This is a genomic window from Legionella rubrilucens, assembly GCF_001468125.1.
GTDB lineage: Bacteria > Pseudomonadota > Gammaproteobacteria > Legionellales > Legionellaceae > Legionella_C > Legionella_C rubrilucens.
The window spans coordinates 142773-200443 of the sequence record NZ_LNYT01000020.1; the positions used below are offsets into that span (position 1 = coordinate 142773).

A 57671-nucleotide genomic window follows, 5' to 3' on the forward strand; every position below is an offset into this window, starting at 1 on the left:
GTGTATCTGCATGTTCGTCGTAACCAGGTCATGCGCGCTGTCCCTAAAGAAAATGAAGCCATCAATGAAACCTGGCTTTCTGACCGCGATCGATTCAGCTATTTGGGACTTAAAAGCGAAATGCGTGCCGGTCACCCGATGATAAAGACTCAGGGTCAATGGCAGACAGTGGATTGGGAAACCGCACTGAAATTTGTGGCTGAGGGGATGAGTCGAGTCATTAAACAGCATGGTCCTGAGCAATTTGCTGCATTTGCTTCGCCTTCCGCGACCCTTGAAGAATTCTATTTATTGCAAAAATTAATGCGGGAGCTGGGGGTTAATAATCTCGATTACCGCTTAAGACAAGTTGATTTCCGCGATCAGGACGGCTTGCCTGCTGTCTGGGAAAATCAATTAAGTCTGGGGGACATTGAACATCAACAGGCCATCCTTTTGCTGGGTTGCAATGTTCATCGCGAAGTCCCGCTTGCTGGCCTCAGAGTTCGTAAGGCATTTCGAAACGGCGCCAAACTGTTTGCGATTAATCCTGTGGACTATGACTATCATTTCGATGTTCGGGCGAAAGCCATTGTCTCTCCTCAAGAAATGCCCATGCAATTGGCAAAACTGGTTGCAGCCATGGCTGCTGATGTCCAAAAATTGCCTGAAGCCGTACAACGTTTAATTGTCGGTCTGGAGGTCGATGACGTTTCTCGTGCGATGGCAGCTGAGTTAAGCCAGGGTAAGGCGGCAATTATCATGGGTGCGCTTTGCGAAAATCATCCTGATGCGGCTTTGCTGCGTACATTAGTGCACGTGCTTGAAACAATCAGCGGTCTGCGTGTTTTACGATTAACCACAGGGGCTAACGCAGCCGGTGCAGAACTGGCGGGGATGCTTCCTCATCGAACCACGGCAGGCAAAGCGGTATCTCAACCCGGTCTTGATGTACAAGCCGCTCTTAATGCCAAATTAAAAGGCTATTTCCTGCTGGGTGTTGAACCTGGCTTTGATTTCGCCAATCCCTTTAACGCCAGACAATCGATGCTTGCTGCAGAATTCGTGGTCATGGTCTCCGCTTTCCAACACGAATCGATGTTTGATTATGCGGATGTGATTCTGCCCATGGCGCCTTATGCAGAAACGTCTGGGACCTATATTAATGTTGAAAACCGCTGGCAAAGCGTGAAAGGTGCCTGCAGTCCCTATGAAGAAGCTCGACCGGCTTGGAAGATATTGAGGGTATTGGGCAATCTTCTCCATTGTCAGAATTTTACGTATGTCTCCAGTGATGAAATCCTCACCGAGGTAAAAGCCATTGTTGACATGACATCAGCACTGAAATACCAGCCTTACTTCCCCGAGTCGCTGCCTTTTTATCATCAGCAGTTGGTCAGGGTGGGTGAGTGGCCCTTGTATCGTTGCGATGCTATTGTGCGCAGTACACAGGCTCTGCAACATTGTGCAGCGGCGGAGTCGGCCTGCATCCGTGTTCATCCCGATACGGCAAATAGATTGAAATTAGATGAGGTTGCTACTGTATCTCAGGGAGATATTGAGATAACATTGCCGCTCAAACGAGACGAGCGAATAGCACCCGATGTTGTATGGGTAGCCAATGCAATGCCTGAAACAGTTGACCTCGGGCATTCTTTTGCTGCAATCACTATTAAGCGCTAAACAGGTAAGATTATGCTACATGATATAGGCATTTTGCTGTGGATTATTATAAAAATATTAATCATTGTCGTGCCCCTGCTGATCGCTGTCGCTTATCTGACCTATGCCGAGCGCAAAGTCATTGGTTACATTCAGGTACGAATCGGTCCTAACCGTGTGGGCTTTAAAGGGCTGTTACAGCCTTTTGCTGATTTGATTAAGCTAATCACCAAAGAAATCATTGTCCCAACGAAATCGAACAAGTACCTGTTCGTTATTGCACCTTTATTTGCATTGGCCCCTTCCTTGGTGGGCTGGGCGGTTATCCCTTTCTCAGAAGGCATGGTCCTGGCCGACATTAATGCCGGTGTGCTTTACCTGTTTGCCATGAGTTCTCTGGGGGTTTACGGTGTTCTCATCGCCGGCTGGGCTTCGAATTCCAAGTACGCCATGTTTGGTGCCTTGCGAAGCACCGCACAGACTGTGTCGTATGAAATTGCCATGGGCTTTTCTCTGGTTGGCGTATTGTTAGCTGCTGGCAGCATGAATCTGACAGAAATAGTCCAATCTCAACGCGGAGGTCTCTGGCACTGGTGGTTTTTGCCGCTGTTGCCGTTGTTTGTAACCTGCTGGATTGCCGGTATTGCGGAGACCAATCGCGCGCCATTCGATTTGGCAGAAGGGGAGTCAGAGATTGTTGCCGGATTCCATGTCGAGTATTCGGGGATTGGATTTGCGCTGTTTTTCCTTTCCGAATACGCCAGCATGATTCTTATTTCCACCATGTTGTCCGTTCTTTTTCTGGGTGGCTGGTTATCGCCTTTTGAAGGCATTCCTTTTCTTAACAATATTTTCTTTGTTGTTCCCGGCTTTGTCTGGCTGCTTTTGAAAATCTCTTTTTTCCTTTTTGTTTATTTGTGGATTCGCGCCACTTTCCCTCGCTATCGCTACGATCAGTTAATGCGCCTGGGATGGAAAGTTTTAATCCCGGTGACCATAGTCTGGGTGATTGTTACCGCTTTGATGGTGATAACACATCTTAAGCCGTGGTTTTAACGAGCAATGAGCTAAGTGATGAATAAATTATATCGATACATCAAACATTACATAAAGAGCTTCCTGTTACTGGAGCTTTTCTCTGGTTTGACAGTCACAGGAAAATATTTTTTCAAAAAGAAATTTACTGTGCAGTTTCCCGAGGAAAGTACTCCGGTATCTCCCCGCTTCAGGGGCATGTTAGCCTTACGCCGTTATCCAAATGGTGAAGAGCGCTGCATCGCCTGTAAATTATGCGAAGCCGTGTGCCCTGCGTTAGCGATTACTATCGAATCGGAAGTGCGCGAAGACGGCTCCAGACGCACAACACGTTATGATATTGACAGCTTTAAATGCATTTATTGCGGTTTGTGTGAAGAATCCTGTCCGGTCGATTCCATTGTAGTGACCCCTATCCAGCATTATCACTACACGGAGCGCGGGCAGAACATTTTAACCAAAGACAAATTGTTGGCTATCGGCAGCCTGATGGAAAAGAAACTGGCTGAAGATAGAGATGCTGATAAAGATTACCGCTAACGAGGTGCGAGATGCATGAGTTGCTAATACAAGCTGTATTTTATGTTTTTGCTGCCCTGGCAATTTTTTCAGCATTAATGGTGGTTACTCAAAACAACCCGGTACGTTGTGTACTGTTTTTGGTGTTAACGTTTTTTGCCAGTGCAGTACTCTGGATTCTGGTCGCGGCGGAATTCCTTGCACTGATTCTTATTTTAGTCTACGTGGGAGCAGTCATGACTCTGTTCCTGTTCGTGGTTATGATGTTGAATATTGACGTCGAGTCCATGAAGTCTCATTTCGTTCGTTATCTACCCTTTGGCCTGATTATAGTGGCATTCCTGACTGGATTATTGCTCATTGCCTTGCCGGATAATATGTTTAAAACAGCGGTTGAGCAAACCCCAATCACGGCGCCGGTTGCTGATGATTTTAATGAGTACGATGAAGTGGTTACCGAGCCGGCCAAGGCGATTTCAAACACAGAAGCCATTGGCAGGGTTCTTTATACTGATTACGTTTTCGCATTCGAGTTGGCGGCAGTGTTGTTGTTGGTCGCTATCATTGCGGCTATTACGTTGGCGCATCGAAACATTACCCGATCCAAGCGACAAAGCATAGTCAGCCAGATTATGACTAATCGCAACGATCGAATTGAACTGATCGCGATGAAGTCAGAAAAACAATCATAGGAATGACCATGATACCAGTAAATAATTACCTCATTCTGGCAGCCATTCTTTTCGGCTTAAGTATTGTTGGCATTATGCTTAACCGAAAGAACATCATCCTGTTGCTGGTGTGTATCGAATTGATGTTATTAGCCGTAAACACGAATTTTGTTGCTTTTTCTCACTATTATGGAAGCGTGACCGGGAATGTGTTCGTCTTTTTTATATTGACGGTTGCTGCCGCTGAAGCAGCCATTGGCTTGGCTATAGTGATGTTGCTCTATCGTAATCGGGGCAATATTGATGTTGATAAAATGAATCATTTAAAAGGTTAACAACGTGAGCATTCAACAACTATGTCTTATCATTGTCCTCGCACCGCTGTTCGGCTCGGTTGTCGCAGGCTTTTTCCGTAATCAGATTGGACGGGTTGGTGCGCATTCGGTCACTATAGCCGGCGTGGCGCTGTCATTTCTGCTGTCTCTCTATGTTGCTGTCGCTATTTTAAGCGGCGCTCACGAATCAGTGAATGTCAACCTGTACACCTGGGCAAGCGGGGGGATGTTTTTTCCCTATGAATTTCATATCGGCTTTTTAATCGATCCCCTTTCGGTCGTGATGCTGGTTATTGTGACGTTTGTCTCATTACTGGTTCATATTTACAGTATTGGTTATATGGCTGATGATGACGGTTACCAACGCTTCTTCAGCTACATTTCCCTGTTCACCTTCATGATGCTCATGTTGGTTTCTGCCAATAACTTCCTGCAGCTGTTTTTTGGTTGGGAGGGCGTGGGCCTTGTTTCCTATCTCTTGATCGGTTTTTGGTACAGTAAAGAGTCTGCTATTGAAGGGAGTCTTAAGGCCTTTTTGGTCAACCGTGTGGGGGATTTTGGTTTTGTCCTGGGCATTGGCCTGGTTCTGGCGTACACCGGAAGCCTGGACTATGACATGATTTTCAAAAGTGCTTCGAGTTTGAATACTCAGACCATTGAATTGTTTTCTGGCCATCCCTGGTCGCTGGTCACGGTGATCTGTATCCTGCTGTACATTGGTGCCATGGGTAAATCTGCTCAGGTGCCCCTGCATGTCTGGTTACCTGAATCAATGGAAGGTCCGACACCCATTTCAGCGCTGATTCATGCTGCCACCATGGTGACTGCGGGCGTGTTCATGATTGGTCGGATTTCGCCATTGATTGAATATTCGACAACAGCCTTGTCCCTGGTTCTTGTTATTGGTGCAACAGGTGCACTGTTCACTGGACTCCTGGCACTGGTGATGAATGACATCAAACGCGTGGTCGCCTATTCCACATTGTCTCAGTTGGGCTATATGATGGTTGGCATGGGGGCTTCAGCCTACAGTGCCGGCATGTTCCATCTGCTGACCCATGCCTGCTTTAAAGCTCTGTTATTCCTGGGTGCCGGGTCGGTCATTATTGGGATGCACCATGAACAGGATATGCGAAAAATGGGCGGCCTCTGGCGTAAAATGCCCATTACCTACGTGACCTACATTATCGGCAGCCTGGCGTTGTGCGCTATCCCGCCTTTTGCAGGATTTTATTCGAAGGATACTATCATTGAAGCGGCTAAAGTATCCACCATCCCAGGAAGTACTTATGCCTATTTCTGCGTAGCCCTCGGTGCCATGGTGACCGCCATTTATACTTTCCGTTCCTTTTTTATGACTTTCCATGGCACGCCACGTATGGATAAACACACGTTTGAGCATGTGCATGAATCACCAGCCGTCGTCTGGTTGCCACTGGTGATTCTGGCGATACCGTCGGTGATCATTGGTTATATTCTATTCATGCCCATGCTTTACGACGTGCCGACTCTGCTGGGCAAGTCGCTGTTTGTGTTGCCTGAACACAACGTGCTTGAAGAATTATCCCGGGAAGTACATTCTCCTTTACAAGCAGCACTGCATGCACCACTGTCACTGACATTCTGGTTAACCCTGGCAGGTATCGCCATTGCCTGGGCAGGTTACATTGCCTTCCCTGCTATCCCGGCAAAACTGGCCAGTTCCTTCTCCTGGATTTACCGTCTGTTGCTTAACAAGTATGGTTTTGACACCTTTAATGACAAAGTGGTTGTGGCAGGTTCTAAAGCACTCGGTCGCTTTTTCTACAATACCGGCGATCAACGCCTCATTGATGGACTGGTTGTCAACGGTGCAGGGCGGACGGTGCGCTGGTTTGCTCAGAAAGGACGCGGTATTCAAAGCGGCTATTTATATCACTATGCAACGGTCATGGTGTTGGGTTTAATTGTTTTCTTATGCTGGTTGCTATTAGGCTGATTATAAGGTGAAGGTATGCATCATTTGCTCAATTTATTGATCTGGTTACCGATTATTGGAGGCGTGTTTGTATTCCTGACCGGTGATGACAATAATCCCAATGTCTCACGTTATCTGACATTGTTTACAATATTGCTGACGTTACTGATCTGCATCCCTTTGGTGCGTGGATTTGATGTGAACACCTACAGCATGCAATACCTGGAAGACATGGTCTGGATGCCGGCTTTGGGGATTAATTACAGTCTTGGTGTTGATGGGTTGTCCCTTCTGCTGATTGTTTTAAGCATTTTTACTAACCTGATTGTCGTACTGGCAACCTGGACGAGTATTCACAAACGCGTTGGCCAATACATGGCTGCCTTTTTGATTATGCAGGGCTTTTTGGTCGGGGTCTTTGCTGCGACGGACGCCATTGTCTTTTATATTTTCTGGGAAGCGACCTTAATTCCCATGTACCTGATTATCGGTATCTGGGGCTCGGATAATCGTGTTTATGCCGCCATTAAATTCTTCCTCTACACGTTCCTGGGCTCTGTGCTAATGCTGGCCTCCTTTCTTTACATGGGCTATATTGCCGGATCCTTTAAAATTGAAACGTTCTATGCTGTGAAGCTGAGCATGACCGCCCAGACATTCATTTTTATTGCATTTTTCCTGGGTTTCGCCATTAAAATACCGATGTTCCCCGTGCACACCTGGTTGCCTGATGCACACACGGAAGCGCCCGCAGGCGGTTCCATCGTCCTTGCCGCAATTCTGCTTAAACTCGGTGCCTATGGTTTCATCCGTTTTGCCTTACCCATCGTCCCCGATGCCTGTCGGTATTATGCGGATGTGATGATTGCGCTGTCATTGATTGCCGTGGTCTATATTGGTTTGGTCGCTGTTATCCAGCAGGACATGAAACGCCTTATTGCTTATTCCTCCATTTCTCATATGGGTTTTGTAACCCTGGGCTGCTTTGCAATATTCACTATTGCCGAAAGGGCCGGTTTACAGAATGCCGGTCTTGTTCTGGAGGGCGCCATCATTGTCATGATTTCCCATGCGTTTGTGTCAAGCGGAATGTTTGCCGGCGTGGGTTATATTTATGATCGCATGCACACCCGACAGGTCAAGGATTTTGGCGGCCTTGTCCACTCAATGCCCGTTTTTGCTTCGTTCTTCATGTTATTCGCCATGGCCAATGCCGGGTTACCAGGCACGTCCGGCTTTGTCGGTGAATTTATGGTCATTTTGGGCAGTATAAAGGCTGGTTTCTGGATTGCTTTCTGGGCAGCCACAACATTGATTGTTGGAGCAGCCTATACACTCTGGATGTATAAGCGTGTCATATTTGGACCCGTAAAAAACGACAAAATTGCGGCCCTTCAAGATCTGACCGGTTTTGAAATCAGTGCCTATGTGTTACTGGTTATCATGGTTGTGGCGATGGGAGTTTACCCCAAGCCCGTGCTTGAATATGTGCATCAAACTGTGAGCCACACATTAGCTCAGGCCGATAAATCGAAATTATAATTTACAAGGTTAAATGAACATGACGTCCTTGCTTGATAATATCCATGTAGCTTTACCGGAAATCATCCTGTTGATCACAGCGGCTTTGGCTCTGCTAAGTGACCTGTTTTTGCGGGATTACTGTAAAAACATTGCATTGACTTTGTCCATTATTGGATTGGTCCTGTGCACGGTCATCAGTACCTTGCTGCTCGGAAGTTACAAGTCCATTATCTTCGGTGGTTTGTTTATCAGCGATGACAGTGCGCAGTTAATGAAAATCTTTATTTACCTGTGTGCCATTTTTTCGTTTATTTATTCGCGCGAGTATGTTGATGAACGTCAGATGCCTGCCGGGGATTATTATGTTCTTGGTCTTTTTTCCACACTGGGAATGATGGTATTAGTCTCAGCGCATTCGTTGTTGACGATTTACCTTGGTTTGGAGTTGTTATCCCTGCCATTGTATGCCATGACGGCTATCCGCAGAACCAACAGCGATGCAGCTGAAGCGGCGATGAAATACTTTGTGATGGGGGCCATTGCTTCCGGAATGATGCTGTATGGATTGTCTTTAATTTATGGTGCCACCGGAAAGTTGGATCTTCTGGATATCGCCAATGCGATTGCAGCCAATTGGCAGGAGCAGGACACGCTTCTTTCCTTTGGCCTCGTTTTCATTATGGTCGGTGTGGGCTTTAAACTCGCATCCATGCCTTTTCATATGTGGGCACCGGATGTCTATCAGGGAGCGCCTACCTCTGTCACGTTGTTTTTAAGTGCGGCCCCGAAAATTGCGGCCATCGGCATGACTCTTCGTCTGCTGACTCTGGCCTTGGTTGATATTTCAGCCCAATGGCAGCAGTTGTTGTTGATCATGGCCCTGTTGTCAACGGGTTTGGGGAATCTGTTCGCCATCGCCCAAAGCAATATCAAGCGACTGCTTGCCTATTCAGCGATTTCTCATGTAGGTTATGCGCTTTTTGGTATTCTTACCGCGACCGAAGCAGGCTATGCAGCGGGTCTTTATTATGTGCTGGTTTATTCCATTATGACGGTGGGTGCCTTTGGCTTGATTGTCCTGCTGTCTAACCATGGATTGGAAGTAGAAAACGTCGATGATTTAAAAGGCTTGAATAAACGCAACCCCTGGATTGCCTTCCTGATGCTCATTGTCATGTTTTCCATGGCAGGCGTTCCTCCTACCGTTGGCTTTTTTACCAAGCTGTTGGTGCTGAAAGCCCTGGTGGATGTGCATTTAACCTGGGTAGCCGTATTAGGTTTGCTCTTTGCGGTGGTAGGCGCTTATTACTATGTCCGTATTGTCAAGGTCATGTATTTTGACGAGGCGAAAGACAGTGCGCCTGTCCAGTTGAGCACGTCATCACAAATTTTTTATTCCATTAATTGTTTATCACTGCTTTATCTGGGAATTTTCCCTTCTGGATTGATCAGTGCCTGCATTAATGCGTTTGCTTAACTGCAATAACTTGCAAAAATTGCTTGCTATGCAAGGTAAGTGTGCGTATACTTGCCTCAGTTGATGCGGGGTGGAGCAGCCTGGTAGCTCGTCGGGCTCATAACCCGAAGGTCGTAGGTTCAAATCCTGCCCCCGCTACCACTATCTAAAAGACCCCATTATTGGGGTTTTTTGTTATGTATTACCCGGTAATCAGACACACCTGTCGGTTTGCAATCTTTATAGAGTGCGGGCAACTTTATATACCGTAAACTCCGATTATTGCTTAATGTTTCTCAAGCGACAGGTCATTGTCCTGTGCGAATTTTTTCGCTGCCGGAATAAAAGTGCTGAGAGTGGAATATGATAAGAACAGATATTCAGGAACTATTGGAACCTTTGGTGAATAGCCTGGGCTATGAGCTGTGGGGCTGTGAATATTTGTCACAGGGGCGCCATTCTTTATTGCGTATTTACATTGATAAAGAAGATGGCATCGGGATTGAGGACTGTGAGCGAGTCAGTAAGCAGATTAGCGCTTTACTAGATGTTGAAGATCCTATTTCCGGCAATTATAGTCTTGAAATATCATCACCCGGTATACCGAGGCCTCTGTTTTATAAAAAACATTACCATCGATACCTTGGGCATGATATACAGTTAAAATTATATAAACCCGTAAATGGAAGCCGTAAACTGTCTGGCAGGATTGCCGCAGTGGAGGAGGATACTCTGAAGTTACTGGTCAATGAGACACCCGTAGACGTGCAATTATCCAATATTGTGAAAGCAAATTTGACAGGCGAGTGAGGCGAACAATGAGTAAAGAATTGTTATTTATTGCTGAGGCATTATCCAATGAAAAAGGCGTCAGCAAAGAAGTAGTATTGCAAGCAATCCAGGCAGCCCTGGAATCGGCCACACGCAAACTGTCAGAAAAGGAAATGGGCATCCGCGTCAAACTGGATAACCGCACCGGAGATTACGAAACCTTCCGTTATTGGGACGTGGTGGAAGATGATGCTGTGGAATTCCCGGATCAGGAAATAGGAATTACCGAGGCCAGAACACGTTCGCCTTCCATTCAGGTCGGTGAGCGCATTGAAGAACCAATGCCCTCCATTGAATTCGGGCGTATCGCTGCGCAAACGGCCCGTCAGGTTATCATGCAGAAAGTCCGCGAGGCAGAAAGACAACAAGTGGTTGATCAGTTCCAGTCCAAGCTGGGTCAATTGGTCTATGGTACAGTCAAGAAGGTGACTCGTGATAACATCATCATTGATTTAGGCGGCAAGGCTGAAGCGTTCATGCCGCGACATGAAATGCTGCCCAATGAAATGTTCAGACCCAATGATCGTGTACGGGCGTATTTATACGAAATTACCCCCCAGTCCCGTGGTCCGCAATTGTATGTCAGTCGTATACGCAATGAGATGTTGATTGAATTATTCCGCATTGAAGTGCCAGAGATTGGCGAAAACGTGATTGAAGTGAAAGCCGCTGCCCGTGAGCCGGGTAATCGTGCCAAGATTGCTGTGAAGACCAATGACGGCCGTATTGATCCGGTTGGGGCCTGCGTGGGTATGCGCGGTGCGCGTGTTCAGGCCGTATCCAGTGAGCTGGGTGGTGAACGAGTCGATATTATACTTTGGGATGACAACCCGGCCCAATTGGTCATTAATGCCATGGCGCCTGCTGACATCAGCTCAATTGTCGTCGATGAAGACAGTCACACCATGGATCTGGCTGTGCAGAAAGAACAGCTTTCTCAGGCCATTGGACGTAATGGTCAGAATGTGCGCTTAGCCAGTCAATTGACCGGTTGGACTTTGAACGTCATGACGGTCGAAGATTTTAATAATAAAAGCCAGGAAGAATCGCAAAAAACGATTAATTTATTTACCACCGCGCTCGAGATTGATGAAGAAATCGCCTCCTTGCTGGTGGCTAATGGCTTTTCTTCACTGGAAGAAATTGCCTATGTTCCCAAAGAGGAATTAATGGCGATTGAGGAATTTGATGAAGAGATTGTTGAAGAGTTGAGAAACAGAGCGAATGATTGTCTTCTGACTCAAGCATTGTCTTCGGGGCAATCAGGGGATCAGCCGTCTGAATCATTGTTAACGATGGAAGGCATGACTAACGATATCGCCGCCAAACTGGCCGCCAAAGGCATTACGACCATGGACGATCTGGCTGAGCAGTCGGTTGATGAATTACTTGATATACCTGGAATGACCGAGAAGAAAGCGGGTGAATTGATCATGAAGGCCCGTGAACCCTGGTTTTCATAATTATCAATTGTTGTAATGAATGACCCTTGTTTTAATCAGGCAGTCTATGGCTGCTAGTTAAAACATAAGTGGATAACAAGTATTGAACAATGGCGATTTGCATTAAAATTGCTAAAGGGGGGTAAAATATGGCGGATGTGACGGTTAAACAATTAGCTCAGGTCGTGGGAATCCCCGTTGAGCGTCTATTGAACCAGTTGCAGGAAGCGGGACTCTCTTTTAATAACGATGAACAGACCGTGAATGAAGAACAAAAGCGTGTCTTGCTAAATCATTTGAAAGGTAACGCCGGCAACGAGTCAAGAGCTGCACCTGAACGAATTACGTTAAAGCGAAAAAGCCTGACTCAGGTCACGGTAGGGCATGATCTGCACAGTGGAAAAACCGTGAATGTGGAAGTTCGTAAAAAACGAACCTATGTCAAACGCAGCGCTTTGCTGGACCAACCGACTGAAGCCGAGCAGGAAGCAGAACCCGTATTGACGGATGTTTCAATCGAAACCTTGCCGGCATTGGCGGAAGAGACGGCACCACAGGAACTGGAATCCGATGTGGCTGTGGTTGATGAAACACAAGAGCCAGCGGTTGTGAAAGCCGTGGAACAATTGGATGAGTCTCAAAAAATGACTGTACCCGCTGTTGCTGAGGAAAACCTTTCTTCGCCAATGGAAACAACGTCGGCTAAAGCGGTTGGCGAAAGCAAAGAAGAACAGGATAAACGCGACGCCAGCAAAGAAGTTCGTGAAAAGGAAGAAAAGCCCAAGAAGAAATATTCCAGCAAAGAAGACATTGAGTCGGATGCTGAAAAGGCCGAATTTAAAAAAGCCGCGGGTAATAAAAAGAAAACCAAATATTTAATAACTGAACGCGACGACGAGGAAGGTTCCCATGTCCGTCACAAGCGTCCAAAATCGAAAAAACGCAAACTGAATGAGAAATCGGACAAGTACCGTGAAGCGGAGGACGCCTTAACGCATGGCTTTGCTATGCCCACGGCACCTGTTGTCCGGGAAGTCCTGATTCCTGAAACCATTACCGTTGGGGAATTGGCAAAACGCATGTCCGTTAAAGTGGCCGAGGTCATTAAAGTCATGATGGGCTTAGGTGCCATGGCAACCATTAACCAGGTTATCGATCAGGATACAGCCGTCATTGTGTTTGAGGAAATGGGCCATAAGGCGCGTGCACTCAAGGAAGATGCAGTGGAGCAGACCCTGGGTGAAGTCATCAGCAAGGGAAGCCAATCAGAAAGCCGCGCGCCTGTGGTAACCATCATGGGTCATGTGGACCATGGTAAAACATCGTTACTCGACTACATCCGGCGTACCAAGGTGGCCGCAGGAGAGGCGGGGGGCATTACCCAACACATCGGGGCCTACCATGTCAGTACACCGAAGGGTGATATCACGTTTCTGGATACGCCAGGCCATGCTGCCTTTACGGCCATGCGGGCTCGTGGTGCACAGGCCACGGATATTGTTATCCTGATTGTTGCAGCAGACGATGGCGTTAAACCACAGACAATAGAGGCTATTCAACATGCCAAGGCTGCAAAAGTGCCTATTATTGTGGCTGTTAATAAAATGGATAAGCATGATGCTGATCCTGAGAAAGTCATGAATGAATTATCCGTTCATGAAGTCATCCCCGAGGCCTGGGGCGGCGACACCATGTTTGTTAATATTTCTGCCAAAACCGGGATGGGAATTGACGAATTACTGGATGCTGTGCTGCTGCAATCGGAAGTGCTGGAGTTAGAAGCCTTTACGGACGGTGCAGCCAAAGGGGTTGTCATTGAATCACGCCTCGACAAAGGACGCGGTCCCGTAGCAACTGTTCTGGTACAAAGTGGAACGCTGCGAAAAGGGGACATCCTGCTGGCTGGCTTCCAATATGGCCGAGTCAGGGCCTTAGTCAGCGACAACGGCACACTGGTTGACAGTGCAGGGCCGTCTATTCCAGTGGAAGTCCTGGGTCTGTCCGCTATTCCGCATGCCGGGGATGAAGCCGTTGTTGTACCCGATGAGAAAAAGGCGCGAGAAGTGGCTTTGTTCCGTCAGGGTAAATTCCGTGATGTCAAACTGGCCAGACGTCAAAAATCGTCAATTGAAGGCATTTTTGAAAACATGACTACCACGGACGCCAAGGTATTGAATATAGTTCTGAAAGCCGATGTCCAGGGTTCCCTGGAAGCCATTGCGGATGCCCTGGTTAAATTATCAACCGATGAAGTGAAGGTTGAAATCATTGCCAGCGGTGTGGGCGGTATCACTGAATCGGATGTGCATCTGGCCATTGCCTCCAATGCGATTCTAATTGGATTTAACGTGCGTGCCGATGGCGCTGCCAAGCGATTGGCCGAACACGAACAGGTTTCCTTGCATTACTACAGCGTGATTTACGACATTGTGGATCAGGTTAAAGGCGCGTTAACCGGTATGCTGGCGCCTCAATTCAAGGAAGAAATCATTGGTATTGCCGAGGTACGGGATGTTTTCCGCTCGCCGAAACTGGGTGCTATTGCCGGATGCATGGTGGTTGAAGGCATGATCAAGCGCAATAATCCGATTCGTGTTTTACGTAACAACGTTGTCATTTATGAGGGAACACTGGAATCCTTAAGACGCTTTAAAGATGATGTGGTCGAAGTACGCCAGGGCTTTGAGTGCGGTATTGGTGTGAAAAACTATAACGATGTCAAAGCGGGTGATTTGATTGAAGTATTTGAAACAATTGAGATCAAGCGGGCTTTATGAGTAATGACTTTAAACGAACGGATCGCGTAGCCGAAATGCTGCAGCGTAAATTATCGCAGATCATTCAGCAGGAGATTAAAGATCCCCGACTGCCCAGTTTTGTCACGATTTCAGGCGTCAAGGTTTCCGGTGATTTAAGCCACGCCAAAGTGTACTTTACTGTGTTGGGCGATGAGAACAAGCAGGCTGCTGCGATTTTAAATACAGCCGCCAGCTATTTACGCACAGCGTTAGCCCGTACGATTAAACTGCGCACAGTTCCTCAGCTTCATTTTGTCTATGACGAATCCATTGAATACGGCAGGCGCTTGAGTAAGTTAATTGATGAAGCCAACCCTGACGGTCCAGATGAGCAAAGTGAGCAGTAAACAAGCAATTGACGGGGTGTTGCTGGTCAATAAACCCCAGGGTTTGTCATCCAATGCCGTATTGCAAAAAGTCAAACGGCTTTATCATGCGGAAAAGGCAGGCCACACCGGTAGTCTGGATCCATTGGCTACCGGCATGCTTCCTGTCTGTTTTGGTGAGGCCACCAAGTTCAGCCAATACGCGCTTGAGGATGATAAGACCTATGAAGCGACCGGTTTATTAGGGATAAAAACCACGACGTCCGATTCCATGGGGGAAGTCCTGGCCAGAGTGGAGGCTGTTCATGTAACCAAAGAACGCCTTCAGGCTACGATTGAGGAATTCATTGGCGTAAGTCATCAGACGCCGTCCATGTTTTCTGCTTTAAAGCACAATGGCACGCCTTTATATAAGTACGCAAGGAACGGAATTGATATTGAACGTGCTGCACGCGCAATCACCATCAAGGAACTCCTCTTGCTGGATTTTGACGGACAGCAGTTTAAAATCAGAGTGAGTTGCAGCAAAGGCACGTACATTCGAAACCTGGTGGAAGACATTGGTGACAAATTAGGTACAGGGGCGCACGTAACCCAATTGCATCGCCTGCACACAAGCGGTTATTCAGAGTATCCTATGCACAGTCTGGAGTCGCTGCAAGCCGCCAATCAAATGCAATTGACTGCCTGCCTGCTGCCGATGGAAACCACGGTACGGCATTTTCCCTCTATGCAATTAACCGATGAGGAGCTCGCTAATCTGAGACTCGGGCGTGTTATTTCTCCGGTGAATGCCATGGCGTGCACAACTGAAATCCGTTTATATGACAGCAAGGGGCAGTTTGCCGGTCTTGGCGCTTTTGATGAATCCGGTGTGTTTAAGGTCAAGCGCTTACTCAGTGAACAGGCCTTCCGGGCGCGCGAATGAGAATCTTGCACAATTATTAACTAAAGACTTGTGTCTTAAAGGCGCTCTTGATAGAATGCTCCCCTTTAAGAAGAACACTTAGCTTATTTCCAGGAGTGAACAATGTCGCTAACTAGCGCACAAACAGCAGAAATTGTGAATCAGAACAAACGAACTGAGAAAGATACTGGCTCTCCAGAAGTGCAGGTTTCTTTAATTACCAATCGTATTCAATATTTGACAGACCACTTTAAAGCCCATAAAAAAGATTTCCATTCACGCCGTGGTTTGCAGGAATTGGTTAACAAGCGACGCAAGCTGTTGAAATACTTAAAAAGAAAAGATCAAGCCCGATATCAAACACTGATCCAGAAGCTTGGTCTGCGGGATTCCTATTGATAGTGAGTTTTTCCTATGGCTAGGAGATACACGACTATCCAATTTTAAGTTAAAGGCGCAGTTTTCTGCGCCTTTTTTTTGCTAATACATCATGAGGTGACTACGTGTCAAAATTCACTAAAGAAGTGCAATTCGGGGAACACACCCTGATTTTGGAAACTGGCGAAATCGCCAGACAGGCGGATGGGGCCATTTTTGCCAGCATGGGCGGTACTCAGGTACTGGTCAGTGTGGTCGGCAAGAAAGACGGCGCAGAAGACAATGGGTTTTTCCCCCTGACGGTTAATTACCAGGAAAAAACCTATGCCGCAGGCAAAATCCCAGGCGGCTTTAACAAGCGTGAAGGCCGTCCCAGTGAAAATGAAACCCTGATTTCGCGCCTGATGGACAGACCTCTGCGTCCCCTGTTCCCTGAAGGATTCCGTAATGAAGTGCAAATCATTGCTACGGTGATGTCGTTAAATCCCGAAGTGCCTGCCGATATCGTATCCATGATCGCAGCCTCCGCTGCGCTGGCTATTTCAGGTATCCCCTTTATGGGTCCTATCGGCGCTGCCCGTGTTGGTTACCAGGATGGTATCTATTTATTAAATCCCAGCTACAAAGCCACTCAGCAGTCTGATCTGGATTTGGTTGTTGCCGGAACAGAAGACGCCATTTTAATGGTGGAATCTGAAGCACGTGAACTGACTGAAGAAATCATGCTGGGCGCCGTGCTGTATGGCCATGAAATGATGAAAGGCGTTATCCGCGCAATTAAAGAAATGGCAAAAGAGGTGGGTAAACCAGCCTGGAACTGGACTGCGCCAGCAACAGACACCTCATTGATTGCCCGAATAGGTGAATTGGCAACTACCCGCTTTAACGAAGCGTACTTGATTAAAGACAAACAACAACGTCATCAGCGTCTCCAGGATGCACGTCAATTTGTGATTGATACCCTGGCCCAGGAACGTGATGAACTCAAAGTGGATGCTGTGGCTGAAATCATGGAATCCCTGGAAAAAACCATCGTACGTAATCGCATTCTCGATGGCGAACCCCGTATTGATGGACGTGATCAACGCACCGTCCGCCCTATTGCTATCCGTACCAAGTTTCTTGAGCGTACCCATGGTTCCGCCCTGTTCACCCGAGGTGAAACTCAGGCCATCGTTGCCGCTACGCTGGGTAACGAGCGCGATGCTCAAACACTGGACGGTCTGTACGGTGAGACGAAAGATCGATTCATGCTGCATTATAATTTCCCTCCCTATTCGGTCGGAGAAGTCGGTATGGTCGGCAGTCCCAAACGGCGTGAAATAGGTCATGGCCGCCTGGCAAAACGAAGTCTGATGGCGGTGTTGCCTACTGCCTCGGAATTCCCTTATGTGCTGCGCGTCGTGTCCGATATTACCGAATCCAACGGTTCCAGTTCCATGGCGACAGTCTGCGGAACAAGCCTTGCTTTAATGGATGCGGGAGTGCCGCTCAAGGCACCAGTGGCCGGTGTGGCGATGGGGCTTATCAAGGAAAACGATCGTTTTGCTGTGCTGACGGATATTCTGGGAGACGAAGATCACCTGGGTGACATGGACTTTAAAGTGGCCGGAACCGAAAAGGGCGTCACCGCGCTGCAAATGGACATCAAAATTACCGGAATCACCAAAGAAATCATGGAACAGGCACTGGAGCAGGCGCTGGCAGGAAGAAAGCATATCCTCGGCGTGATGAATAATGCCTTGTCTGAGCATCGTGGCGAACTGTCGCAACATGCGCCGCGCATTACCACCATGAAAGTGGCAGAAGATAAAATCCGCACCATCATTGGTAAAGGTGGCGCCACAATCAAAGGTTTGATTGAAAGCACTGGCGTTTCCATTGATATCGATGACAGTGGTGTCGTTCAACTCTTCTCGCCGGATGCTGAGGCGCTGGAAGAAGCACAACGCCAGATTAAAGCCCTGATTGCAGAAATTGAAGTGGGCCAGACCTATAAAGGGAAAGTCAGCAAGATTGTTGATTTCGGTGCGTTCATTAATCTGTTGCCTGGTAAAGATGGACTTCTGCACATTTCCCAGATTTGCAGCGACCGTTCTCAAAAAGTCGAGTCGGTCTTGAGTGAAGGTCAGGAAATTGAAGTATTCGTGGCTGGCGTAGACAAGCAGGGACGTGTAAAACTGGAGTGGAAGGATAAACCGCAAGCGGCAGAAAAAGCAGCCGATGCTCCGATAAGCGACGAAGAAACCGTTGATCTCTCCCATGACGAGATGGACGACACGCAAATCAAATCCACCGAAGAAGAATAACTCGCTCAAAAGTGCCTGGCCTTAGCCAGGCACCCTCCATGCCTGTTTTTATATTAGTCATTTTGACTATTGTGTTGGCAATTCCTGTGCTTTTCCTGTAAAATGTGCGTAGAATTTACTACAGTGCAGTGAATATGGGCGCCTCCAGCATTTTAATTTACGGTAAAACAACCCCAGCCAAAACCCAATTCATTGAGCGGCTCGCTCAAATTAATTTAAACACGATGGACATCCGTCCGGTATTTATTACTTACCGCGAGGAAAGCTCAACGAATGAATATCATTTCTGGGTTCTGGATACGTCGTATCAACCTTACTTGTCGCTTTATTGCAGGGATACTCCCGTTGTTCTTTATTTTATAGAAAATTGGGATGAGACCCAGATAACCAGTGAGATTGAGGCACTGAAGAAAACCAATTCTTCCTTACCGATTCTGATTGTGGATGCGACAGAAAACAAGGACGAGATTGCTGATGCTTCATTTGCAGACTGTCCTGTTCTACGGGTGGCTACTACGGAGGATATGAACAGGGACAACGTATTTCAGGCACTTGATAAAATGAACAAGGCAAAAAAGCGATTAGAACAAGAGGCTTTTTTTGTATTCAAAGAGGAATTAACCGCTATGGCCAGGGCCAAACGGTGTGCCTTGCGGGGAAGTGTGATTTATGAAGCGCTTGAAAATCTCGAGCGAGAATTAAAAAGCGTTCCGCCGGAAACAAGGGATGCCATTGCCCAGTCAGCGGAAAAACTGATGTTGGCTTGGCAGAGACTAGACAACATGGAGAATAAAAACTCGATTGCATCCACCTTTATTCAAGAATGCCAAACCCATGTTTACGGTAAACATTACAGGCTGGCGCAGGCCGTTGTGACAGTGGCCATCATTGCTACACTCACCCTGGCTGCTGCACTCATCGGTTTTGGTGTGGGATTTGGTCTGGGCCTCTGGTCAGGGCCAGGCGCATTTTTTAGCGGCATTGTTGCGGGTGCGGTGGCAGCTAATACCGTACTGGGTGTCTCCGGGGTAATAGGCGGCACGGTAGGCGGTCTAATTTCCTATGGTGTATTTAAATCTAATCCTGTCATGAAAGCCGCTAATGAGGTGTCACAAGCCATGAAGCTCGCTCCAGTTTACATGGACACCGACTTATAGCCATGACGAAGGCGCCATGGCTTAACGGATTAGCTTTAAAAACTCGCTGCGCGTATTGGAATTGTTGCGCATGTCACCCAGCATCACCGACGTGGTCATGACTGAATTTTGCTTTTCGACGCCGCGCATCATCATGCACAGGTGCTTGGCCTCAATGACCACACCCACGCCACGGGCGCCAGTGATGTTTTCAATGCAGGCGGCAATTTCCGCAGTCAGTCGCTCCTGAATTTGTAAACGGCGGGCAAAATAATCAACGATACGGGCAATTTTTGAAAGCCCAAGCACTTTCCCGCTGGGTAAATAGCCGACATGGCATTTCCCAAGGAAGGGCAACAGGTGATGCTCACACATCGAGTACAATTCGATTTCTTTCACAATCACCATCTCGCTCATGTCTGATTCGAACAGGGCATTATTGATGATGTCGTTTAAATCTTCCGTATAGCCTTTAGTCAGATAACGAATGGCATTGGCAGCGCGCTCAGGTGTATCCCGTAACCCTTCACGCGAAGGGTCTTCGCCTATCTCTTCCAATATTTTTTTATACAATTCTTGCATTAATAAAACCCTAACCCGGCGGCCAGGTCATTTGCCGGCCACCCAGTACATGTAAGTGAATGTGATAAACTTCCTGTCCGCCACCTGCATTCACATTAAAAACAAGGCGATATCCAAAATCGCTTAAATGCTCATGATGTGCCATCTTTTTGGCTGTCAAAATCATTCTGCCAAGCAGTTGCTCATCGTTACTGTCCGTGTCATTAATGGTGGCAATGTGTTTTTTAGGCAGCACCAGCAGGTGAGTAGGAGCCTGCGGTCTGATATCACGAATTACCATGACTTCCGGATCATCAAAAAGCACTGTGGCCGGAATCTCCCCTTTGATAATCCTGCAAAAGAGACAATCCATCATTGATCCTTAATTTATGAGCTAATCCGACATTATACCTTGAGTTATAGCGATTAAAAATAGTTGACCATTGATTGATCGCTGAACATCTTATTTTGCCTTTTGGTGAGGTTTTGGCATAATACGCCGTCTTCATATCTTAAGGGATAGTTAAAATGGGCTTAATGCAAATTAAAAGTGGTCGTGATGTTCCAAATGAAATCAATGTCATTATTGAAATTCCCATGCACGGCGAGCCTGTCAAATACGAAGTCGACAAGCATACCGGCGCGTTATTTGTTGATCGCTTCATGACGACCGCGATGTTTTACCCCACAAACTACGGCTACATTCCCAATACTCTGTCTGAAGATGGCGATCCGGTCGATGTGCTGGTGGTGACCCCTGTTCCTCTGATAAGCGGCTCCGCTATCCCTTGTCGTGTGGTCGGTATGCTCAAAATGACAGACGAAGCCGGCGTGGATGCCAAATTACTGGCTGTCCCCACCAACAAGCTGACCAAAATGTATGAGACGGTAAAAACCTATGCGGATTTGCCGCGGCAATTATTATTGTCTCTGGAACATTTTTTCCAGCACTATAAAGATCTTGAGGAAGGCAAATGGGTAAAAATTACCGGTTGGGAAGGACCCGAGGCTGCCAGAGAAGAGATTGTTGCAAGCGTTGAACGTTTTAACAGTAAAGGCAATTAATTCCTTAGCGGATTTTCAGACGTTGCCATTTTTTCAAAGCGGCCTTTGGGATGTTCAAATTCCTGGTCGCTTTTTAATATGCGCTCCAATTCCCCATTCACCTGACGTACATAACTGATCATCTCGGCTTCCTTTTCAAAGAATTCAAAGGATTGTTTTAATGAGGCTTCATCCAGTTGTAAAAAGGCTTTGGCCTTGCGGCGCAAGGTGTCAGGACTATGCCCAAGGAACGCCATAATCTCCTGGGCCATGGTCAATGACGAATCAAAGGTTTCCCTTTTAAAATACTCCACTCCGGCTTTATGCAGTTGGTAGGCATGACTGCGGTTGCGGGCGCGGGCATAGATTTTTAAATGAGGAAAATTCTGCCGGGCCATTTCGACAATGTCGAGACTGACGTCCGGATTCCCGACGGCAATCACCAGTAATTTAGCCTTGGCGGCACCGGCGTTGAGCAGTAAATCAAGTCTCGCGGCATCGCCAAAGTACCCCTTGTAACCGAATTTACGCAACAATTTTATCTGCTCGGGATCTTTTTCCAATATGGTTAATTTAATGCCATGCCCGGTTAAAAAGCGTCCGATGATTTGACCAAAGCGCCCATAGCCAACAAGAATAATTTCTTGTTGTTCATGGATGGTATCAAATGGTTGTGTGGGTAACAGGCTTAAGTAATGAGGCACAATAAAGCGTTGATAAACCAGCATGATAAAAGGAGTCGTTGCCATGGAAAGGGCGACAACCAGTGTATAAAATGCGGCTGTCTGGTCGCTGACGACGTTTAAATGGGAAGCGAATTTAAAAAGGACAAAGGCGAACTCGCCGCCCTGGGACAAGGCCAGGGCAAAACCGATGCGTTGAATCTTGGTCAGGCCGAATTGCCATCCCAGAAATAAAAGCACGCAGGCTTTAATGACAATCAGAAGACCCACGGCGCCCAGCAGCTCACTCCATCGTGCCTCGAGCAGATTAAAATTAATGCTCATCCCCACTGAGATAAAGAATAAACCCAGCAATAAGCCTTTGAAAGGCTGAATATCCGTCTCCAGCGTGCGTTTGTATTCTGAGTTCGCAAGTACCACACCCGCCACGAAGGCTCCAAGGGCGGGTGATACGCCAACGGCTTCCATTAGCAGTGTAATGCCGACAATCAGGGCAAGCGACGTGGCTGTGAATACTTCCCGAAGGTGGGTCCTTGCTACAATAAAAAACAGATGGCTTGAGAAAAAGTGGCCGGCAATAATCATGGTGCCGATGACGCCGGTGACGATAAAGGGATGAGCCCAGGACGGGAACAGGGCAAGCAGCGTGGCTTCCTGAGGGGCGGCTGCCGTGGTGGCAGCGGCCAGCAGAGGCATGATGATAAGAATAGGGATAACTGCAATATCCTGAAACAGCAACACGGCAAAAGAGGTTTCGCCTTCGGCGGTTTTCAGCAGGTTTTTTTCTTCCAGCATTTGAATAACAAGGGCTGTAGAAGAAAGCGTCAATGCCATGCTCACAGCCAGGCTGCTTTGCCAGCGATAGCCAAACAACAGTCCAAGGAGGCAAAGAATAGTCGAGGTCAAAATCACCTGCAGGCTTCCCAGTCCCACGATCATCTTGCGCAGACGCCACAGGGTGGCCGGCTCCAGTTCAAGGCCAATCAGGAAAAGCATCATGATCACGCCAAATTCAGCAAATTGCATGATTTGGTTGGCGTTGCCAATGAGTTTAAAACCGTAGGGGCCAATCAGGGCGCCAATGATTAAATAGCCTAGTACGGAGCCCAGTTTAAAACGGCTGGCCAGCGGCACAATCAGGGCGGCTGAGGCAAGAAAAATAAACACATTGCTTAGGAGATGGTTATTCATGTTGGTCTTTCTGTCAGTTCGTAACGGCGATGGGCTGTTACAGGAACCCACCCGATATCGAACTATACCGTTTATTTTCTTGCGCAGCTACAAAGTCTGAGACGGCGGACTTTCAGCATGACCAGCAAGGCGCAAAATGCCTCTTGAGACAGTGCCCAGCACCTGAATGTCCACCTGCTTTTCAAGCAGGGGATCATGGCTGAACAAGGTCATGTCCGCGAGCTTGCCCACCTCCAGGGTGCCCTTGTCGTCGTCCATGCCATACAGTTTGGCAGCTTCGATGGTCAGTGCCCGCAAGCTGTCTTCCAAACCCAGCCTTTGTTGCTGGTTGAATACTTCGGGGCATTGGGCATTGGGTTTTTCATTCCAGCTCTGGGTTTGACGGGTGAGGTTTTGTCGCATCATGGCCAGAGGGGACGGGGGCGTAGCCGGCGAATTAGCCTGAATGGGTGTGCTGCCCAGAATGTGGTGGGCCTGTGCCAGCGGGTTTTCATTGAGGGCTCTGGGGGGGCCAAGGTACTCGCGGCACATGCTTTCTCCCCAATAATAAAGATGAGGCGAAAACCAGTTAACGCTCAATCCCAGCATGCGGATACGATACAGTTGATCCTGTCGGGTGAGTTGCGCATTGATGAGAATGGGTCTGAAGCTGAAATCATTCTGGGTTTGTTGTACTTTTTGAATCAGGTTTAACGCCACATCAATGGCAGCATCGCCCTGGCATTCGAGCGCGACCTGAACGTTAGCTCTGGCCGCTTTAACCAGCATCTTTTCAAGGCTTCGTAAATTATAGCGCAGTTGACCTGCCCAGGCCGTGGGCAAGTCAGCGGGTACTTTATAATAAGGGGATGACAGATAGGCCTGGTAATCGCGGATGTTGCCGTCGACTGTGAGGTGTACCGGACCATTGTAGAGTCTTGGATTGTCGAGCTCATTCATGGCAAAACGTTGTTTATCCCCCACTGTCTCGGCATTTAAAACCACATCCACGGGAAAGGAGGGTTGGCTTGTCAGTGAATAATAGGTATTGAGCCAATCCTGAGAGGCCTGTGTTTCGGTTACTGTCGTATACCCGGCCGCGGCATAACGGTTGGCGGCGACTTCAATGGCCTGTTTCAACTGCGCCGATTGAATGACTTTAATCAGGGCTTTTTGCAGTGTCCCCTCTTTCAACAGGCCGGTCTCAGGCACTGTCACGGGAAGGCTGCTTTTTAAAGCCGGCAATCGGTTCATGGCGGCTTGATTTAACAAGGCTTCATGTCCGGACGAATACATGACCAGGATGGGTTTCGTCAAACTGATTTCATCCAGCATCGCCCGGGTCAATGGTGCACCTGGCATGCGGGCTCTGTCATACCCATTGACAACAAGCCAGGCGTCATCGGTTGTCATTTTATTACGGATAGCCGTTAAAAATTCACTCAAGGATTTAACCGGTTGCCATCCTGGTTGTTGGAAGACATTGGTGGTGGATAAATCCAGGGCGTGGGTGGCGAGCCAGCCGTAAAGAACAAATTGTGAATAGGTGTCGATGAATCCAGGGGTGACTGTCGCCCCTTTCAGATCGATGACGCGGGTATTTTCATCGCGGCATTGCACAGATAATTCCTTTTCCTTCCCCAGCGCGACGATACGGTGGTTTCTAATGGCCACGGCTTCGACCGTGGGTTGTTTGGGGTTTAAGGTGATGAACCGGGCATTGGTAAATAATGCGGTGGCATGATGACACAGCGTGTAGTCATTCTGTGAGTAGACACTCGGTACAGTCAAAAAAAGACAGCCGCCAACCAGGAAGACGCGATGCATTTACCAATCCTTGTAAAGACAATTTATTTATCCTAGCTAACTTATTCAATCGAGGCAAAGCATTTGTGTGCCTACGGATTTTGGTCACAGTCTGCCTTTACATTAAAATTTTTTGACATGGTGATTGCCGATTTACAAAGTAAATGGTTTCGAGTAGAGTGGATACACTTTTTTTGTGTATTTTTTACACGATTATTAAGTTTACCTTAAGCTTGAGTCAATATAATGAACTTGCCATTACAGGATTAGCCAACAGAGAAGGATTGGAATGAGCACTAAAAAGCATGCCTTAACTATTTTTAGTCTGACAATGATCACTGTCGGATCGGTCGACAGTATCCGAAATCTGCCTGCCACGGCCTTGTTCGGCAGTCAGCTGATCGCCTTTTTTATGCTCGGCGCCGTGTTTTTTTTAATTCCTACGGCGTTGGTTTCTGCTGAACTCGCTTCCGGGTGGGCTAAGCAGGGTGGTATTTATGTCTGGGTTAAGGAAGCGTTTGGCAAGCGCACCGGCTTTTTAGCCATCTGGCTCCAGTGGATTGAGAATGTCATCTGGTATCCTACGATTCTCTCATTTGTCGCCGGCACTGTCGGTTACCTCATCAATCCGACCCTGGCCGGTAACCCTTATTTTCTCTGGACGGTGATTGTCAGCTCCTTCTGGGGCGCGACCCTGGTCAACCTGCGCGGCATGAGCTCCTCCGCTCTGTTTAGCAATATCTGTGCGCTCTCAGGATTACTGTTGCCCATGTCCTTGATTATAGGTCTGGGTGCCGCGTGGATAGTGGGCGGCAACCCCCTGCAGATTCATTTTGATGCACAGAGTATTTCACCTCACCTGCACGATAAAGGCATGTGGGTTTCGCTTACGGCTATTATGATGTCCTTTTGCGGCATTGAAATCGCCACCGTTCATGCCAATGATGTCGAAAACCCGCAGCATGCGTTTCCTCGGGCCTTGATTTATTCCGTGGTGATTATTCTCAGCACCTTGATTTTAGGCTCTTTAGCCATTGCGGTGGTTTTGCCGCATAACGAAATTAATCTGGTGGCCGGGATTATGCAGGCCTTCGATGCCTTTTTCTCGCGCTACCATTTGTCCTGGATGATGCCTGTGGTCGCCATCATGCTGGTCATGGGTGGATTAGGTGGCGTCAGCAACTGGATTATTGCCCCGACCAAAGGCTTGTTGGTTGCGGCAGAAGAGGGTAACCTGCCTCCCAGTTTCCAGCGCACTAACCGCCATGGCGCACCGGTGTTGATGCTGGTAACCCAGGCGGTGATCGTCACGTTGTTATCGACTCTGTTTTTATTCATGCCAAGCGTTAATGGATCGTATTGGTTGTTAACTGCGCTTGCGGCGCAATTGTACATGCTGATGTACCTGTTGATGTTTATCGCGGCCATTAAACTGCGTGTCAGCGCTCCTCACCATCCCCGTGCTTTCCGTATTCCTGGCGGCTTAAGCGGCATGCTGTTGATTGCCGGCATCGGAATGGTGGGTACATTAACCACCCTGGTGGTGAGTTTCATGCCGCCTGTCGATATCAATGTCGGCAGTGTCGCCCGTTATGAGGCGACGCTCGTGTTTGGCTTGTTGCTCATGTGCGCTCCGCCGTTTGTCAGCTCCTGGATGCAGGCCCGTCGTGCGCCGGAAGCCGTCGCCCTGGACAGTACCCCGGCTTAGTCGTCGACGTGATTTAAATGACCAGCACTGTTCAGGGGTTGTTAAACGAATTAAACGCCCGTCTTCCCGAGTTGGAATGGAAGCTGGCCAATCTGCATGCTTTTAATCCTTTGAGTTTACCCAAGGGATTATTTCAAACAGTCAATGCCCCCTTAGCGAGTGCATTCATTGCGGAAGTTAAACACGACATTGATCGGTTGGCCGAGCGCGATGATTTGCAAAGTGCCCGTTTTGTGGCCGAACGTATCAAACAAAAAATCAATGTATTAGTCAATCTGTGTCAGCTCAACGAAAAGCCGAGGGCACCCATTGAAAAGCCGGGCTACAGCCTGCCACGGATAATGACCCGTCAACAGTGGCTGCAATCGCTCGAAAATGACCTGGAGGCTCTTGGTCATCAGCAGCAGGCCCTGCTTAACCGGTATCAAAAAAACCTCAATGCCGAAGCGCAACTTAGCCTGCAGGCCGAATTGGGGGAACTTGAAAAACGCATGACCTTGTTGCGCGAAACCTATCAAAAAGCCATCACCGCCTGATATGGGTTGTTTTTACACAGTAGTGTGTAAAATAATGCGCATTTTCTTTTCATTTAAGCCTCAATTAAGTTTTGGACGCTAGGATAACCTGAAATGAATTCAGGATTTTTTCCATGTTTTTTACGGCAGCCAATCGACTTCATCCTCAGGCCCAACAGGCGATTACCCATGTATTACAAAAAATAGACGAGCATAGCTGGCTTCTTAAAGACGTCTTGCCCGCAAAGGAGGCAGAGATCAAAATCCAGGCCTTGAGCTTATTAAAACAAGCCTTCAAGCGGCTTGAGCGTCAGGAGGTCTGTATTGCCGATGTCATTCATCGATGGGCGGCATCGTTGCGATTCATCACGCTCCCGGGCACGGCCTCGCAGCCTGCCGCCTCCCGGCATCGCCATTTATTTCATCAGACGGATGACCCTGCCGGGACGATGGCCTTTGTCAAAACCCTGATGAGCGATTACGGTCATGTCCTATTGAAAAGCCCCTCGCCAACCGTGCCCGGCGCGAGGAATGATGCCATGCCGGGGTATGACATTTAACCTGTTTTGACATAAGATACTGAATTTACAAAAAAAGAATCAGTATGACGGGATTTCGAAGCCGTTTCGCCTTCCTTGGCCTGCTCGTTTTAAGCCCGGTGTGGGCCTTGTCCATTAATGACAACGGTCATATCAGTCCGACTGAGGTCAGAGAAATCATTCAGGTGAAGTCTGAAGCAGACATTGCCGCGGCGTTGCAAAAAGCCAATGCACAGCATCTGCCTGTGGGAATTATGGGGGTTCAACACAGCCAGGGCGGTCAGTCCATCGCGCCAGAGGGTATTCAACTGAACATGCTGCCTTTTCATCAGGTTTTGAAACTCAATGCGGCAAAAAAGCAGGTGACGGTGCAAAGCGGCATCACCTGGGGTAAGTTGCAGGAGGCCATCAATCCGTACCAATTAGCCATTACCGCCATGCAGTCACCGAATATCTTCACGGTGGGCGGTTCCCTAAGCGTCAACGCCCATGGCGATGATTTCCGCATGGGGGCTGTGGGGAACAGTATTGTGAGCTTTTCTCTCAGACTGGCCGATGGGCGGCGCTTGCGGGTTTCGCCGGAGCATTATCCGGATTTGTGGCGTGCGGTCAGGGGCGGCTATGGGGTATTGGGGGTTGTGACGGACGTTACGCTGCAATTAACGGACAATACGCTGTTAATCAGTCACTACGATGAAACGTCGACACGCACATTCCCGGATTATTTTCGTCATACCATTTTAAACGACCGTCGGGTGGTCCTGTTTTATGCCCATATGAACATCGTGCCCGATGCGTCATTTCTTAACGACATGTATGTCATTACCTACACCGACACAGGCCAATTGCCTGCTCAGGTGGTGAAACTTGAAAATCCGGAGCGCTGGAATGCGGTGCTGACACCCTTGTTTAATGTTTCGCGCAACAGTTTTTATGGCAAACGCTGGCGCTGGAAAATGGAAAAACGTCTGTTTAAAAAACGATACAGGGATAAAACGGTTACCCGCAACAATGCCATGGAGAAGCCTGTGCGTTTTGCCACCGTTTACAAATCCGGTACGGCGGATTGGTTGCAGGAATATTTTATTCCCGTGGAGCAATTTCCGTCATTTATCGATCGATTGCGCAGGTTAACCCTAAGCGCCTCGATTGATTTATTGAATGTGACAGTGCGTTATGTGCCAGCTGAGCCGGATTTGCTGTTATCGCAAGTCAGAAAAGACAGCCTTTCCGTCGTGCTTTACTTTAATCAGACCTTGTCAGCCGCGGCGACAGAAAGGACAAGGCAATGGACAGAAAAAGTAATCGATGCCGCACTGGCGTCAGGAGGTTCTTATTACCTCACGTATCAGAATTTCGCCAGTCAATCCCAGTTTGAACAAGCCTATCCCCGCTTTGCAGAGCTTAAGGCACTGAAACGCCAGTATGACAAAAACAACCGATTTAGTAATAAATTTTATCAAAAATATTACAACCTGATTATTAATTCTTAATATCAGGTTAATTAATAGTGATTAAACTAGCAGGCTCTTATTGATGAAGAGTGTGTTATGTCTAACGATTACCCTAAAGAAATTTATTATTACGGTCAACAATTCCTGCCCTCGGATTTTATTGCGTTAAAGCCAGAATTTGCAGCTGAAAGAAAAGCCATGCGTCTGTTGCAACGGCAAAATGAAGAGTGCAAATACATTGCTGAAGAGAATCAGATCGCTTATGCCATTGTTCCTGCCGAGGAGCATTTTATAGGACTGATGACAGGTGAGTCCTTAGACCAGGAGGAAATGAATGAGGAATTCAATTTCATCCTAACCTGTGAGGAAAAGCCGCAATTATTGGTTGATAAAAAACTGAATCACTCATTCCTGGCCAATGGTAAAAAAGTATTGGCTGCCGGTTCGCTGATCTTTAGCCAGGGGATACTGATTGGACTCACCAACAACAGCGGTCATTATCGACCGACGGATGAGCAGATGTTGGCTGTCATTAAGGCATTGCATTCGGCCAGCGATTACCATTTAAGGTATTACCGAAGTTACGTCAGCGATCCGGCGAAGACTTACGCTGTTCAAGAGCTTCTTGATTTGGATACTTTTGCTGAGGCCAGCCCCCTGGGAGACGAGGAAATTTTACTTGAGAGCGGCAAACGGCAAGTCATTTCCGGGTATGATAACGACTCTTCCCGAAGCCAGTCAGGGCGTCGTTTTGGACTTAATTTGGCCTGTGAATTGAATGAAGAATACCGGATAACCATTACCCGGCATTCCTTTTTCCAGGAAACCATCGCAGAAAATAATACCCCCCCATCCATGAATTACACTATGCAGTAAAACAAGGGTGTCAGGACGTCACCCGGTTACACTGCCGTAACAGGCTTGAGGTTTGCCGCTGATGAACGCCCAATAACGATCCCCGTAAGACCAATGCCAATACTCTGTCGGGTAATTGACAAAACCCGCCAATAGCAGTGCATGACTCATCACGCGACGATGGTGGGCCGCTTCAGGGGAAACCCGGGTAGAGTTTGTGGGCGAAAGCTCGACATGGGTATCGGACATCCAGTCTTTGGGATGTATGCCCATGTCCACGGGTTGTCCTTCTTTATCCACCAGGTAAACATCAATGGCAGCACCGGTGGTATGAGGGGGGATGTTGGGGCTGCCATCCAGATTCAGCACCGGGGAGATAAGCTTGGTTGTTTCGTTAAACAGCTGTTCCGGCGACCAGTGGGGATGTAATTGCTGCAATTCGGCATACCGTTCATCAAACAGTTTCTTTTGTAATGACAGACTGCGAAACCCCTCATACAGGCAGAATCGCAGACTTGCAGGCAGCAATTGCTGCGCGGCCAGCAACCGCTGATACACCTCATTGCGCATTTTAGTGTAATCCGTGTTATCGGGAATTTCAGGGGAGGGGCCGATGAAGAGCTCATCACTGTGCTTAATGTCGATGAGCGGATCATGATTCTCAACGATGGGAATAGCCAATACTTCGGGCGCTGCAATTAAGGCCATCGGGGGTTGTGAAGAAACCAGCATTGTCATTCTCCATACAGTCAACTCAGGGAAGAGTATACAATTGTTGAAAAAAATTGTCAGACTGTTTCTTTATTCAGTCATCTCAGGCCAAACGGGTAACCCGCTGGCTCGCTGTAACCAGTTACTCTGTGGGTAGGGGTAACTGGCATCAATTGCATGCAAGGTATAGGCATGCCTTGATTTGGATGAAACATTGGCTTCGCTTTTATGCGGGACGTGACCATGCAGAAGAATAAGGCTGCCTTGCCTCACTTCAAGCGGTACGCAGTAGTCCTGGCGCCAGGGCGTTTTATCATACTCTTCGAAATAAATGCGGTCGTTTTCTCTGATCATTTTTTGTTTCAGAGGTACCGTATGAGGACTTGGTATCACCTGCAGACAGCCATTTTCCAACGTCGCATCCTCAAGCGCGAACCAGAAACCCAGCACATCGCTTTGCTCGCTGTGCAGGTAAGTGGCATCCTGATGGCAATTGACTTCCGCGCCAATGGCCGGTTGTTTAAAGAGGTACATGGATTGCAACAGGCAGGGCGTTTTAAAACCCAGTTGCCGGCAGATGGAGTGGATACGCGAGTCATGGGAATAGTGCCTGAAAACCGGATCAAGCTCATGCAGGGCATGCCCAACTTTGTTTAAAGAATGCTCAATGGGATGTGTCAGGGTGCCGTCGGCATGAAAGGCATCAGGCTCAAAGAAAAAGTGAATTTTATCGCCGGACTCAAGAAAATAGTCAGATGCCGCATGTTCATTGGTTCGAGTCGAAAAGACCGCAGCCGGGATGAGGTCTTTGTTTTCTGCAATCAGGTGGTTCATGCGCCGCATGAGCTGGTCACAGGTTTCCTTGCTGAAAAAGTCTTCGATGACCAGATAACCCTGGGTAAGAAAGTCATCAATCTGTACTGGCGATAAGTCCATGGTCTTTCCTTGATGTGATAGCGCTTACGGCGCAAGCATCATAGTGTGTTTGTGACCTTTAAGCAACCCGATGGCTGGAGGATAACGCCTTGAACAATACCCCCGCTTTCATTATGCTCTAATTTTAACGAAAGGATTCTTATGACCGCGTCCATGGCCACCATCATTCTTTATTCAATCATGCCGGCCCTGTTGATGATTGTCGGAGGCGGGATAACCAGTTTTTATCAGCCCAGTCGTCAACTGACGAGTGCAACCCAGCATTTTGCTGCCGGTGTCGTCTTTGCGGCCGTGGCTAAAGAGTTATTACCGGAAATCAGTGCAGCCCATGCCCCTGTGGCATTGGCCGTGGGGTTTTCGTCAGGCGTCCTTGGCATGCTGCTGTTGAAATGGTTAACCGGCAGGCTTGAAGAACGCGAGGAAGGCCTTCCGGGGATGCCCTGGGGGTTAATTTATGCTGTGGGGATTGATTTATTACTGGACGGTATTGTAATTGGCGTTGCCTTTTTAGCGGGGGCACAAGGCGGCGTGCTGGTGGCTGTCGCTTTAGCTATTGAAATCTTCTTCCTTGGTTTATCCACCACGGCCACACTTGCATCACGCCGGATTCCTAAGGCAAAACGGGCAGTAATTACCCTGATTTTAGCCCTGTTAATCCCGACCGGGGCGATGCTTGGCGCAAGCCTGCTGGCTCGTTTGCCGCCGACAATGACCGATGGTGTACTGTCCTTTGGTGTGGCAGCCCTGCTTTATCTGGTGACGGAAGAATTATTAACCGAAGCGCATGAAGGTGTTGAGTCGCCGTGGGTTACGGCTTGTTTCTTTGCGGGGTTTTTAATCATTTTATTATTGGAAGGATTAAGTTAGCCTTTTAAAGGGATGCGATGCATGAAGCGACTGTTTATCGGATTAATGGCGTGCAGCCTGTTAAGCCTGGGGTGGGCGTCAGAAGCAGCGCACCATTCTGCTGTGCAACCGGTGCATTTTACCGCTTCACAATTTGAAAAAGCGAAACGCAGCAACCTACGATTTATTGTGGCTTTTCATAAAAAAGGGTGTGCACGCTGCAAAAAGCAGCAACAAATTTTAAATGAACTGGCTCTGTCGCCTGAATTTTTAGCCTTGCGGCTGTTGATCGTTGATTTTGATGATGCCGAACTCGTGAAGCAATTTGATGTCACCTTTCACGACACATTGATTGTTTACCGGGGACCGCTCGAACTGAGTCGCTCGCAGGGTTTGCTCAATGCAAGAGCCATTAAGAAGCAAATAGCGGGTTGAATTGTTTAAGATTACTCCGAAACCACGAAGTAAAATTGCGCTTTTGTGCTTTTTGAACTGTAATAAAAATGGGATCATCAACTGGAGCAACGAAATGCCAATCAGTTATGCATGCCTTACCTCATTAAAAGCGATGTTGCAAAACTATAAGAAAACAGGCAGCAGCGATACCCATTACCAGGATTTGCTGGCGTTGTTACATAAAACATGCCGCTCCTCACATAAATTAAAATCCTGCGCCGACAGCGACATTCTTCTGCTGTTGTGCAACTCGGCTTCCCATATCGAGGATGCACCGCAGTTTAAGAGCTGTGTCGAGGCGTTTCTTGTGGATTATCAGGCACGCACCAATGCGCTGGAATCGTTTGTGGATAACAAGGGTAGGCCAATTGCCAGCGACGAATTCTGGAAAGAAGAGAACCCTTGGCTGCCGCCGGAGATACCCAGCGCATTGACGCTTGAGCTTAAAGCGGTCATTGCCGAGCGGGAACGCCGGTTGAGAGGGGGTGGTGGAGGGGCATTTAAAAGCTTGAATGCCAATAAGACCGAAGTTGGTTTTAACATGAAATAAAACTGCCATGTTTTAATTCAGGAAGAAACGATGTTTAAAAAAATTTTAATCAGCAATCGGGGTGAAATTGCCTTACGTATAGTGCGTGCCTGCAAGGAAATGGGGATTGCCGCTGTGGCCATTCACAGTGAAGCCGATCGTTACTCCCTGCATGTCAAGCGGGCTTCTCACTCCCATTGCCTGAGCAGCAAGCCTCTGGATGCTTATCTGAATGGCCATCGCATCATTGAATGCGCCAAGGCAGCCGGTTGTGATGCGATACATCCCGGTTATGGTTTTTTATCGGAAAATGCGGATTTTGCTCTGGCCTGTGAACAGGCCGGTCTTGTGTTTATCGGCCCTCGTGCGGACGTAATAGCCATCATGGGATCCAAAGTGGCAGCACGCAAAGCCATGCAGCGCGCCGGCATTCCGGTGATCCCTGGCAGTGAAGGCAATCTTGAATCGGTCGAGGAGGCATTGGCCTCTGCCGAACGACTCGGCTACCCGGTGATGCTTAAAGCGACTTTTGGCGGGGGCGGGCGCGGTATCCGTCTGTGTTACGAGCCTGACCATGTTCGGCAGCAGTTTGCGCGCGCGCAATCGGAGGCGGAAAAAGCGTTTGGTGATAACCATGTGTTTATGGAGAAATTCATTGCCAATCCCCGCCACATCGAAGTCCAGATTTTGGCAGACCATTATGGAAATGTCCTTCATTTGTTTGAGCGCGATTGCTCTGTTCAACGCCGGCATCAGAAACTGGTCGAAATTGCGCCGGCGGTACAACTGAATGAGGCCACGCGCGAGGTGTTGTATGCCTACGCAGTGAAAGCTGCAAAAGAAGTCGGTTATACCAATGCCGGTACGGTTGAGTTCATTCTCGATGAGGACAATCAGGCCTATTTTCTTGAGATGAATACCCGCCTGCAGGTGGAGCATCCAGTCACTGAACAAATCACCGGGATTGATTTGGTTCAGGAGCAGATTAAAATCGCCGCGGGCGAACCTTTGTCCATGAGGCAGGAGCAGATTAACCGCAATGGCTTTGCCATTGAATTTCGCATTAATGCGGAAGATCCCCAAAATGATTTTCTGCCCAGCTTCGGGCGGGTGACTCGTTATTATGCCCCGGGAGGGCCTGGAGTAAGAACGGACAGCGCCATTTATACCGGCTACTCTATTCCGCCTTATTATGATTCGCTTTGCGCCAAGCTGACGGTGTGGAGTCTCGATTGGCCGTCGGCCATCCGCCGCGCACGCCGTGCTCTGGAGGAAATGCGCCTGTTTGGGATAAAAACCACCATCCCCTATTACCTTGAGATGATTAAATCCGAGGAGTTTCTGCAGGGGCAGCTCAATACGGGGCTCGTGGAGTCCCATCCAGAATGGTTGCAGTATTCCAATAAATCGCTGCCTCAGCATAAAGCCGCGGTGATCGCCGCGGCCATTGCCCGCCTGGGCATGAAAAAGAATTAGCTGAGTGCGTAATTGTCAATCAGACGAATATCATCAATGAGCACTGCCGCAAAGCGGCGACCATCCTGTTCATGAATGTACTCCACGGCAATGCCGGCAGCCTGCAGGTCTTTTTGCAACTGGTCTACCGTTTTATCCTGATGAAAAAGACGAGCGAAGGTTTCCGCTTTAACACGCTGGGCACTGTTGAGGCGATTGTTACGCGAACTGCAGGCCAAACCGCTGGGCTCCCTGATGGTGGGGCAGGGGATAATCTCAATTGGCAGAAAAAAAGCGTCTACCATGCCGCGAATGAGCCGGTATTGCTGGTAATCCTTTTCGCCAAAATAAGCCTTTTGAGGTCTGACTAAATTTAATAGTTTTAAGACAATGGTTAATACGCCGGTGAAATGCCCGGGGCGGTGAGTGCCTTCCATGCACTGGCTCAGGTGATTCTCATGCACCTGGTAATGATACCCGTCCTGATAGATTTCCTGCTCGGCAGGCAATAAGCAGAAATCGACTCCGTGTTGTTCCAATAAGTGTAAGTCCGCCTCCAGGGTGCGCGGGTAGTGAGTGAAGTCGTCTGGCCGGTTAAATTGAGTCGGATTAATAAAAACACTGGCAGCGGTGTAATGATTTTGCTGTTGGCTGATGGCATACAGGGACGCATGACCGGCATGGAGATTGCCCATGGTGGGGACAAAGCCCAGGCTTGACTCGGCTGGCAGCGTTCGGCGGAACTGGATCCACTCATCAAGGTGATGAAAAATGCGCATGGTTAATCCTGTTGATGAAAGCCCCGCAACCGGGGCTTGTAATTAAAAGGCATGATCAGGTGTTGGGAATGCGGCTTGTCGAACCTCATCCACGTAAGCATTGATGGCGTTTAAGGTGAGCGCCTTGCCATTCAGGTATTGCTTTAAAAATTTGGGTCTGAATTCCGATTGCAGGCCCAGCATGTCATGCCAGACAAGAACCTGCCCATCCGTGCCGGCCCCGGCGCCAATGCCGATGGTGGGAATGGAAAGTGCCTGTGTGATGGTTTCTGCCACGGACAATGGAACACACTCAATCACCAGTGCGGTACAGCCGGCCGCTTCCAGGCGTTGCGCCTGACGGAGTAGATCGGCGGCCTGTTTTTCTTCTCGACCCTGAACTTTATAGCCGCCCAATTGGTAAAATGATTGCGGTGTTAAACCGATGTGGCCGATGACAGGCACCCCGCCGGTGACCAAATGAGCAATTGTTTGACAGGTATCCTCATCGCCGCCTTCAATTTTTACGGCATGAGCGCCTGCCTGCATGAGTTGTCTGACACTTTCAACCGTGTCGCGTAAAGAAAGACGATGGCATAAAAAAGGCAGGTCACTGATTAAAAATTGCTGGGTCAGGCCGCGGGCGACCGCCTGGGTATGCAGAATCATCATTTCCAGTGTTGCCATGACCGTGGTGTCATGCCCGTGCACCGCCATGGCCACGGAATCGCCCACCAGCACGCAATCCAGTTTTGATTCAGCAATTGTTCTTGCCGAAGGGTAATCGTAACAGGTTAACACGGTTATTTTCTCACCGTGTAGTTTTTTGCGTTTAAAGTCGGAAATTTTCATTGCGCGCCTCCCTGTAACCGGAAAGTGCGACTACGTGTTACTCCAGGTACCTGTCTCATGGATCAAGTCCTCCGTTAAATGGTTTGATAAGTCACCGCTGCCTTTCAGGCGGTCGGCGCCCTTCTGATCTTAAAGTACAGACATCAAATTGCAAGATGCCGGCTTAATTATGTTACTATCGTGCCTTATTCAAGCGAAAAATGGACAAAAATTGTCCTTAACTGCGAGGCATGCATGGTATTTGCTGACAAATTAGACAGACCGGGCGAACACCCCTTTGTGTTTAACGCGGAAGCCGGTGAACTCGAAGGCGTGTTAACGGTTCCCTTGACGGGTGGTTCCCCGTTCATTGCGGTGCTGGGGCATCCTCATTCCCTGCAGGGCGGCACGATGAATAACAAAGTCGTCACTACCCTGGCGCGTGCCTTTAAAGAGGCAGGCATCCCGAGCCTTCGCTTTAATTTCCGCGGCGTGGGTCATTCTCAGGGACGCTATGATGAAGGCATTGGCGAAAGCGACGACATGCTTGCGCTTTGCCGGCTTTGGGCCGCAGAATTCCCGCAAAGCCGTTACCTGTTTGCCGGGTTTTCCTTTGGTTCCTATGTGGCTTATCGCGCCGCCGCGCAGCACGCCCATGATTGGTTACTCACGGTGGCCCCGCCGGTTCATCATTACGATTACCGGGCGTATCAGCCCGCACCGTCCCCCTGGCATATTTTCCAGGGCGATAGTGATGAGGTTGTACCGGAGTCTCTGGTGATGGATTTTGCCTTAAGCTTCTCCCCAACGCTTCCAGTGAGTACGTTTGCCGGCACCAGCCATTTTTTTCATGGGAAATTGCTGGAACTGAAAGAGGAGGTAATCAGGGTCCTTAATGAAAAGGTATTGCATCCATGAGTATCTCAGCCAGTTATGATGCGGCAATTGCCCGGGGTGAAATTGAAAATGATCCTTTGCAACGCCAGATCATTGGCGTCATGGACGATTTGGCCAGTACCTTAAGCCAACCCAAAAAATCCTTCTTCAGCTGGCGCCGCACGCATGTGGTCCAGGGTATTTATCTCTATGGCAGTGTGGGCGTGGGCAAGACTTTTCTGATGGATCTTTTTTTTGAACAGGTTAAAACCCGTGAAAAGGTGCGGTTCCATTTCCATCATTTCATGCAGCAGATTGATGCGCAGCTCCGGCGTCTGCAGGGGCAGAGAGATCCCCTGCAAGTGATTGCCAAAAATTTGGCCAAAACGACGCGTCTGTTGTGTTTTGACGAGTTTTTAGTGCACGATGTTGCGCATGCAATGATCCTTGCCGAATTATTAAAGGCCTTGTTTGCCAACGGCATTGTGCTGGTGGCGACATCCAATATCAAACCGGATGATTTGTATTTAAATGGCGTGCAGCGAGCCCGTTTTTTACCGGCCATTGCCCTGATTAAGTCCCATTGCCAGGTGCTCGCCTTAAATCAGCCGCGCGATTACCGGGTGGGCCGTGCAATTCAGATCGAAACCTTTTTCTGCCCCCTGGATGAGGCCACACAGAGCCGCTTCAGCGCGCAGTTTGCCTCGATGGAGCCGGCGGCTCAGTCGGCGGGGACCGTGACGGTGCAAAACCGTGACATTCCTTACGTTCGCTGCGGTGAAGAAGCCGTCTGGTTTGATTTTAAAGTGATTTGCAACCTGCCGCGCAGCCAGCTGGACTACCTTGAGCTGGTGGATCGGTTTTCCACTGTATTTGTCAGCGACATGCCGCAACTGCATGAGCGCGATACGGTCTATGCGATTTTATTTGTGCATTTTATTGATGTGCTCTACGATCGCGGCGTCCGTCTGATTCTTTCAGCCGAGGTCCCTTTAACAGAACTTTACCTCAAGGGAGAAATGAGTCAGGCCTTCAAGCGAACCTTAAGCCGTTTGCAGGAAATGCAATCCCAGGATTACCTGCGTCGTCATCCTCGTCGGGCAGTGCACTCGCTGTTGATGCCCCCAGAATGACAAAATTTGTTCTAAAATGAGAATGATTCTCGATATCATTTGTGTTAAACTATTGGAATTTTGGATTGAGTGTTACCACTATGCACATTACCGAGTTAACCCGTGGCGATAAAGTCCGATTGCTTGATTTTGGCCGTACTGATGCGCAGTATCGGCGGCGTTTGCTGTCGTTGGGTATTACTCGTGGTGTGGAATTGACGATTGTAAGAACCGCTCCCCTGGGGTGTCCAGTGCAGGTTGAGGTCCGGGGAACGTCCCTGACATTGAGAAAAGAAGAAGCAATTCACCTGAATCTGGAGCGTGTATGACTTCTCTTTTGCTGGTAGGCAATCCCAATTGCGGCAAAACCACCTTATTCAATGCTTTAACGGGTGATAACCAGCGCGTGGGTAACTGGCCTGGCGTCACGGTGGAGAAAAAAACCGGGGAATTGATTGTCGAAGGCCAGTGCATTGAGGTGACGGATTTACCCGGTATTTATTCCCTTGCCCTGACCGGGCGGGGCAGCAGTCAGGATGAGCAGATTTCGGCTAAGGCAGTGGCTGCCTGCGAGAAGGAGTTAATCGTCAATGTCATTGATGCCTGCCATCTTGAGCGCCACCTTTACTTGACCAGCCAGTTGCTGGAACTGGGTAAGCCCATGATTGTCGTCCTCAACATGATGGACATCGCGAGACAACGCGGTATCACCATTGATATTCCGGCCTTGTCCCGGCAATTGAATTGCTGTGTTCTGCCGCTTGAAGCGCATAAGGGCATAGGCCTGGCTGAATTAAAAAAAACCCTCATTAAACCCTTGGCTCCTGCTGTTTCGCTGCCGTTTAATTACCCTGTCGCCATCGAGTCGCTCATTGAGCATCTCCGACAGGAACTGATCGCTGTTTGCCGCATCGCCCCTGAAGCGGCAATGTATTACGCCCGGCGTCTACTGGAGGGTGATACGTTGCTGGTTGAGGCAAACAGGCCGCAGGCTTTGGCGGATTTGCTTGCCAGCGAGAAGGATATCGATGTTGTTCTGGCGGATATCCGTTACCAGAAAATCCACGACGTGATCAGCCTGATTCAGACCCGGGCCAGTGATGCCAGTGAGCATTTGACGGCTAAAATTGACCGCCTTGTGCTGAATCGGTTTCTGGCTTTACCGATATTTTTTGCCATGATGTACCTGATGTTTTTGTTCGCCATCAACATTGGCGGGGCATTTCAGGATTTTTTTGATATTTCCACCGATACGGTTTTTGTTCAGGGCAGCGCCTGGCTATTGCAGCAACTGCATTCCCCGCAATGGCTGATTGCCGTGGTGGCCAATGGTCTGGGCATGGGTATCAATACCACGCTGACTTTTATTCCGGTGATTGCCGCCATGTTTTTCTTCCTGGCTTTATTGGAGGCGTCAGGGTATATGGCCCGTGCCGCGTTTGTGGTGGATAAGGCAATGCGTATGTTGGGGTTGCCTGGAAAGTCCTTTGTGCCGATGATTGTGGGGTTTGGCTGTAATGTGCCCGGGATCATGGCGGCAAGAACGCTGGATTCCGAGCGGGATCGGCTGTTAACCGTACTGATGAGCCCCTTCATGTCCTGCAGTGCCCGATTGGCTATTTATGCGGTGTTTGTCGCGGCCTTTTTCCCAAGCGGCGGACAAAATGTGGTTTTTGCCCTGTACGTCATCGGCATTTTAATGGCGGTTTTTACCGGGTTTATTTTGCGGAAAACTACTCTGGAAGGGGAGGCGTCCCCCTTGATTCTTGAGTTGCCCGCCTATCATAAGCCCTCGTTTAAACGCCTCTGGCGTGAAACCAGCCTGCGTCTACGTTATTTTGTTGTCAGGGCCGGACGCCTGATTATCCCCATTTGCATTATCCTTGGCACTTTGAACGCCTTGACCATTGACGGTGGGTTGAACACGGATGAAGCCAGTACCCATTCTGTTCTGTCGTGGCTTGGCCAATGGATGACGCCATTGTTTGCCCCCATGGGTCTGCATCAGGATAACTGGCCGGCTACGGTCGGTTTATTAACCGGCATGCTGGCGAAAGAGGTGGTGGTTGGCTCTTTAAATTCACTCTACGCGCAATTAGGCCATCTGGCGCAGGCGCAGGCCGCGCATTTTGATTTCTTGGGTTCCATGGCGCAGGCATTCTGGTCGGTGCCTGAGAACCTTTCGTCATTGGGACAGGCTTTACTCAATCCGGTATTAGCCAGTGCCCCCGACAGTGAATTGTCGCAAACGGTGTATGGCATGATGGCCGAACGCTTTGACGGCAAAGCCGGAGCGTTTGCCTACCTTCTCTTTATCCTGCTTTACATCCCCTGTGTATCAACCATGGCGGCTATCCGACAGGAGACGACACGCCGATTGATGTGGTTCTCCGTGATCTGGTCTTTTCTGATTGCCTACGCATCCGCCGTGATTTTTTATCAGAGTGCAGTGTTTTACCGCCATCCTCAGGAATCGCTGTTGTGGATTGCGGCCATGGTGGGGGGCATTGTCGCTTTTATCGGGGTATTGCGGGGACAAACTCTGCTTGTGAGGAGACGCCATGCTGTTACAAATCCGTGATTTCATTCGCCAGCACAAGGTGGTGAGCAGCCAGCAGGTGAGCCGTGAATTTCACATTGACTCCCAGGCGCTGCAGCCAATGCTTGAGATCTGGCTTCGAAAGGGTGTGATTGCCCGCTGCGACGAGAAGACTTCCTGCCAGAGCCGCTGTTTTAAATGCAAACAGCCCCCTGTTTATTACCGCTACCTGGCCGATTGTTAAATTCGCGCATCCTGACTCGGCGTGGTTATTCCCTATTTACTGATTTTTTTCTATTTTTGTACCGCAAAGCCCTGTGCTGAATCAATTAAATTGGGCTAAGATAGCAATATGACGAGTTTTATCGGTTGACTAGGATGGCGGAAAACGCATCACTCCCTGAAGAGGATTTTTTAAAACTGGCCGAAGAGGCTCGCCAGCGAATTGTCGAGGATTTCAATGATCCGCTGAGCCTGGTTGAAAAAGTGTACAGGCTATGGTGGCATTGGGCTGATTTTTCTCTTTTTATCGTGACACCGACCATCGAAGTGATTTCACCGCCAGTTATCGTACCCCCTGAACTGGTGCCGGAAACCAATGAGTATGAATTTGTTTACCCCATTCATGATCACGGTTATAAATTAAGTGCGTCCAAAGCGCAGGACATGTACATCGCCGGCACGTCCATGTGCAAATTATTCTATACCATTGAAAAAATGATTTTCATGCTGGTTGAACGCCTTAGGGCGGGCGGTGTGAGTGCTGAAACCGAGGTGCAGGTCGCCTTTGGCGGGCATGAGCTTGCCCAGCGCAAGGCCTTTGAATCGGTGATTAACTTAAGTTACAACGTCGTGGTGACCAATTTCGATCCGGGTTCCTGGGGTGAGCGCTACCTTGAAATCGTCAAGCGCTTAGCCGATCGCGGCTACGGTTATCCTGCAGAAGCGCCCAGGGATGTTTACCGGCATCATCGCGGTACGGGACCCTCTATGCAGCGTTAACCAGGCGTAATTTTAAACCCGCTCCCCTGATTAAGCGCAGACGCCAGGATTTAAACCCGATGGTCTGCCCTCCGTAACGAAAGGACAGAATAAAATAAGCCCCCATGATAGCGGCCAACAGGCTTTGGTATCCCCGTGAGGCGGGTGGAATAGCCTGCCCCTGATTAAAATACACAGCGATTGCCGTGGTTAACATGAACAGACTGCACACTACAATCAGATCGTAGAACAGCGCGGCTAAAAGACGAAAAAACATAGTAATGACTTAAAAAAAGCAGAATTTAAGATTAACGGTTTGCTTGTCGCCGTTCAAGACGGTTAGTGTTCTGACATCGCTTTTTTGCCGATGGAGACATGCTCCAGGCAATCGATATAAATCTGGCTTAAATCGAGCCCGTGGTAGTCATTGCCGTCTAATTGTTCCCAGTGGCCTTCCTCATAGGCTATGACCAGGGACAGTAACTTTCCCAACTCCCCTTCGCGTGCCATCAATGCCCCTTTAATGTCGTCTGCCAGCGTGATTTTTTCAATCAACACATTCATCGGGGTATCCAGCAGGCTGTCTAGCACCGAGAGCAACCCGGCCGTGTAAGCGCTTTCAGCCGATAAATGCGAATTGGCTTTAGCCAGTTTTTCGGCCATCTGGGCGCGGATAAGCCCGGACTCGACAATTTCGAGGGGCTTATTGGACACGTTTTTCATCGACAGTACCATGACCCAGTTTTTTAAATGGAGAATGCCTAAACGGGTGACGGCCTGCTGGATGGATTCGATGGCCTGATAACCGGAGAAGGCGGCCGAATTGGCAACGCGCAACAGTTGATAACTTAAAAGCGGATCCGTCTGAATCAACGGAATTATCTCGTTAAAATGGGTATCGGGGTGCTGCAGCTTTTCAATCAGCATCAGCAGGTTTAATTTATTGGCGGCAATTTCCTTCACTTCCTTCACCTCGGGCTGAAAGAGGAAGTCGCCGCAATAGTAATCCATGGTCATGTCTTTGCAGTTGATAAAGCGGTTTGGGTCGGAAATATTATAAGCGATGACCTTGCGCTGTTTGGCCTGGCTGTATTTGACCACTTTGGTCAAATCTGCCATGCCCATCAGGTGTTCGCTCAAGGCAATGTATTCGGCAAAATTAAGCCAGGCCAATTGGTCGGGGCTGTCAATCATGAGCGCAATGGAGTGGGACGCGTCTTTTAACTCCTCTGCTGTGTAGGTTTGGTTAATGTCCGCGGCATGCAATTTTAATATCACCGGATTTTCAAGAGGGGGATCGGCGAGTTCAATCAGTGAATTTAAGGCATAAGGCACGAACAACGGCAGGTTGCTATCAATGTTGTGGGTCACCGTGGTGAAATAAGGCAGCAATTCAATGGGCTGTTTGGCTTGTTGGTTAGCGATAATCTCCATGGCGACACATTTCAGTTTTTGATTATAGATTGGTCGTTTAATTAACATGGTTACTCAGTCCTTCGCTTAACCGGTATTCTCAATGATAGTATGGCTGGTTGTTTGTTTCCATTCAAGTTGATTTTAAATTATTCTTGTTGATTATAAAATGGATTTATTAAGGCAATGGATGGGAACACGTGATATGCTTTTAACGCAGTAGCTTTGCGCTAAAAATACAGAGTGGTATACTTCGCCAGTTTTCTGCTTGCTTTGTGTAAATTACAGCCTGATTTGTTGTTTCGATTTAAGCAGCATGCCGTGCTTTTCTGTTATCAGGGGGCATGAGGGTTAGCTTTGTTATGCTATATTACTAATTTTAGTTGAGGGATGCCGTGAATAAAAAAAGACCGGTGAATCTGGACCTGCGAACGTTAAAATTTCCGCCCATGGCGATTGCATCGATACTCCATCGCGTTTCTGGCATGGTGTTGTTTCTGCTTCTGCCCATCATGATGTATTTTCTTGATTTATCATTACGCAATGCCGGCACATTCAATAATCTGCAGGCTACCCTGGCTCACCCCCTGTGCAAATTAACCCTGTGGGCTTTTTTAGCCGCTTGGACTTACCATTTGCTGGCCGGTATCCGCCATATGCTGATGGATCTTGGGTGGGGAGAGCATCTTGAATCAGGCCGCCGCAGCGCCGTCCTGGTGATCATCCTTTCTGTTATTTTCTCACTTTTGTTAGGGGTCTGGATATGGTAACCAACGTCACCAGCCTGACGGGCAACGGTTTAAAGGATTGGCTGATACAGCGGGCTACTGCAGTGTATCTCTTATTCTATACTTTATTTTTAATGGGCTTTTTAATCGTTCATCCGCAAATGGCCTATCATCAGTGGCAGTCCCTGTTTGCCTGCAACTGGTTTAAAGTCGCCAGTGTTATCGCATTAGGCGCCATTTCTTTACATGCCTGGATAGGTGTCTGGACCGTCACCACGGATTACATGAAGTGCACCATGCTCAGAGTATCTGTGCAAATGGCTGTGGTTGTCTGGTTGCTGGGACAATTTATTTGGGGTTTGATGATTGTTTGGGGACAATAAGCATGGCATTTCCACGACACAAATTTGATGCGGTAATTATTGGTGCGGGCGGGGCTGGCATGCGGGCCGCCCTGCAGTTGGCCAATTCAGGATTGCAGGTGGCCTTGCTGTCCAAAGTCTTTCCCACCCGTTCCCATACGGTTTCTGCACAGGGCGGTATCACGGCCGCGCTTGGCAACGCGGATGAAGACGACTGGCGCTGGCACATGTACGATACGGTCAAGGGCGCCGATTACATCGGCGATCAGGATTGCATTGAATACCTCTGTAAAACCGGCCCGGAAGCCGTTTATGAGCTCGAGCACATGGGTCTGCCTTTCTCAAGGATGGACAACGGCAAGATTTACCAGCGTCAGTTTGGCGGTCAGTCCAAGCATTTTGGCGGGGAGCAGGCGGCTCGAACCTGCGCGGCGGCAGACAGAACCGGTCATGCCCTGTTACATACGCTCTACCAGCAGAACCTGAAAGCCAAAACCCATATTTTCAGCGAATGGCTGGCTTTGGATTTCGTTAAGGACAATCACGGCCGCATCGCAGGCGTGACGGCCCTGTGCATAGAAACCGGGGAAGTCGTGTTTTATCAAACCCGCGTCTGCATTTTAGCGACAGGCGGAGCCGGGCGTATTTACCAATCAACGACCAATGCCCATATCAATACGGGCGACGGCTTTGGCATGGCGCTGCGCGCCGGCCTGCCGCTGCAGGACATGGAAATGTGGCAATTCCATCCCACCGGTATTGCCGGTGCCGGCACGCTCGTGACGGAAGGATGCCGCGGTGAAGGCGGATATCTCATCAATAAGGATGGGGAGCGCTTCATGGAGCGGTATGCCCCGCGGGTAAAAGATTTGGCTTCGAGGGATGTCGTCGCTCGCTCCATGGCACTGGAAATCCGTGCCGGCCGTGGGTTTGATCCCAAGGGCGTCGATCACGTCAAGCTGAAGCTGGATCACCTGGGCGCGGATTTAATCATGTCCCGACTGCCGGGTATTCGCGAACTGTCCTTAAAATTTGCCGGGGTGGATCCGATTGTTGAACCCATTCCCGTCGTACCAACCTGCCATTACAGCATGGGCGGCATTCCCACGAACATGCACGGTCAGGTGATTACCCATAAAAATGGCGTTGATGCCGTGGTTGAGGGCTTGTATGCCGTAGGCGAGTGTGCCTGCGTCTCTGTGCATGGTGCCAACCGCCTCGGCGGTAATTCCCTGCTGGACCTCGTGGTGTTTGGCCGTGCGGCAGGGCTTCATGTCGAAGAGTTGTGGCAATCCAATCAAATGCCCGACATGGCTTATGTGACGGAAGAAAACATTGCCGAAGCCATGGCGCGTTATAATCGCTGGCAGGAATCAACCGATGGCGAGATGCCGTCAACCATTCGTGATGACATGCAGCGTGTCATGCAGGAAGATTTCGGCGTATTCCGTACCGGCAAGGTCATGGAAGAGGGCCTCCATCGTCTGCAGGCCCTGCGCGAGCGTTTGCAGCATGCCAAACTGGTGGATAAGACCAAAGTATTCAATACCGAATTGGTCACCGCACTGGAATTGGATAATTTAATGGCCACCGCTTATGCCACAGCCCAATCTGCCCTGGCCAGAACAGAAAGCCGCGGTGCGCATAGCCGGGAGGATTACCCACAGCGCGACGATGCCAACTGGATTAAGCACACGCTCTATTTTGCGCATGATGATGCGATTGATTATCGCCCTGTCAATGCTAAACCTAACTATGTCGAGCCGTTTGAGCCGAAAGAACGCGTTTATTAAAAGAGGATAAGCCATGGCTGATAATCGAATTCTGAGCCTGTCTATTTACCGTTACAATCCTGAGCTCGATGAGTCTCCTTACATGAAGGACTATGAAATCGCCGTCCCGGCCAAGAGCGATCCCATGCTGTTGACCCTGCTTGAGCGCCTGAAAGCCGAACAGGATCCAACCATTGCCTATCGCCGCTCCTGCCGTGAAGGCGTGTGCGGGTCAGACGGTATGAACATCAACGGCACCAATGGCTTGGCCTGCATCACCTCGCTTTCACAGTTAAACACCGATCGCATTGTGATTCGTCCTTTGCCAGGATTCCCCGTTGTGCGTGATCTGGTGGTCGACATGACCCAGTTTTACCAACAATACGAGCGCATTGAGCCTTATCTGCAAAACGATCAGGTTGCTCCGGCGCGTGAACGGCTGCAATCACCAGAAGAGCGTGCGCAGCTGGATGGTTTGTACGAGTGTATTCTGTGCGCCTGCTGCACCAGTTCCTGCCCCTCGTTCTGGTGGAACCCGGAAAAATTTGTCGGCCCTGCCGGTCTGCTTCAGGCCAGACGCTTTTTAGCGGACAGCCGTGATACAGCAAAACGGCATCGTTTGGATAAATTACAGGATCCATTTAGTGTATTTCGCTGCCGTTCCATTATGAATTGCGTGAATGTTTGCCCGAAGGGACTCAATCCAACGCAAGCGATTGCCGATATTCGTAAACAGATGTTGAATCAAGAAACTTGATGACGATTATCCAGCGTCTCAACCCTAGGACGCGCCCTTTGGAGAACCAATACAATGAGCAGTAACGACTTTCAGAATCAATTGGCTTCATCCTACCTCTCGGGTGGGAGTATGGCCTATGTGGATAGTCTGTACGAAGATTTTCTGAATGATCCCGATTCAGTGCCGGCCGACTGGCGCGCCGTTTTCAGCGCATTACCCCAGATTAATCATGTCGCTCAGGATACCCCTCACCGTGATATCCGCGATTACTTTCTGATGAATGCCAACCGCAAACGCGCCCCGGCAGAAAATGCAGAGGCCAGCAAACAGTTCCAGGTTGCTCATTTAATCAATGCCTATCGTGCTCACGGTCATCATGCCGCCAAGCTTGATCCGCTCGAAATGGCGGAGCGGGTTCAGGTACCCAGCCTGGAACTCAGTTACCATAAATTATCCGATGCCGATTTAAATCGCTCGTTTTATGCGGGTAAGAATTTTAATGGCTCTGAAATGCCTCTGGCTGAAATTTATCAGGCCCTGCGTGCAACCTATTGCGGCAGCATTGGCATTGAATACATGCACATCTCCAACATTGAAGAAACCGAATGGCTTCAGCAGAAGCTTGAAACCGTTCGCGGCCGCCCTAATTTTGACGCGGAAAAGAAACGTCAGATCTTAAGCGATTTGATTGCTGCCGATGGCCTGGAGCGTTATCTGGGTACCCGTTATGTTGGCCAGAAACGCTTTTCCCTCGAAGGCGGGGATGCATTTATCCCAATGATGAAGGAAATTATCCGTAAGGGCGGCGCAGAAGGGGTGCAGGAAATCGTGATTGGCATGGCTCACCGCGGCCGCTTGAATGTCCTCGTGAATGTGCTTGGAAAAGAACCTGATCAGTTATTCCAGGAATTTGAAGGCAAGCTCGGTTCGGCTGAGCGCTCCGGGGATGTGAAGTACCACATGGGCTTTTCATCCGACATTCGCACCGAAACCGGTGCCATTGTTCATCTGGCGCTGGCCTTTAATCCGTCGCATCTTGAAATTATTGGACCCGTGGTTGAGGGGTCTGTGCGCTCACGTCTGGGACGTCGCCATGATCTTGAGAAAAAGGATAAAGTCGTGCCCGTCGTGGTTCATGGGGATGCGGCCTTCGCCGGACAGGGCGTGGTCATGGAGACCTTTAACTTTTCCCAGGCGCGCGGCTATTCCACCGGCGGTACCGTGCACATTGTCATCAATAACCAGATAGGCTTCACTACCAGCAATCCACTGGATGCCCGCTCAACCCTTTATTGTACCGATGTGGCTAAAATGGTGCAGGCGCCCGTTATTCATGTCAATGGGGATGATCCCGAAGCCGTTGTGTTCGCCACGCAAATTGCAGTGGATTTCCGCATGACCTTCAAGCGGGATGTAGTGATTGATTTGGTCTGCTATCGCCGCCATGGGCACAATGAAGCCGATGAGCCTTCAGTGACTCAGCCTACCATGTATAAGAAAATCAAAAGCATGCGCCCCTTAAGGGAAATCTATGCCGAAGAGTTGATTCAGGAAGGGTTGACGACGGCGGCCGAGGTTGACCAATTAGCGGAGGGTTACCGTAATCGCCTGGACAAGGGACAGGCGGTCGTGGATACCGTTCAAGGGAATTATGATGGCAAAATGTCCATTGACTGGACCCCTTATTTTAATGCCAAGTGGACCGATAAGGCCGATACCACCATCAGCGCCGCGATGCTTAAGACCCTGGCGAAAACGCTGCATACCCTGCCTGACGGCTTTGAGTTGCACCCGGTGGTTAAACGGTTGATTGCCGAGCGAGAAAAAATGGCGACGGGTGAATTGCCCATGAACTGGGGATTCGCTGAAACCATGGCTTATGCAAGCCTGTTGCAGGAAGGTTATGGCGTCCGTTTGTCAGGGCAGGACTGCGGCCGTGGTACCTTTGCTCATCGCCACGCCGTGTTGCATGATATTCAAACCGGCAATACCTTCGTACCTTTGGAGAAGGCCGCCACGAGCAAACCTTTTGTGGTTATTGACTCCGTGTTGTCCGAAGAGGCGGTGCTTGCGTTTGAATACGGCTATGCTTCCTCCGAACCCAATTCACTGGTGCTCTGGGAAGCGCAGTTTGGGGATTTTGCCAATGGCGCCCAGGTGGTGATTGATCAATTCATCAGTTCCGGCGAGCAAAAATGGGGTCGTCTCTGCGGCCTGGTGATGCTGTTGCCGCATGGCTACGAAGGCCAGGGGCCTGAGCACTCCTCCGCACGTCTTGAGCGCTACATGCAGCTCTGCGCGCAACAGAACATGCAGGTTTGTACACCGACGACGCCGGCCCAGATTTTCCATCTCCTGCGGCGACAAATGATCCGCAACTTCCGTAAGCCATTGATTGTGATGACACCCAAGAGCTTGCTGCGTCATAAATTGGCGGTATCACCGGTTGAGGATTTATTGAAAGGCAAATTCCACGACGTGATTCCAGAAATCGATGCTCTGGATGCGGCTAACGTCACGAAGGTCGTGTTATGCTGCGGAAAAGTTTACTATGATCTGTTGCAAAAACGCCGTGATGAGCAGTTGAATCATATTGCCATTATTCGCATCGAGCAATTATACCCATTCCCGAAAAAGGAACTGGAGCAGGAACTGGCGAAATTTACCAAGGCGAAACAGGTTGTCTGGTGTCAGGAAGAACCGCAAAACCAGGGGGTTTGGTTCTCATCGCAACACAATATCATTGACTGTTTACGTCCGGATCAACGCTTAAGCTATGCCGGTAGAGGATTTGCCGCGGCACCGGCCGTCGGAAGCCCTCTGCTTCATGCGAAAGAACAACAGGATCTGGTTAACCAGGCTCTGGCTTGATAACGAATTACAATAAATAACCAAAGAAGGACTAACCATGTCTATTGAAGTTAAAGTACCGGCTCTGCCCGAATCCGTGGCGGATGCCACCATTGCCGCCTGGCATAAGAAAGTGGGTGAAAAGGTGGCTCGTGATGAAAATCTGGTTGACCTGGAAACCGACAAAGTTGTTTTGGAAGTGCCTGCGCCGGCAGACGGTGTATTAACAGAAATCCTGTTTAAAGAAGGCGATACGGTTACCTCAGCGCAATTATTGGCCCGTATTGAAGCAGGAAGCACTGCGGCGGCAGCTCCGGCGGCACCCAAAGCGGTACCCGCCGAGCCAGCGCAGGCGCAAGTCAGTGCGCCGGCTCCTGCACAAAGCCAGAGCACCAAGGCCACAGGTCCTGCCGTACGCCGCATGCTGGCTGAAAACAACCTGCAGCCAGAGCAGTTATCCGGCTCGGGTAAAGACGGGCGTCTGACCAAAGAAGACGTCGTGGCCTTTATTGAATCCAACCGCGAAAAATCGGCCGGTGCAACAGCCGCGCCTGCTCGAAGCGAACCCGTTTCCCTGCCGCCGATGGGCGCACGAGAAGAACGCCGTGTGCCGATGACGCGACTGCGTGCCAAAATTGCGGAACGCTTAGTCCAGGCTCAGCACAACGCAGCCATGCTGACGACGTTTAACGAAGTCAATCTTAAGGCTGTCATGGATTTACGTGCACAATACAAAGATCTTTTCGAGAAAAAGCACGGTGTAAAACTGGGTTTTATGTCCCTCTTTACCAAGGCTGTCGTTGAGTCATTGAAACGTTTCCCGGCCGTTAATGCGTCAATCGATGGCCAGGATATTGTTTATCACGGTTATTATGATGTCGGAATTGCCGTTTCCACGGATAAAGGCCTCGTAGTGCCTGTTGTTCGTGATGCGGATCAGCTCAGTCTGGCTGAGATTGAAAAGGTCATTGCTGACTCAGCCAGCCGTGCCCGTTTAGGCAAGCTCTCTCTGGAGGAAATGCAGGGCGGTACCTTCACCATCACCAATGGCGGTGTTTTTGGTTCCCTGCTGGCTACGCCCATCATTAATCCGCCGCAAACGGGTATTCTCGGAATGCATAAAATTGAAGACCGGCCGGTGGTTGAAAAAGGGCAAATTGTGATTCGCCCAATGATGTATGTCGCCCTGTCTTACGACCATCGTCTGATTGACGGTCGAGAGTCCGTGCAGTTTTTAGTAAGCGTCAAGGAGTTGCTCGAAGATCCCGCCCGCTTGCTGCTCAATGTGTAACGATTGACATTTTAACCGCATAACCCGGCTTGCCGGGTGTTGCTTTTTTAAAGGTACTAACGATGAATTTACATGAATACCAAGCCAAGCAGCTTTTTGCCCGCTATGGTCTACCTGTTCCTAACGGTAAGGTGGCTTACAGTGTTGAGGACGCTTTAAAAGCGGCTGAACAACTGTCCACGCCCAAATGGGTGGTGAAAGCCCAGGTGCATGCCGGTGGCCGTGGCAAGGCTGGGGGTGTAAAACTGGTTTCCAATAAAGAGGAACTGGCGGCAGTAACCCAATCATTGTTAGGCACGCGTCTGGTGACTTATCAAACCGATGCTAAAGGTCAACCGGTTAATGCGGTTTTAGTCGAAGAAACCTGCGATATCGGCCGTGAGCTTTATCTGGGAGCGGTTGTCGATCGTTCCAGCCGCCGCGTGGTTTTCATGGCTTCTACCGAAGGCGGCGTCGAGATTGAAAAAGTCGCTCACGAAACACCGGAGAAAATTTTTAAAGTCACCATGGATCCTTTAGTCGGCATTATGCCTTTCCAATGCCGTGAAGTTGCCTTTAAATTGGGCTTGAATGAGGAACAAATCAAACAATTCACGCACCTGATGATGGGCCTTGGGAAAATGTTTGTCGAATGTGACTTAAGTCTTTTGGAGATCAACCCCCTGGTTGTGACCAAAAGCGGACAAATCCTTTGCCTGGATGGCAAGATCAATATTGATGGCAATGCCCTGTATCGCCAGCCTGAATTGAAAAACATGCGCGATAAGTCACAGGAAGACGAGCGTGAGAACCGTGCGACCGATTGGGAACTCAATTACATTCCGCTGGAAGGTTCTATCGGCTGTATGGTGAATGGGGCGGGTCTCGCTATGGCTACCATGGACGTGATTAAGCTGCATGGCGGCGAACCAGCCAATTTCCTGGATGTTGGCGGCGGTGCGACTAAAGAGCGTGTCAGCGAAGCGTTTAAAATTATTCTCTCCGATGAAAACGTTAAGGGAATTCTGGTCAATATCTTCGGCGGTATCGTGCGTTGCGATTTAATCGCCGAGGGTATCCTTGCCGCAGTGAAAGAAGTCGGTGTGAAAATTCCCGTGGTTGTGCGTTTGGAAGGGAATAACGCGCAATTAGGTGCGGACATTCTGAACAAGAGCGGTTTAAACGTCATTGCGGCCAACAGTTTGACTGATGCTGCAAAGAAAATTGTCGCGGCAGTCGCGTAATCACTATGAAAAGGGGCGCTATGGGCGCTCCAAACTAAATGTTGAGGTTAGCAATGAGCGTATTAGTTAATAAACACACAAAAGTCATTTGCCAGGGCTTTACGGGCAAACAAGGTACCTATCACTCTGAACAGGCCATTGCCTATGGAACCCGCATGGTAGGCGGCGTTACTCCAGGCAAAGGCGGCCAGATGCATTTGAATCTGCCCGTTTTCAATACCGTGCGTGAAGCAGTTCAGGAAACAGGCGCGGATGCCAGTGTGATTTATGTACCTGCGGCATTTTGTAAGGATTCCATTCTGGAAGCGGCCGATGCCGGCATTCAATTAATCGTTTGCATTACCGAAGGGGTTCCTGTTCTGGACATGCTGGAAGTCAAAGTGTATTTGGAAAACAATACCAATGCCCGCCTGATTGGTCCTAACTGCCCCGGTATTATTACTCCGGGTGAATGTAAAATCGGTATTATGCCGGGTTCCATTCACCTGCCCGGGAAAGTGGGTATCGTGTCCCGCTCCGGTACGCTGACTTATGAAGCAGTAAAACAGACCACCGACAAAGGCTTTGGTCAAAGTACCTGTATCGGGATTGGCGGCGATCCTATCCCGGGTACCAATTTTATTGATGCGCTGACCCTGTTTGAGCAGGATCCACAAACCGAAGCCATTATTATGGTCGGTGAAATCGGTGGTTCCGCAGAAGAAGAAGCGGCAGAGTTCATCAAATCCAACGTTAAAAAGCCAGTGGTTTCCTATATCGCCGGGGTTACTGCTCCTCCGGGTAAACGAATGGGCCATGCGGGCGCCATCATTTCCGGTGGTAAAGGAACAGCAGCAGAAAAATTTGCAGCCCTTGAAGCAGCGGGCGTGCGTACGGTTCATTCTCCTGCGGATCTCGGTGATGCCATTGCTGAAGTCACCGGCTGGTAATTCACGTTAACCTTGATAGGCTAAGGCCTATCAAGGTTATTTTTTTGCTTTTTTATTCATTAATTCATCAAACAGTTGGCGTTTGGCTTCGGGCAATTCCGCACGACGCAAAGCCCGCATGTCGTCCGGGCTCCCCTGGACACAATCAGGCGTCAGTCGATCGATGATTAAGATGCCATTGAGATGATCAATTTCATGTTGTAAGACACGGGCGTAAAAACCGCTCTCCTGCTGACGGTGAAACACACCCTCTTCGTCATAATATTCCACTGTGATTTGCTGAAAACGCGGCACTTTACCGGCTTTATCCGCAACGGAGTAACAGGCCTCGAAATCGGTCTGCGGCGGTAAACCCGCGACTCCCTCATAGCTGGGATTAATCATAATATGCATAGGGTAAGGTGTAACCTCCTCGCGTAACAAGGCAGCGCTCTCTGGAATATAGATGGCAATTATCCGCCTGGATTGGTTGACCTGCGGGGCGGCAAGGCCGACACCCTCCAGGGCATGGAGCTTTTCCTTCATTGCTGCGATGAATTGTTTGTCCTCGGCACTTAACGGGAATTGCACCGGTTTGGCCGGTGTTTTGAGAACCTGCCGGTGTTCCTGCTGTTCAATGTGGATAAGATGAAGCGAGTAAGCGGAGTTGCTCATAAGGAATCCTGCTGCAAGCCAAGTGATAAATTTCATTGAATTAAATCAACACGTTGATTAAATAACCAATTTTTGCGGAAAAGCTAAACAATATGATTGTTCACTATCTAGCATTTCCATATAATGCCTATTCCCCATTTTAACAATAACAATAGAAAGGTAAAACAATGAAAAAATGGATGTTAATGGCGGCAGGCAGTGTATTCATGGTCAATGCTCAGGCAAATGAAGGGCTTTGTGGTTACAAGGATTATTTCCATTTGAGCAATAAGGCACACCCGGCCATTTATATTGTTAGCGGTTACAGTGATCAGGATCTTCATTTACAACTGGTCGGTCCACGCAGCTTTGTTATTCGTGATACCCCCCAATGCCGTTCTGGCTATGCGCATGTCACGGTGGCGTATGATCTAGCCAATTGGTGTGTCCTTGACATTAAGGACGGTCCTTACATGCAGCACCCTTCCATTAGCGCCTCCTGCCATGGCATACACTACCTTGGTTTGGATTATGACGGTTTTGGCAGTTATTCCTACACCATTAAACTGGATTAACCGGAATGGGCGCGAGAACCTTTCGCGCCCGAGGCTGTCAGGCAGGTGCCAGAGAGCCGGTCATTTGTTTACGAAAACGCCATTGCAGCATGCCTGTCAGCAAAGCCCCCACGAAAGCACCGCAGGGAATGACTTTCAAAGCCAGAAGGTAACTCGTCAGGGAATAGACATGCACGCCATCGGCTGTGAGGTCACCCGTCCAATATGTTTCCATGACATGCCCAATCAAAGTATGAAAGAATGAGCCGCCCAGCATGTTAACGCAATTAAGGAAGGCCACTGTCATGCTTAAAAGTTCCGTATGAACGAGCCTGGCGCCGGCAGCAAACACGAGAACCTGATAGCAGCAGAGAAGGCCGATGATAAAAAACAACAGAGCAAACGCGGCTTTGTGGTAGGAAGGGTGTGAAAGCAGCATGAAGAAAACAGCCGCCATGCCAAGCCCGCAAAGACTTATTACGGGGTAATGGCCCATTTTTTTGCTCGCGAAAGACAACAGCGGCCCCCCAAATAACATGCCGGCAAACAGAAACGAAATGACCAGGGCCGCCTCGCTTTTGGGGATACTATAGGCTGTCATCAGATAAGGGACGCCCCACACATCGGCAAATCCTTCCAGCGAACCGACCATTAATGCATTGGCAATGGCCAATACCCAAATGGAGGGTGCGGAAAGCAGGGCTTTGAATTTCCTGAGGCTGAAGCCAGTTGTCCCCATGGCCATCGGTTGTGGCGGCGTACGAAGAAACACAGTGACGGCAAGGCCTAAAACCACAGCCAGCAATGCGAGAACAAGGGCCAGCGCATGCCAGTCGTAATAAAGCGCAAGCAGGCTTATCGGCTTACCGCCATAAATGGCGCCTAATAAGCCCAGGCTGAAAGAAAAACCCACCATGCGCGCGTAGTGTGCTTCAGGAAACCAGTCGGAGATCACCTTCGAAACACCAAGGAAACCCACGGCCGATCCCGCACCGATTAAAAAACGGCTGAGACAGGCAATCAGCCAGTGGTGGGTGAGGGTAAACATCAGCGTGCCGGCACCGCAGAGTAAAGCAAAAAACAAAATCACGCGTCGTGCGCCATAGCGATCAAGCAAAACAGCCACAGGAATCTGCATGCCCGCGTAACCGTAGTAATAAAAAGCAGCCAGTAGCCCGAACTGGCTGGCATCGATGGCTAGCTGCTCCATAATGCCCTGCATCATTAATCCTGGCCAGAGGCGGAGAATGAATTGATAGGCAAAAAAGGCCACGGGGAAAAACCACATGACAAAGGGTAAATGGCGTTGTAAACGAAACATGGTATCCTCACTGGGAAGCGGTTAAAACAAGGGGCAGAAAAAAAGTGTGAGGAATAGGATCGGCTTTTCAGCCGATAATAATTGAACGGGTCATGAGGATGGCGCGAGGGAACAAATTCATTGATTAAAATCGAATTAAACCGTGTATTCACGTTACATTATTTTTTCATCAATGACAATCATTGAGCAGAAAGTATTTTTATTTTCATTGGCTCCAATCAATTTCAGATGGTCTATTGTTAATAGGTGACTTCTGTCGCTATAGTTGCAATCCAAAGGACAAGCATGAGGACAAGCGATGAAAAAGGGAATGTTATGGATTATCAGTTTATTCTTATCGGCCTCGGTTGGGGCAAAGCCGTTTGAAATTGTAGGCCAGATTCCCATTCTTATCGGTGATGAAACGGAAGCCGGTCTGCAGCAATCCCGCGTTGTGCTTGTACAGAATGTGCAGTTATCCAACGAGGCTCAGGCGGTGCTCGGCGAGCGGGTGCAGGAAATCATCAATACGGTCAGTGATGAGGAGTCTCTGCTGCCAACTGGACTGCCGGCAAAACTGGATTTAGGAATGAATAAAACGCCGGTACTGAACCAGGGCGTGCATGGTACCTGCGTAACGTTTGCCGTAACGGCCGCACTGGATGCCTTGTTGGCTAAAGGGGATTATATCAGCCAATTATGCAGCCTGGAGTTAGGCACTTACCTGCAGAATAAAAAACAGATCCCCTACAGCGGTTGGGACGGCTCTTTTGGCAAAATCGTCTTAAACCAGCTTGAACAATACGGCATCATTACCACCAGCCATCAACGCAGTAAAGGCTGTGCCGGGGTGAAGCTTTACCCGGCGGATAATGAAAAAAACCAGGGTAAAGCCATGTCAGTGAGTGAGTACACCGCCAATGCCCTGACCATTAATGACCAAATGGTCTGGGAGAGTCTGGTGGACATTGATGACGTCTTTACAGTCAATCATAATCCGGCCCAGGTTTTATTGGCGGTTAAAAAAAGTTTGAGCGAGGGGCATCGGCTGACCTTTGGCGTGCTGCTGGATGTGGAATTAAATCATGCCGGGGCCATGGGCAAATACGCAAAACCGTTTGATTCCTGGATGCTCACGCCTGAAATCATCCGTCATGCCAAACAGGGACGCGTGAATGGCGGCCATGAAATGATTATCATTGGTTATGATGACACGGCGCTGATTAGGGATAACGTTGGTCACATCAGCAAAGGCATGTTAATCTTGCGTAATTCCTGGGGCAGCAACAGCGGCAACCGCGGCAATTATTACATGTCTTACGACTACTTCAAGGCATTAAGCGATGAAGTGCAAATCATCAAACCCAGGGTTTAACGTTAAGACGATGAGAAAAAAAACGCATGGACTATAAAGATTATTATCAAATTATGGGATTGGAGCGCAGTGCGTCGCCTGAAGAAATTAAACGGGCCTACAGAAAACTGGCCCGCAAGTACCATCCTGATGTCAGTAAAGAACCCGGTGCTGAGGAAAAATTTAAAGAACTGGGCGAAGCCTACGAGGTCTTGAAGGATCCTGAAAAAAGGGCCAAATATGATCAATACGGTCAATACTGGAAACAACAGGGCCAATCCGGTTTCAGACCCGGTGAAACTCAGTACCGTCATGACCAATTCAATGAAGGGGACGCCGCTGATTTTGAGGATTTTATCAACAGCATTTTCCGCCAGCGTCAGCAGCAGGCTAATTTTTATGATTTTGGCCAACAGGATATTCATGCCAGATTACCCATCAGTCTGGAAGACAGTTACCGAGGCGCAGAAAAAACCCTGCAACTTAAAGTGCCGGTCTATGACCGTCATGGGCACGGCGAGTATCAGACGCGCGCGGTCAAGGTAAAAATTCCTGCGGGTATCGGCGATAACCAGCAAATTCGTCTCAAAGGCCAGGGGGGTAGGGTAGACGGCCAGCCGCCAGGTGATCTCTACATCGAAATCAGTCTGTTGCCGCATCCCTGGTTCCGTGTGGATAAAAAAGACATTTATCTGCAACTGCCTGTGGCGCCCTGGGAAGCGGCATTGGGGGCGACTGTCCAGGTTCCAACTCTGGGGGGCGTGGTCAATCTTAAAATCCCGGCGCAGTCCCAATCCGGCAAACAAATGCGGCTTAAAGGCAGGGGGCTGCCCGGTAATCCGGCCGGTGATCAGTACGTGAGTCTCGACATCGTTATCCCTCCCGGGGACAAT

At 49.1% G+C, this 57671-nt stretch carries 54 protein-coding genes, 1 tRNA gene and 2 pseudogenes (2 of these 57 cut by a window edge); 45 read left to right on the forward strand and 12 right to left on the reverse strand.

All coding sequences use genetic code 11. From position 1 onward, the window contains the following. The 18 genes and pseudogenes from nuoG to Lrub_RS08465 all read left to right on the forward strand — a co-directional run. A protein-coding gene (gene nuoG, locus Lrub_RS08385; RefSeq protein ID WP_058531731.1) for an NADH-quinone oxidoreductase subunit NuoG crosses the window boundary here: on the forward strand, positions 1-1662 show its 3' portion. Its footprint begins 690 nt before the window's first position; only the last 1662 of its 2352 coding nucleotides appear in the window; the start codon falls outside the window, past its left edge; its stop codon occupies positions 1660-1662. Between the two features lie 12 nt (positions 1663-1674). Beyond that, the gene (nuoH, locus tag Lrub_RS08390; RefSeq protein WP_058531732.1) at positions 1675-2697 is read left to right on the forward strand and encodes an NADH-quinone oxidoreductase subunit NuoH; all 1023 of its coding nucleotides are present in this window, start codon (positions 1675-1677) and stop codon (positions 2695-2697) included. An 18-nt stretch (positions 2698-2715) separates the two neighbouring features. Beyond that, positions 2716-3216: an NADH-quinone oxidoreductase subunit NuoI gene (gene nuoI, locus Lrub_RS08395; protein WP_058531733.1), complete on the forward strand. Its 501-nt coding sequence runs from the start codon at positions 2716-2718 to the stop codon at positions 3214-3216. 11 nt (positions 3217-3227) lie between these two features. Next, positions 3228-3887, forward strand: coding sequence for an NADH-quinone oxidoreductase subunit J (locus Lrub_RS08400; RefSeq protein ID WP_058531734.1), 660 nt, complete (start codon positions 3228-3230; stop codon positions 3885-3887). An 8-nt stretch (positions 3888-3895) separates the two neighbouring features. Then, on the forward strand, positions 3896-4201 hold the full coding sequence (nuoK, locus tag Lrub_RS08405; protein ID WP_058527675.1) for an NADH-quinone oxidoreductase subunit NuoK: 306 nt from the start codon (positions 3896-3898) through the stop codon (positions 4199-4201). Positions 4202-4205: 4 nt separating this feature from the next. Continuing rightward, the gene (gene nuoL, locus Lrub_RS08410) at positions 4206-6179 is read left to right on the forward strand and encodes an NADH-quinone oxidoreductase subunit L (protein WP_058531735.1); all 1974 of its coding nucleotides are present in this window, start codon (positions 4206-4208) and stop codon (positions 6177-6179) included. A 15-nt stretch (positions 6180-6194) separates the two neighbouring features. Continuing rightward, positions 6195-7700, forward strand: a complete 1506-nt coding sequence (locus Lrub_RS08415) for a complex I subunit 4 family protein (protein WP_058531736.1) — start codon at positions 6195-6197, stop codon at positions 7698-7700. Positions 7701-7719: 19 nt separating this feature from the next. Next, on the forward strand, positions 7720-9159 hold the full coding sequence (gene nuoN / locus Lrub_RS08420; protein WP_058531737.1) for an NADH-quinone oxidoreductase subunit NuoN: 1440 nt from the start codon (positions 7720-7722) through the stop codon (positions 9157-9159). A 64-nt stretch (positions 9160-9223) separates the two neighbouring features. Beyond that, positions 9224-9300, forward strand: a tRNA-Met gene (locus Lrub_RS08425). A gap of 201 nt (positions 9301-9501) precedes the next feature. Then, entirely contained in the window at positions 9502-9948 is a 447-nt protein-coding gene (gene rimP, locus Lrub_RS08430; protein WP_058531738.1) for a ribosome maturation factor RimP, read from the forward strand. A gap of 8 nt (positions 9949-9956) precedes the next feature. Continuing rightward, complete coding sequence (gene nusA, locus Lrub_RS08435) at positions 9957-11432, forward strand: transcription termination factor NusA (protein ID WP_058531739.1); 1476 nt, start codon at positions 9957-9959, stop codon at positions 11430-11432. A 128-nt stretch (positions 11433-11560) separates the two neighbouring features. Further along, a pseudogene (locus Lrub_RS15250) lies at positions 11561-12056 on the forward strand (translation initiation factor IF-2 associated domain-containing protein); the annotation flags it as partial. Between the two features lie 113 nt (positions 12057-12169). Next, positions 12170-14188 (forward strand): annotated as a pseudogene (gene infB, locus Lrub_RS08440) (translation initiation factor IF-2); the annotation flags it as partial. Continuing rightward, the gene (gene rbfA, locus Lrub_RS08445) at positions 14185-14556 is read left to right on the forward strand and encodes a 30S ribosome-binding factor RbfA (protein WP_058531741.1); all 372 of its coding nucleotides are present in this window, start codon (positions 14185-14187) and stop codon (positions 14554-14556) included. The pseudogene infB and the gene rbfA, both read left to right, overlap by 4 nt. Further along, positions 14537-15463, forward strand: a complete 927-nt coding sequence (gene truB, locus Lrub_RS08450) for a tRNA pseudouridine(55) synthase TruB (RefSeq protein ID WP_058531742.1) — start codon at positions 14537-14539, stop codon at positions 15461-15463. Before rbfA ends, truB begins: the two co-directional genes overlap by 20 nt. A 102-nt stretch (positions 15464-15565) precedes the next feature. Then, complete coding sequence (rpsO, locus tag Lrub_RS08455; protein ID WP_058531743.1) at positions 15566-15841, forward strand: 30S ribosomal protein S15; 276 nt, start codon at positions 15566-15568, stop codon at positions 15839-15841. A 104-nt stretch (positions 15842-15945) separates the two neighbouring features. Further along, positions 15946-18129, forward strand: a complete 2184-nt coding sequence (gene pnp / locus Lrub_RS08460) for a polyribonucleotide nucleotidyltransferase (protein WP_058531744.1) — start codon at positions 15946-15948, stop codon at positions 18127-18129. Between the two features lie 134 nt (positions 18130-18263). Further along, the gene (locus Lrub_RS08465; protein WP_058531745.1) at positions 18264-19286 is read left to right on the forward strand and encodes a hypothetical protein; all 1023 of its coding nucleotides are present in this window, start codon (positions 18264-18266) and stop codon (positions 19284-19286) included. A gap of 21 nt (positions 19287-19307) precedes the next feature. Here Lrub_RS08465 and folE read toward each other — a convergent pair whose 3' ends face one another. Both folE and Lrub_RS08475 read right to left on the reverse strand, forming a co-directional pair. Further along, complete coding sequence (gene folE, locus Lrub_RS08470; protein WP_058531746.1) at positions 19308-19847, reverse strand: GTP cyclohydrolase I FolE; 540 nt, start codon at positions 19845-19847, stop codon at positions 19308-19310. A gap of 10 nt (positions 19848-19857) precedes the next feature. After that, positions 19858-20199 (reverse strand): histidine triad nucleotide-binding protein, encoded by a 342-nt coding sequence (locus Lrub_RS08475; protein ID WP_058531747.1) that lies wholly within the window; start codon positions 20197-20199, stop codon positions 19858-19860. 155 nt (positions 20200-20354) lie between these two features. Between Lrub_RS08475 and ppa the strand changes: the two genes are divergently transcribed. Then, entirely contained in the window at positions 20355-20891 is a 537-nt protein-coding gene (gene ppa / locus Lrub_RS08480; protein WP_058531748.1) for an inorganic diphosphatase, read from the forward strand. On the opposite strand, the gene Lrub_RS08485 is transcribed toward ppa, so the two are convergent. Beyond that, the gene (locus Lrub_RS08485; RefSeq protein ID WP_058531749.1) at positions 20888-22744 is read right to left on the reverse strand and encodes a monovalent cation:proton antiporter-2 (CPA2) family protein; all 1857 of its coding nucleotides are present in this window, start codon (positions 22742-22744) and stop codon (positions 20888-20890) included. The two genes, ppa and Lrub_RS08485, sit on opposite strands and share 4 nt — an antisense overlap. A gap of 87 nt (positions 22745-22831) precedes the next feature. Continuing rightward, a complete protein-coding gene (locus Lrub_RS08490) occupies positions 22832-24550 on the reverse strand; it encodes an amidohydrolase (protein ID WP_058531750.1) in 1719 nt (572 codons plus the stop codon). Positions 24551-24818: 268 nt separating this feature from the next. Between Lrub_RS08490 and Lrub_RS08495 the strand changes: the two genes are divergently transcribed. From Lrub_RS08495 to Lrub_RS08515, 5 genes are all read left to right on the forward strand, one after another. Next, the gene (locus Lrub_RS08495; RefSeq protein ID WP_058531751.1) at positions 24819-26237 is read left to right on the forward strand and encodes an APC family permease; all 1419 of its coding nucleotides are present in this window, start codon (positions 24819-24821) and stop codon (positions 26235-26237) included. A gap of 17 nt (positions 26238-26254) precedes the next feature. Next, on the forward strand, positions 26255-26773 hold the full coding sequence (priC, locus tag Lrub_RS08500) for a primosomal replication protein PriC (RefSeq protein ID WP_058531752.1): 519 nt from the start codon (positions 26255-26257) through the stop codon (positions 26771-26773). Positions 26774-26886: 113 nt separating this feature from the next. Next, complete coding sequence (locus Lrub_RS08505) at positions 26887-27312, forward strand: hypothetical protein (protein ID WP_058531753.1); 426 nt, start codon at positions 26887-26889, stop codon at positions 27310-27312. A gap of 44 nt (positions 27313-27356) precedes the next feature. Further along, positions 27357-28784: an FAD-binding oxidoreductase gene (locus Lrub_RS08510; protein ID WP_058531754.1), complete on the forward strand. Its 1428-nt coding sequence runs from the start codon at positions 27357-27359 to the stop codon at positions 28782-28784. Positions 28785-28841: 57 nt separating this feature from the next. Then, on the forward strand, positions 28842-29621 hold the full coding sequence (locus Lrub_RS08515; protein WP_058531755.1) for a VOC family protein: 780 nt from the start codon (positions 28842-28844) through the stop codon (positions 29619-29621). 18 nt (positions 29622-29639) lie between these two features. On the opposite strand, the gene Lrub_RS08520 is transcribed toward Lrub_RS08515, so the two are convergent. Both Lrub_RS08520 and Lrub_RS08525 read right to left on the reverse strand, forming a co-directional pair. Further along, the gene (locus Lrub_RS08520) at positions 29640-30332 is read right to left on the reverse strand and encodes a M15 family metallopeptidase (protein ID WP_058531756.1); all 693 of its coding nucleotides are present in this window, start codon (positions 30330-30332) and stop codon (positions 29640-29642) included. A gap of 69 nt (positions 30333-30401) precedes the next feature. Continuing rightward, on the reverse strand, positions 30402-31247 hold the full coding sequence (locus Lrub_RS08525; RefSeq protein WP_058531757.1) for a phytanoyl-CoA dioxygenase family protein: 846 nt from the start codon (positions 31245-31247) through the stop codon (positions 30402-30404). Positions 31248-31388: 141 nt separating this feature from the next. Here Lrub_RS08525 and Lrub_RS08530 point away from each other — a divergent pair, with 141 nt between their 5' ends. The 4 genes from Lrub_RS08530 to Lrub_RS08545 all read left to right on the forward strand — a co-directional run bounded on the left by Lrub_RS08530 (position 31389) and on the right by Lrub_RS08545 (position 34554). Next, positions 31389-32114 carry a ZIP family metal transporter gene (locus Lrub_RS08530; RefSeq protein ID WP_058531758.1) on the forward strand — a complete coding sequence of 242 codons (726 nt, stop codon included), beginning with the start codon at positions 31389-31391 and terminating at the stop codon, positions 32112-32114. A gap of 21 nt (positions 32115-32135) precedes the next feature. Then, positions 32136-32528, forward strand: coding sequence for a thioredoxin family protein (locus Lrub_RS08535; protein WP_058531759.1), 393 nt, complete (start codon positions 32136-32138; stop codon positions 32526-32528). Positions 32529-32622: 94 nt separating this feature from the next. Beyond that, positions 32623-33099: a hypothetical protein gene (locus tag Lrub_RS08540; protein ID WP_058531760.1), complete on the forward strand. Its 477-nt coding sequence runs from the start codon at positions 32623-32625 to the stop codon at positions 33097-33099. Positions 33100-33129: 30 nt separating this feature from the next. Further along, a complete protein-coding gene (locus Lrub_RS08545) occupies positions 33130-34554 on the forward strand; it encodes an acetyl-CoA carboxylase biotin carboxylase subunit (protein WP_058531761.1) in 1425 nt (474 codons plus the stop codon). Here the strand turns inward: Lrub_RS08545 and panC are convergent. Both panC and panB read right to left on the reverse strand, forming a co-directional pair. Then, positions 34551-35312 (reverse strand): pantoate--beta-alanine ligase, encoded by a 762-nt coding sequence (panC, locus tag Lrub_RS08550; RefSeq protein WP_058531762.1) that lies wholly within the window; start codon positions 35310-35312, stop codon positions 34551-34553. The genes Lrub_RS08545 and panC overlap by 4 nt on opposite strands. 42 nt (positions 35313-35354) lie before the next feature. Beyond that, entirely contained in the window at positions 35355-36143 is a 789-nt protein-coding gene (panB, locus tag Lrub_RS08555; protein WP_058531763.1) for a 3-methyl-2-oxobutanoate hydroxymethyltransferase, read from the reverse strand. Positions 36144-36377: 234 nt separating this feature from the next. On the opposite strand from panB, the gene Lrub_RS08560 reads away from it, so the two are divergent. From Lrub_RS08560 to Lrub_RS08585, 6 genes are all read left to right on the forward strand, one after another. After that, on the forward strand, positions 36378-37040 hold the full coding sequence (locus Lrub_RS08560; protein ID WP_058531764.1) for an alpha/beta hydrolase: 663 nt from the start codon (positions 36378-36380) through the stop codon (positions 37038-37040). Continuing rightward, complete coding sequence (gene zapE, locus Lrub_RS08565) at positions 37037-38131, forward strand: cell division protein ZapE (protein WP_058531765.1); 1095 nt, start codon at positions 37037-37039, stop codon at positions 38129-38131. Before Lrub_RS08560 ends, zapE begins: the two co-directional genes overlap by 4 nt. Positions 38132-38211: 80 nt before the next feature. Then, entirely contained in the window at positions 38212-38439 is a 228-nt protein-coding gene (locus Lrub_RS08570; protein WP_058531766.1) for a FeoA family protein, read from the forward strand. Further along, positions 38436-40691: a Fe(2+) transporter permease subunit FeoB gene (feoB, locus tag Lrub_RS08575; RefSeq protein WP_058531767.1), complete on the forward strand. Its 2256-nt coding sequence runs from the start codon at positions 38436-38438 to the stop codon at positions 40689-40691. Before Lrub_RS08570 ends, feoB begins: the two co-directional genes overlap by 4 nt. After that, positions 40672-40893, forward strand: a complete 222-nt coding sequence (locus Lrub_RS08580) for a FeoC-like transcriptional regulator (protein ID WP_058531768.1) — start codon at positions 40672-40674, stop codon at positions 40891-40893. The genes feoB and Lrub_RS08580 overlap by 20 nt, the downstream gene beginning before the upstream one ends. Before the next feature lie 134 nt (positions 40894-41027). Beyond that, positions 41028-41651 (forward strand): hypothetical protein, encoded by a 624-nt coding sequence (locus Lrub_RS08585; RefSeq protein ID WP_058531769.1) that lies wholly within the window; start codon positions 41028-41030, stop codon positions 41649-41651. On the opposite strand, the gene Lrub_RS08590 is transcribed toward Lrub_RS08585, so the two are convergent. Both Lrub_RS08590 and Lrub_RS08595 read right to left on the reverse strand, forming a co-directional pair. Continuing rightward, the gene (locus Lrub_RS08590) at positions 41638-41907 is read right to left on the reverse strand and encodes an RDD family protein (protein WP_058531770.1); all 270 of its coding nucleotides are present in this window, start codon (positions 41905-41907) and stop codon (positions 41638-41640) included. The genes Lrub_RS08585 and Lrub_RS08590 overlap by 14 nt on opposite strands. Positions 41908-41969: 62 nt before the next feature. Continuing rightward, positions 41970-43112, reverse strand: a complete 1143-nt coding sequence (locus tag Lrub_RS08595; protein ID WP_058531771.1) for an EAL and HDOD domain-containing protein — start codon at positions 43110-43112, stop codon at positions 41970-41972. Positions 43113-43438: 326 nt separating this feature from the next. On the opposite strand from Lrub_RS08595, the gene sdhC reads away from it, so the two are divergent. The 8 genes from sdhC to sucD all read left to right on the forward strand — a co-directional run bounded on the left by sdhC (position 43439) and on the right by sucD (position 52937). Then, positions 43439-43813 (forward strand): succinate dehydrogenase, cytochrome b556 subunit, encoded by a 375-nt coding sequence (sdhC, locus tag Lrub_RS08600; RefSeq protein WP_058532261.1) that lies wholly within the window; start codon positions 43439-43441, stop codon positions 43811-43813. Then, on the forward strand, positions 43807-44154 hold the full coding sequence (gene sdhD, locus Lrub_RS08605; RefSeq protein WP_058531772.1) for a succinate dehydrogenase, hydrophobic membrane anchor protein: 348 nt from the start codon (positions 43807-43809) through the stop codon (positions 44152-44154). Before sdhC ends, sdhD begins: the two co-directional genes overlap by 7 nt. A 2-nt stretch (positions 44155-44156) precedes the next feature. Then, positions 44157-45926 carry a succinate dehydrogenase flavoprotein subunit gene (sdhA, locus tag Lrub_RS08610; RefSeq protein WP_058531773.1) on the forward strand — a complete coding sequence of 590 codons (1770 nt, stop codon included), beginning with the start codon at positions 44157-44159 and terminating at the stop codon, positions 45924-45926. Positions 45927-45939: 13 nt separating this feature from the next. Then, a complete protein-coding gene (locus Lrub_RS08615; protein ID WP_058531774.1) occupies positions 45940-46662 on the forward strand; it encodes a succinate dehydrogenase iron-sulfur subunit in 723 nt (240 codons plus the stop codon). Between the two features lie 54 nt (positions 46663-46716). Then, positions 46717-49515, forward strand: coding sequence for a 2-oxoglutarate dehydrogenase E1 component (locus tag Lrub_RS08620; protein WP_058531775.1), 2799 nt, complete (start codon positions 46717-46719; stop codon positions 49513-49515). Between the two features lie 37 nt (positions 49516-49552). Continuing rightward, positions 49553-50785, forward strand: coding sequence for a 2-oxoglutarate dehydrogenase complex dihydrolipoyllysine-residue succinyltransferase (gene odhB, locus Lrub_RS08625; RefSeq protein WP_058531776.1), 1233 nt, complete (start codon positions 49553-49555; stop codon positions 50783-50785). A gap of 62 nt (positions 50786-50847) precedes the next feature. Next, on the forward strand, positions 50848-52008 hold the full coding sequence (gene sucC, locus Lrub_RS08630; RefSeq protein WP_058531777.1) for an ADP-forming succinate--CoA ligase subunit beta: 1161 nt from the start codon (positions 50848-50850) through the stop codon (positions 52006-52008). Positions 52009-52061: 53 nt separating this feature from the next. Beyond that, positions 52062-52937 carry a succinate--CoA ligase subunit alpha gene (sucD, locus tag Lrub_RS08635; RefSeq protein WP_058531778.1) on the forward strand — a complete coding sequence of 292 codons (876 nt, stop codon included), beginning with the start codon at positions 52062-52064 and terminating at the stop codon, positions 52935-52937. Between the two features lie 36 nt (positions 52938-52973). Here sucD and Lrub_RS08640 read toward each other — a convergent pair whose 3' ends face one another. Then, positions 52974-53591 carry a peptide deformylase gene (locus tag Lrub_RS08640; protein WP_337589125.1) on the reverse strand — a complete coding sequence of 206 codons (618 nt, stop codon included), beginning with the start codon at positions 53589-53591 and terminating at the stop codon, positions 52974-52976. Between the two features lie 167 nt (positions 53592-53758). Here Lrub_RS08640 and Lrub_RS08645 point away from each other — a divergent pair, with 167 nt between their 5' ends. After that, entirely contained in the window at positions 53759-54145 is a 387-nt protein-coding gene (locus Lrub_RS08645; RefSeq protein ID WP_058531780.1) for a hypothetical protein, read from the forward strand. A 37-nt stretch (positions 54146-54182) separates the two neighbouring features. Here the strand turns inward: Lrub_RS08645 and Lrub_RS08650 are convergent, their stop codons facing one another. Beyond that, complete coding sequence (locus Lrub_RS08650) at positions 54183-55445, reverse strand: MFS transporter (protein ID WP_058531781.1); 1263 nt, start codon at positions 55443-55445, stop codon at positions 54183-54185. A gap of 298 nt (positions 55446-55743) precedes the next feature. Between Lrub_RS08650 and Lrub_RS08655 the strand changes: the two genes are divergently transcribed. Next, positions 55744-56799 (forward strand): C1 family peptidase, encoded by a 1056-nt coding sequence (locus Lrub_RS08655; protein ID WP_058531782.1) that lies wholly within the window; start codon positions 55744-55746, stop codon positions 56797-56799. Between the two features lie 26 nt (positions 56800-56825). After that, positions 56826-57671: the 5' portion of a DnaJ C-terminal domain-containing protein gene (locus tag Lrub_RS08660; protein ID WP_058531783.1), read on the forward strand. It continues 84 nt past the right edge of the window; the window shows 846 of its 930 coding nt (coding positions 1-846); its start codon is at positions 56826-56828; its stop codon lies beyond the right edge, outside the window.

Bases quoted from the DNA above. Each gene is read 5' to 3' on its own strand.
- nuoH (WP_058531732.1), top strand. From the start codon at position 1,675: ATGCTACATGATATAGGCATTTTGCTGTGGATTATTATAAAAATATTA.
- nuoI (WP_058531733.1), top strand. From the start codon at position 2,716: ATGAATAAATTATATCGATACATCAAACATTACATAAAGAGCTTCCTG.
- Lrub_RS08400 (WP_058531734.1), top strand. From the start codon at position 3,228: ATGCATGAGTTGCTAATACAAGCTGTATTTTATGTTTTTGCTGCCCTG.
- nuoK (WP_058527675.1), top strand. From the start codon at position 3,896: ATGATACCAGTAAATAATTACCTCATTCTGGCAGCCATTCTTTTCGGC.
- Lrub_RS08415 (WP_058531736.1), top strand. From the start codon at position 6,195: ATGCATCATTTGCTCAATTTATTGATCTGGTTACCGATTATTGGAGGC.
- nuoN (WP_058531737.1), top strand. From the start codon at position 7,720: ATGACGTCCTTGCTTGATAATATCCATGTAGCTTTACCGGAAATCATC.
- rimP (WP_058531738.1), top strand. From the start codon at position 9,502: ATGATAAGAACAGATATTCAGGAACTATTGGAACCTTTGGTGAATAGC.
- nusA (WP_058531739.1), top strand. From the start codon at position 9,957: ATGAGTAAAGAATTGTTATTTATTGCTGAGGCATTATCCAATGAAAAA.
- rbfA (WP_058531741.1), top strand. From the start codon at position 14,185: ATGAGTAATGACTTTAAACGAACGGATCGCGTAGCCGAAATGCTGCAG.
- truB (WP_058531742.1), top strand. From the start codon at position 14,537: ATGAGCAAAGTGAGCAGTAAACAAGCAATTGACGGGGTGTTGCTGGTC.
- rpsO (WP_058531743.1), top strand. From the start codon at position 15,566: ATGTCGCTAACTAGCGCACAAACAGCAGAAATTGTGAATCAGAACAAA.
- Lrub_RS08465 (WP_058531745.1), top strand. From the start codon at position 18,264: ATGGGCGCCTCCAGCATTTTAATTTACGGTAAAACAACCCCAGCCAAA.
- folE (WP_058531746.1), bottom strand. From the start codon at position 19,847: ATGCAAGAATTGTATAAAAAAATATTGGAAGAGATAGGCGAAGACCCT.
- Lrub_RS08475 (WP_058531747.1), bottom strand. From the start codon at position 20,199: ATGGATTGTCTCTTTTGCAGGATTATCAAAGGGGAGATTCCGGCCACA.
- ppa (WP_058531748.1), top strand. From the start codon at position 20,355: ATGGGCTTAATGCAAATTAAAAGTGGTCGTGATGTTCCAAATGAAATC.
- Lrub_RS08485 (WP_058531749.1), bottom strand. From the start codon at position 22,744: ATGAATAACCATCTCCTAAGCAATGTGTTTATTTTTCTTGCCTCAGCC.
- Lrub_RS08490 (WP_058531750.1), bottom strand. From the start codon at position 24,550: ATGCATCGCGTCTTCCTGGTTGGCGGCTGTCTTTTTTTGACTGTACCG.
- Lrub_RS08495 (WP_058531751.1), top strand. From the start codon at position 24,819: ATGAGCACTAAAAAGCATGCCTTAACTATTTTTAGTCTGACAATGATC.
- priC (WP_058531752.1), top strand. From the start codon at position 26,255: ATGACCAGCACTGTTCAGGGGTTGTTAAACGAATTAAACGCCCGTCTT.
- Lrub_RS08505 (WP_058531753.1), top strand. From the start codon at position 26,887: ATGTTTTTTACGGCAGCCAATCGACTTCATCCTCAGGCCCAACAGGCG.
- Lrub_RS08510 (WP_058531754.1), top strand. From the start codon at position 27,357: ATGACGGGATTTCGAAGCCGTTTCGCCTTCCTTGGCCTGCTCGTTTTA.
- Lrub_RS08515 (WP_058531755.1), top strand. From the start codon at position 28,842: ATGTCTAACGATTACCCTAAAGAAATTTATTATTACGGTCAACAATTC.
- Lrub_RS08520 (WP_058531756.1), bottom strand. From the start codon at position 30,332: ATGCTGGTTTCTTCACAACCCCCGATGGCCTTAATTGCAGCGCCCGAA.
- Lrub_RS08525 (WP_058531757.1), bottom strand. From the start codon at position 31,247: ATGGACTTATCGCCAGTACAGATTGATGACTTTCTTACCCAGGGTTAT.
- Lrub_RS08530 (WP_058531758.1), top strand. From the start codon at position 31,389: ATGACCGCGTCCATGGCCACCATCATTCTTTATTCAATCATGCCGGCC.
- Lrub_RS08535 (WP_058531759.1), top strand. From the start codon at position 32,136: ATGAAGCGACTGTTTATCGGATTAATGGCGTGCAGCCTGTTAAGCCTG.
- Lrub_RS08540 (WP_058531760.1), top strand. From the start codon at position 32,623: ATGCCAATCAGTTATGCATGCCTTACCTCATTAAAAGCGATGTTGCAA.
- Lrub_RS08545 (WP_058531761.1), top strand. From the start codon at position 33,130: ATGTTTAAAAAAATTTTAATCAGCAATCGGGGTGAAATTGCCTTACGT.
- panC (WP_058531762.1), bottom strand. From the start codon at position 35,312: ATGCGCATTTTTCATCACCTTGATGAGTGGATCCAGTTCCGCCGAACG.
- panB (WP_058531763.1), bottom strand. From the start codon at position 36,143: ATGAAAATTTCCGACTTTAAACGCAAAAAACTACACGGTGAGAAAATA.
- Lrub_RS08560 (WP_058531764.1), top strand. From the start codon at position 36,378: ATGGTATTTGCTGACAAATTAGACAGACCGGGCGAACACCCCTTTGTG.
- zapE (WP_058531765.1), top strand. From the start codon at position 37,037: ATGAGTATCTCAGCCAGTTATGATGCGGCAATTGCCCGGGGTGAAATT.
- Lrub_RS08570 (WP_058531766.1), top strand. From the start codon at position 38,212: ATGCACATTACCGAGTTAACCCGTGGCGATAAAGTCCGATTGCTTGAT.
- feoB (WP_058531767.1), top strand. From the start codon at position 38,436: ATGACTTCTCTTTTGCTGGTAGGCAATCCCAATTGCGGCAAAACCACC.
- Lrub_RS08580 (WP_058531768.1), top strand. From the start codon at position 40,672: ATGCTGTTACAAATCCGTGATTTCATTCGCCAGCACAAGGTGGTGAGC.
- Lrub_RS08585 (WP_058531769.1), top strand. From the start codon at position 41,028: ATGGCGGAAAACGCATCACTCCCTGAAGAGGATTTTTTAAAACTGGCC.
- Lrub_RS08590 (WP_058531770.1), bottom strand. From the start codon at position 41,907: ATGTTTTTTCGTCTTTTAGCCGCGCTGTTCTACGATCTGATTGTAGTG.
- Lrub_RS08595 (WP_058531771.1), bottom strand. From the start codon at position 43,112: ATGTTAATTAAACGACCAATCTATAATCAAAAACTGAAATGTGTCGCC.
- sdhD (WP_058531772.1), top strand. From the start codon at position 43,807: ATGGTAACCAACGTCACCAGCCTGACGGGCAACGGTTTAAAGGATTGG.
- sdhA (WP_058531773.1), top strand. From the start codon at position 44,157: ATGGCATTTCCACGACACAAATTTGATGCGGTAATTATTGGTGCGGGC.
- Lrub_RS08615 (WP_058531774.1), top strand. From the start codon at position 45,940: ATGGCTGATAATCGAATTCTGAGCCTGTCTATTTACCGTTACAATCCT.
- Lrub_RS08620 (WP_058531775.1), top strand. From the start codon at position 46,717: ATGAGCAGTAACGACTTTCAGAATCAATTGGCTTCATCCTACCTCTCG.
- odhB (WP_058531776.1), top strand. From the start codon at position 49,553: ATGTCTATTGAAGTTAAAGTACCGGCTCTGCCCGAATCCGTGGCGGAT.
- sucC (WP_058531777.1), top strand. From the start codon at position 50,848: ATGAATTTACATGAATACCAAGCCAAGCAGCTTTTTGCCCGCTATGGT.
- sucD (WP_058531778.1), top strand. From the start codon at position 52,062: ATGAGCGTATTAGTTAATAAACACACAAAAGTCATTTGCCAGGGCTTT.
- Lrub_RS08640 (WP_337589125.1), bottom strand. From the start codon at position 53,591: ATGAGCAACTCCGCTTACTCGCTTCATCTTATCCACATTGAACAGCAG.
- Lrub_RS08645 (WP_058531780.1), top strand. From the start codon at position 53,759: ATGAAAAAATGGATGTTAATGGCGGCAGGCAGTGTATTCATGGTCAAT.
- Lrub_RS08650 (WP_058531781.1), bottom strand. From the start codon at position 55,445: ATGTTTCGTTTACAACGCCATTTACCCTTTGTCATGTGGTTTTTCCCC.
- Lrub_RS08655 (WP_058531782.1), top strand. From the start codon at position 55,744: ATGAAAAAGGGAATGTTATGGATTATCAGTTTATTCTTATCGGCCTCG.